53 protein-coding genes and 1 riboswitch (2 of these 54 only partly in view) are annotated in these 56,783 nt (G+C 73.5%); of the genes, 39 read left to right on the top strand and 14 right to left on the bottom strand.

Annotated features, from left to right (window positions below):
* Together RMN57_RS09265 and rpsD are read left to right on the top strand one after the other, a co-directional pair.
* Positions 1 to 557, top strand: the end of a protein-coding gene (locus RMN57_RS09265; protein ID WP_313762917.1) for a replication-associated recombination protein A. It extends 793 nt beyond the left edge of the window; only the last 557 of its 1,350 coding nucleotides appear in the window; its start codon lies beyond the left edge, outside the window; it ends in the stop codon at positions 555 to 557.
* Between the two features lie 376 nt (positions 558 to 933).
* Positions 934 to 1,548, top strand: a complete 615-nt coding sequence (rpsD, locus tag RMN57_RS09260) for a 30S ribosomal protein S4 (protein ID WP_238861607.1) — start codon at positions 934 to 936, stop codon at positions 1,546 to 1,548.
* 120 nt (positions 1,549 to 1,668) lie between these two features.
* Here the strand turns inward: rpsD and RMN57_RS09255 are convergent, their stop codons facing one another.
* Positions 1,669 to 1,989: a tetratricopeptide repeat protein gene (locus RMN57_RS09255; protein ID WP_380234164.1), complete on the bottom strand. Its 321-nt coding sequence runs from the start codon at positions 1,987 to 1,989 to the stop codon at positions 1,669 to 1,671.
* Positions 1,990 to 2,078: 89 nt separating this feature from the next.
* Positions 2,079 to 4,211 (bottom strand): regulator, encoded by a 2,133-nt coding sequence (locus RMN57_RS09250; protein WP_313762915.1) that lies wholly within the window; start codon positions 4,209 to 4,211, stop codon positions 2,079 to 2,081.
* Between the two features lie 328 nt (positions 4,212 to 4,539).
* Between RMN57_RS09250 and RMN57_RS09245 the strand changes: the two genes are divergently transcribed.
* The 14 genes from RMN57_RS09245 (at position 4,540) to RMN57_RS09180 (ending at position 20,422) form a co-directional block, all read left to right on the top strand.
* Positions 4,540 to 5,016 (top strand): DUF948 domain-containing protein, encoded by a 477-nt coding sequence (locus tag RMN57_RS09245; protein WP_313762914.1) that lies wholly within the window; start codon positions 4,540 to 4,542, stop codon positions 5,014 to 5,016.
* Positions 5,017 to 5,020: 4 nt separating this feature from the next.
* Positions 5,021 to 5,461, top strand: coding sequence for a DUF6167 family protein (locus RMN57_RS09240; protein ID WP_238861621.1), 441 nt, complete (start codon positions 5,021 to 5,023; stop codon positions 5,459 to 5,461).
* Positions 5,461 to 8,130, top strand: a complete 2,670-nt coding sequence (alaS, locus tag RMN57_RS09235) for an alanine--tRNA ligase (protein ID WP_313762913.1) — start codon at positions 5,461 to 5,463, stop codon at positions 8,128 to 8,130. Before RMN57_RS09240 ends, alaS begins: the two co-directional genes overlap by 1 nt.
* Positions 8,130 to 8,618, top strand: a complete 489-nt coding sequence (ruvX, locus tag RMN57_RS09230; RefSeq protein WP_313762912.1) for a Holliday junction resolvase RuvX — start codon at positions 8,130 to 8,132, stop codon at positions 8,616 to 8,618. Before alaS ends, ruvX begins: the two co-directional genes overlap by 1 nt.
* A gap of 91 nt (positions 8,619 to 8,709) precedes the next feature.
* Entirely contained in the window at positions 8,710 to 9,936 is a 1,227-nt protein-coding gene (gene mltG / locus RMN57_RS09225; protein ID WP_313762911.1) for an endolytic transglycosylase MltG, read from the top strand.
* 152 nt (positions 9,937 to 10,088) lie between these two features.
* Positions 10,089 to 11,987 (top strand): endolytic transglycosylase MltG, encoded by a 1,899-nt coding sequence (mltG, locus tag RMN57_RS09220; protein ID WP_313762910.1) that lies wholly within the window; start codon positions 10,089 to 10,091, stop codon positions 11,985 to 11,987.
* A gap of 34 nt (positions 11,988 to 12,021) precedes the next feature.
* Positions 12,022 to 12,852, top strand: coding sequence for a shikimate dehydrogenase (locus RMN57_RS09215; protein ID WP_313762909.1), 831 nt, complete (start codon positions 12,022 to 12,024; stop codon positions 12,850 to 12,852).
* A gap of 244 nt (positions 12,853 to 13,096) precedes the next feature.
* Positions 13,097 to 14,281: a chorismate synthase gene (aroC, locus tag RMN57_RS09210; RefSeq protein ID WP_313762908.1), complete on the top strand. Its 1,185-nt coding sequence runs from the start codon at positions 13,097 to 13,099 to the stop codon at positions 14,279 to 14,281.
* Positions 14,278 to 14,799 (top strand): shikimate kinase, encoded by a 522-nt coding sequence (locus RMN57_RS09205; RefSeq protein ID WP_313762907.1) that lies wholly within the window; start codon positions 14,278 to 14,280, stop codon positions 14,797 to 14,799. Before aroC ends, RMN57_RS09205 begins: the two co-directional genes overlap by 4 nt.
* The gene (aroB, locus tag RMN57_RS09200; protein ID WP_313762906.1) at positions 14,792 to 15,880 is read left to right on the top strand and encodes a 3-dehydroquinate synthase; all 1,089 of its coding nucleotides are present in this window, start codon (positions 14,792 to 14,794) and stop codon (positions 15,878 to 15,880) included. The genes RMN57_RS09205 and aroB overlap by 8 nt, the downstream gene beginning before the upstream one ends.
* Positions 15,881 to 15,888: 8 nt before the next feature.
* On the top strand, positions 15,889 to 16,317 hold the full coding sequence (aroQ, locus tag RMN57_RS09195) for a type II 3-dehydroquinate dehydratase (protein WP_224284021.1): 429 nt from the start codon (positions 15,889 to 15,891) through the stop codon (positions 16,315 to 16,317).
* Between the two features lie 227 nt (positions 16,318 to 16,544).
* Positions 16,545 to 17,405 carry an AAA family ATPase gene (locus tag RMN57_RS09190; RefSeq protein WP_313762905.1) on the top strand — a complete coding sequence of 287 codons (861 nt, stop codon included), beginning with the start codon at positions 16,545 to 16,547 and terminating at the stop codon, positions 17,403 to 17,405.
* 97 nt (positions 17,406 to 17,502) lie between these two features.
* Positions 17,503 to 18,312 carry a DNA-formamidopyrimidine glycosylase family protein gene (locus tag RMN57_RS09185; protein ID WP_313762904.1) on the top strand — a complete coding sequence of 270 codons (810 nt, stop codon included), beginning with the start codon at positions 17,503 to 17,505 and terminating at the stop codon, positions 18,310 to 18,312.
* Between the two features lie 76 nt (positions 18,313 to 18,388).
* Positions 18,389 to 20,422, top strand: coding sequence for an ATP-binding protein (locus RMN57_RS09180; RefSeq protein WP_313762903.1), 2,034 nt, complete (start codon positions 18,389 to 18,391; stop codon positions 20,420 to 20,422).
* A 181-nt stretch (positions 20,423 to 20,603) separates the two neighbouring features.
* Here the strand turns inward: RMN57_RS09180 and RMN57_RS09175 are convergent, their stop codons facing one another.
* On the bottom strand, positions 20,604 to 21,002 hold the full coding sequence (locus RMN57_RS09175; RefSeq protein ID WP_313762902.1) for a metalloregulator ArsR/SmtB family transcription factor: 399 nt from the start codon (positions 21,000 to 21,002) through the stop codon (positions 20,604 to 20,606).
* Positions 21,003 to 21,084: 82 nt separating this feature from the next.
* A riboswitch (cobalamin riboswitch) is annotated at positions 21,085 to 21,279 on the top strand.
* 32 nt (positions 21,280 to 21,311) lie between these two features.
* Here RMN57_RS09175 and RMN57_RS09170 point away from each other — a divergent pair.
* Positions 21,312 to 22,475 (top strand): HoxN/HupN/NixA family nickel/cobalt transporter, encoded by a 1,164-nt coding sequence (locus tag RMN57_RS09170; RefSeq protein WP_313762901.1) that lies wholly within the window; start codon positions 21,312 to 21,314, stop codon positions 22,473 to 22,475.
* An 80-nt stretch (positions 22,476 to 22,555) separates the two neighbouring features.
* Here the strand turns inward: RMN57_RS09170 and rpmG are convergent, their stop codons facing one another.
* Positions 22,556 to 22,720: a 50S ribosomal protein L33 gene (gene rpmG / locus RMN57_RS09165; protein WP_313762900.1), complete on the bottom strand. Its 165-nt coding sequence runs from the start codon at positions 22,718 to 22,720 to the stop codon at positions 22,556 to 22,558.
* Positions 22,721 to 22,978: 258 nt separating this feature from the next.
* Between rpmG and RMN57_RS09160 the strand changes: the two genes are divergently transcribed.
* The 5 genes from RMN57_RS09160 to RMN57_RS09140 all read left to right on the top strand — a co-directional run bounded on the left by RMN57_RS09160 (position 22,979) and on the right by RMN57_RS09140 (position 27,248).
* Positions 22,979 to 24,085, top strand: coding sequence for an aminopeptidase P family protein (locus RMN57_RS09160; protein WP_313762899.1), 1,107 nt, complete (start codon positions 22,979 to 22,981; stop codon positions 24,083 to 24,085).
* Positions 24,086 to 24,169: 84 nt separating this feature from the next.
* The gene (efp, locus tag RMN57_RS09155; protein WP_313762898.1) at positions 24,170 to 24,733 is read left to right on the top strand and encodes an elongation factor P; all 564 of its coding nucleotides are present in this window, start codon (positions 24,170 to 24,172) and stop codon (positions 24,731 to 24,733) included.
* 4 nt (positions 24,734 to 24,737) lie between these two features.
* Positions 24,738 to 25,175: a transcription antitermination factor NusB gene (gene nusB, locus RMN57_RS09150; RefSeq protein ID WP_313762897.1), complete on the top strand. Its 438-nt coding sequence runs from the start codon at positions 24,738 to 24,740 to the stop codon at positions 25,173 to 25,175.
* Between the two features lie 156 nt (positions 25,176 to 25,331).
* Complete coding sequence (locus RMN57_RS09145) at positions 25,332 to 26,171, top strand: thioesterase family protein (protein ID WP_313762896.1); 840 nt, start codon at positions 25,332 to 25,334, stop codon at positions 26,169 to 26,171.
* A gap of 168 nt (positions 26,172 to 26,339) precedes the next feature.
* Positions 26,340 to 27,248, top strand: a complete 909-nt coding sequence (locus tag RMN57_RS09140) for a hypothetical protein (protein WP_313762895.1) — start codon at positions 26,340 to 26,342, stop codon at positions 27,246 to 27,248.
* Between the two features lie 139 nt (positions 27,249 to 27,387).
* On the opposite strand, the gene RMN57_RS09135 is transcribed toward RMN57_RS09140, so the two are convergent.
* Positions 27,388 to 27,891, bottom strand: coding sequence for a transcriptional regulator (locus tag RMN57_RS09135; protein ID WP_031072501.1), 504 nt, complete (start codon positions 27,889 to 27,891; stop codon positions 27,388 to 27,390).
* Positions 27,892 to 28,224: 333 nt separating this feature from the next.
* On the opposite strand from RMN57_RS09135, the gene pyrR reads away from it, so the two are divergent.
* The 14 genes from pyrR to RMN57_RS09065 all read left to right on the top strand — a co-directional run bounded on the left by pyrR (position 28,225) and on the right by RMN57_RS09065 (position 44,799).
* A complete protein-coding gene (gene pyrR, locus RMN57_RS09130; RefSeq protein ID WP_313762894.1) occupies positions 28,225 to 28,848 on the top strand; it encodes a bifunctional pyr operon transcriptional regulator/uracil phosphoribosyltransferase PyrR in 624 nt (207 codons plus the stop codon).
* Between the two features lie 5 nt (positions 28,849 to 28,853).
* Positions 28,854 to 29,828, top strand: coding sequence for an aspartate carbamoyltransferase catalytic subunit (locus RMN57_RS09125; RefSeq protein ID WP_313762893.1), 975 nt, complete (start codon positions 28,854 to 28,856; stop codon positions 29,826 to 29,828).
* A complete protein-coding gene (locus tag RMN57_RS09120; protein WP_313762892.1) occupies positions 29,825 to 31,129 on the top strand; it encodes a dihydroorotase in 1,305 nt (434 codons plus the stop codon). Before RMN57_RS09125 ends, RMN57_RS09120 begins: the two co-directional genes overlap by 4 nt.
* A complete protein-coding gene (locus RMN57_RS09115) occupies positions 31,126 to 31,692 on the top strand; it encodes a hypothetical protein (RefSeq protein ID WP_313762891.1) in 567 nt (188 codons plus the stop codon). Before RMN57_RS09120 ends, RMN57_RS09115 begins: the two co-directional genes overlap by 4 nt.
* A complete protein-coding gene (carA, locus tag RMN57_RS09110) occupies positions 31,689 to 32,846 on the top strand; it encodes a glutamine-hydrolyzing carbamoyl-phosphate synthase small subunit (protein ID WP_313762890.1) in 1,158 nt (385 codons plus the stop codon). Before RMN57_RS09115 ends, carA begins: the two co-directional genes overlap by 4 nt.
* Positions 32,839 to 36,147 carry a carbamoyl-phosphate synthase large subunit gene (carB, locus tag RMN57_RS09105; protein ID WP_313762889.1) on the top strand — a complete coding sequence of 1,103 codons (3,309 nt, stop codon included), beginning with the start codon at positions 32,839 to 32,841 and terminating at the stop codon, positions 36,145 to 36,147. Before carA ends, carB begins: the two co-directional genes overlap by 8 nt.
* 140 nt (positions 36,148 to 36,287) lie before the next feature.
* A complete protein-coding gene (locus RMN57_RS09100; protein ID WP_313762888.1) occupies positions 36,288 to 37,391 on the top strand; it encodes a quinone-dependent dihydroorotate dehydrogenase in 1,104 nt (367 codons plus the stop codon).
* A gap of 44 nt (positions 37,392 to 37,435) precedes the next feature.
* Positions 37,436 to 38,269 (top strand): orotidine-5'-phosphate decarboxylase, encoded by an 834-nt coding sequence (gene pyrF, locus RMN57_RS09095; RefSeq protein ID WP_313762887.1) that lies wholly within the window; start codon positions 37,436 to 37,438, stop codon positions 38,267 to 38,269.
* A 326-nt stretch (positions 38,270 to 38,595) separates the two neighbouring features.
* Complete coding sequence (gene mihF / locus RMN57_RS09090) at positions 38,596 to 38,922, top strand: integration host factor, actinobacterial type (protein ID WP_030056187.1); 327 nt, start codon at positions 38,596 to 38,598, stop codon at positions 38,920 to 38,922.
* 48 nt (positions 38,923 to 38,970) lie between these two features.
* Complete coding sequence (gene gmk, locus RMN57_RS09085; protein ID WP_313762886.1) at positions 38,971 to 39,528, top strand: guanylate kinase; 558 nt, start codon at positions 38,971 to 38,973, stop codon at positions 39,526 to 39,528.
* Between the two features lie 37 nt (positions 39,529 to 39,565).
* The gene (gene rpoZ, locus RMN57_RS09080; protein ID WP_030056185.1) at positions 39,566 to 39,832 is read left to right on the top strand and encodes a DNA-directed RNA polymerase subunit omega; all 267 of its coding nucleotides are present in this window, start codon (positions 39,566 to 39,568) and stop codon (positions 39,830 to 39,832) included.
* Between the two features lie 166 nt (positions 39,833 to 39,998).
* On the top strand, positions 39,999 to 41,249 hold the full coding sequence (gene coaBC / locus RMN57_RS09075) for a bifunctional phosphopantothenoylcysteine decarboxylase/phosphopantothenate--cysteine ligase CoaBC (protein WP_313762885.1): 1,251 nt from the start codon (positions 39,999 to 40,001) through the stop codon (positions 41,247 to 41,249).
* A 150-nt stretch (positions 41,250 to 41,399) separates the two neighbouring features.
* Positions 41,400 to 42,608 carry a methionine adenosyltransferase gene (gene metK, locus RMN57_RS09070; RefSeq protein WP_313762884.1) on the top strand — a complete coding sequence of 403 codons (1,209 nt, stop codon included), beginning with the start codon at positions 41,400 to 41,402 and terminating at the stop codon, positions 42,606 to 42,608.
* Positions 42,609 to 42,711: 103 nt separating this feature from the next.
* Positions 42,712 to 44,799, top strand: a complete 2,088-nt coding sequence (locus RMN57_RS09065; RefSeq protein ID WP_313762883.1) for a primosomal protein N' — start codon at positions 42,712 to 42,714, stop codon at positions 44,797 to 44,799.
* A gap of 205 nt (positions 44,800 to 45,004) precedes the next feature.
* On the opposite strand, the gene RMN57_RS09060 is transcribed toward RMN57_RS09065, so the two are convergent.
* Positions 45,005 to 45,607 carry a hypothetical protein gene (locus RMN57_RS09060; RefSeq protein WP_313762882.1) on the bottom strand — a complete coding sequence of 201 codons (603 nt, stop codon included), beginning with the start codon at positions 45,605 to 45,607 and terminating at the stop codon, positions 45,005 to 45,007.
* A gap of 266 nt (positions 45,608 to 45,873) precedes the next feature.
* Between RMN57_RS09060 and def the strand changes: the two genes are divergently transcribed.
* Both def and fmt read left to right on the top strand, forming a co-directional pair.
* The gene (def, locus tag RMN57_RS09055) at positions 45,874 to 46,419 is read left to right on the top strand and encodes a peptide deformylase (RefSeq protein WP_313762881.1); all 546 of its coding nucleotides are present in this window, start codon (positions 45,874 to 45,876) and stop codon (positions 46,417 to 46,419) included.
* Between the two features lie 64 nt (positions 46,420 to 46,483).
* A complete protein-coding gene (fmt, locus tag RMN57_RS09050; RefSeq protein ID WP_313762880.1) occupies positions 46,484 to 47,422 on the top strand; it encodes a methionyl-tRNA formyltransferase in 939 nt (312 codons plus the stop codon).
* A gap of 72 nt (positions 47,423 to 47,494) precedes the next feature.
* Here the strand turns inward: fmt and RMN57_RS09045 are convergent, their stop codons facing one another.
* A complete protein-coding gene (locus tag RMN57_RS09045) occupies positions 47,495 to 47,893 on the bottom strand; it encodes a peptidoglycan-binding domain-containing protein (RefSeq protein WP_313762879.1) in 399 nt (132 codons plus the stop codon).
* A 383-nt stretch (positions 47,894 to 48,276) separates the two neighbouring features.
* On the opposite strand from RMN57_RS09045, the gene RMN57_RS09040 reads away from it, so the two are divergent.
* Positions 48,277 to 49,734 carry a transcription antitermination factor NusB gene (locus RMN57_RS09040; protein WP_313762878.1) on the top strand — a complete coding sequence of 486 codons (1,458 nt, stop codon included), beginning with the start codon at positions 48,277 to 48,279 and terminating at the stop codon, positions 49,732 to 49,734.
* Between the two features lie 61 nt (positions 49,735 to 49,795).
* Here the strand turns inward: RMN57_RS09040 and RMN57_RS09035 are convergent, their stop codons facing one another.
* The 7 genes from RMN57_RS09035 to RMN57_RS09005 form a co-directional block, all read right to left on the bottom strand.
* Positions 49,796 to 50,155 carry a DUF6204 family protein gene (locus RMN57_RS09035; RefSeq protein WP_313762877.1) on the bottom strand — a complete coding sequence of 120 codons (360 nt, stop codon included), beginning with the start codon at positions 50,153 to 50,155 and terminating at the stop codon, positions 49,796 to 49,798.
* 111 nt (positions 50,156 to 50,266) lie between these two features.
* Entirely contained in the window at positions 50,267 to 51,574 is a 1,308-nt protein-coding gene (locus RMN57_RS09030; protein WP_313762876.1) for an MFS transporter, read from the bottom strand.
* 5 nt (positions 51,575 to 51,579) lie between these two features.
* On the bottom strand, positions 51,580 to 52,209 hold the full coding sequence (locus RMN57_RS09025; protein WP_313762875.1) for a GNAT family N-acetyltransferase: 630 nt from the start codon (positions 52,207 to 52,209) through the stop codon (positions 51,580 to 51,582).
* Positions 52,206 to 53,579 (bottom strand): type III PLP-dependent enzyme, encoded by a 1,374-nt coding sequence (locus RMN57_RS09020; protein WP_313762874.1) that lies wholly within the window; start codon positions 53,577 to 53,579, stop codon positions 52,206 to 52,208. The genes RMN57_RS09025 and RMN57_RS09020 overlap by 4 nt, the downstream gene beginning before the upstream one ends.
* A complete protein-coding gene (locus RMN57_RS09015; RefSeq protein ID WP_313762873.1) occupies positions 53,576 to 54,910 on the bottom strand; it encodes a DUF6271 family protein in 1,335 nt (444 codons plus the stop codon). Before RMN57_RS09015 ends, RMN57_RS09020 begins: the two co-directional genes overlap by 4 nt.
* Positions 54,907 to 55,995: a phytanoyl-CoA dioxygenase family protein gene (locus RMN57_RS09010; RefSeq protein WP_313762872.1), complete on the bottom strand. Its 1,089-nt coding sequence runs from the start codon at positions 55,993 to 55,995 to the stop codon at positions 54,907 to 54,909. The genes RMN57_RS09015 and RMN57_RS09010 overlap by 4 nt, the downstream gene beginning before the upstream one ends.
* A 679-nt stretch (positions 55,996 to 56,674) precedes the next feature.
* Positions 56,675 to 56,783, bottom strand: partial view of a hypothetical protein gene (locus tag RMN57_RS09005; RefSeq protein ID WP_313762871.1) — the 3' end only. The gene runs 266 nt beyond the window's last position; the window shows 109 of its 375 coding nt (coding positions 267–375); the start codon falls outside the window, past its right edge; its stop codon occupies positions 56,675 to 56,677.

Raw genomic sequence — 56,783 nt, 5'->3', positions numbered from 1 at the left:
ACGACGTCGCCAGCGCGCTGATCAAGTCGATCCGGGGCAGCGACGTGGACGCCACGCTGCACTACCTGGCCCGGATGATCGAGGCGGGGGAGGACCCGCGGTTCATCGCCCGCCGGCTGATGATCTCGGCCAGCGAGGACGTCGGCCTGGCCGATCCGACCGCGCTGCCCACCGCGGTGGCGGCGGCCCAGGCGGTGGCGCTGATCGGCTTCCCGGAGGCGCGGATCATCCTGTCCCAGGCGGCGATCGCGCTCGCCCTCGCCCCCAAGTCGAACGCCGCCTACCTGGCGATCGACGCGGCGCTGGCGGACGTCCGGCAGGGCCTGGCGGGCGCGGTCCCGCCGCACCTGCGGGACGCGCACTACGGCGGCGCGGGCAAGCTGGGGCACGGGCAGGGCTACCAGTACCCGCACGACCTGCCGGAGGGCATCGCGGCGCAGCAGTACGCGCCGGACGCGGTGCACGGCAAGGAGTACTACCGGCCGACCCGGCACGGCGGGGAGGCCCGCTACGCGGACATCGTCGAGTGGACCAGGGGCCGGCTGAAGGGGGAGTGACCGCCCGGGCGGCCCCCGGCGGGCGACTCCCGCCCCCGAGCGTTCAGTGGGCGAGCGGGCGAGTGGGAGCAGGTACACTGGCCGGAAGTGCCGTGTCCCGGGACGGCGGCAGGGGTGACCCTGACCGACCGGCCGCACCAGCGGGGCACCGGCGTCGGCCCCTTCGGGGGCCCAGGAGCGTCGCGCACCGATTCGGTGTCGCGTGCAGCCCACCAGCCCAGGCTCGGTGGGCCACTCGTGTGCAAGCACTCATGTGCCCGGCTCCGGAGAGCGGCTGACCGCATCGCGCAGGCGACGCGGCTATCTCCGGGTCGCGACGAGCGACCTCCGTCAACACCTGGTGAAGCCGTATTCGTAAGCAAGGAAGGTTTGGTTCATGGCGAACCAGAAGCGTCCCAAGGTCAAGATCGCGCGTGCGCTCGGCGTGCCGCTGACCCCGAAGTCCGTCAAGTACTTCGAGGCCCGCCCGTACCCGCCCGGCCAGCACGGCCGTGGTCGCAAGCAGAACTCGGACTACAAGGTCCGTCTGCTCGAGAAGCAGCGTCTTCGCGCCCAGTACGACCTGAGCGAGAAGCAGCTGTCGCGTGCGTTCGACCGCGCGAAGAAGGCCGAGGGCAAGACCGGTGAGGCGCTCGTCGCCGAGCTGGAGACCCGTCTGGACTCGCTGGTGCTGCGTTCGGGCATTGCCCGCACCATCTACCAGGCTCGCCAGATGGTCGTCCACGGCCACATCGAGGTCAACGGTGGCAAGGTCAACAAGCCGTCGTTCCAGATGAAGCCGGGCTACGTCGTGACCGTTCGCGACCGTAGCAAGGAGAAGGTCCCGTTCCAGGTCGCCCGTGAGGGTGGCTACGCGGGCGAGGGCCAGACCCCGAAGTACCTCGAGGTCAACCTGAAGGCCCTGGCCTTCCGCCTGGACCGTGCGCCGCAGCGCAAGGAGATCCCGGTGATCTGCGACGAGCAGCTCGTCGTCGAGTACTACTCGCGCTGACCCGCGAGCGGTACGCCTGCCGTACCCAGTGAGCCCCGTCGCCTCTCCGGCGACGGGGCTCACGCCTTTCCCCGCCCGCCCCGTGCCGAAGAGCGGGGGCGGGCGCGGGTTCGGCCCCGGTCAGAGCTCCCCGCCGGTCATCGCGGCGGCCAGCCGCAGGTGCGGGCGGGCCTCTTCGGCGCGGCCCTGGCGCTCCAGCGTCCGCCCCAGCATCAGGCGGGCGTAGTCCTCCGTCGGGTCGGCGTCCAGGATCCGGCGCAGCTCGGCCTCGGCGCGGGTGAGCTGGGCCGAGTGGTAGTAGCTGCGCGCCAGGAGCATCCGGACCGAGAGGTTGGCCGGCTCCTCGGCGAGGACGCCCTCCAGCATGCGGGCCGCGTCGGCGAAGGCCTTGGACTCGAAGTGGAACTTCGCGAGGCGGTACTCGTCGGCGGCGGTGTGGATGGCCACGGCTGCTCCTTCCGGATCGGCCCGGCGCCGGGGGTGGAACGGTGGCGCCGGGTGGTGCTGCCCGCTCCAGCAATGGACAAGATTCAACTATTCCCGACCGGGGCCGGCTGCGGCGCGGGCGGCGCGGCCCGGGGTCCGGGCAGCGGCCCGGGACCGTCCGGACGGCCGTCGCCGCCCAGTGCGCGGTGCACGGCCGCGTCCAGGTCGAGCCGGGCGCCGAGGGCGAAGCAGTCGGCGAACTCCTGCTCGGTCAGCCCGATCCGGGCCCGCTCCTCGCAGTCCCGGTGCGGCCCGTTGAAGGTGCGCGAGCCGAAGAACGGCTTGCCCACCGCCTGCCAGATCCGGTGTGCCGCGCCCTGCAGCACCCGGGCCTCGCGCAGGTCGCCCGGTGTGTTCGGGCCGGTCGGCTCGGTCTCCAGCAGCGCCAGCAGGTCGATCGCCAGCACGATGCCGAGCAGGTCGTGGAAGAGGTGGTTGAGCCGCACGCTCTCCCGGGCCTGCGCCCGCGCCAGCCGGACCTCGCCGTTCATCCAGTGCGAGTACGCCAGCGCGTAGAGCCCGTACGCGTACGCCCACTGCTCGCCGTGCTCCTCGCACAGCTCGCGGACCCGGGCCAGCCAGAGCTCGCCGCTCTCCTGGTCGCCCTGGAACAGGTAGGCGATGCCCAGCTCGAACATGGCCATCAGGACGTTGCTGTTGAGTTCGCCGATGGTCCGGTAGTGCCAGAGCGCCTCCTCGAACAGCTCGGCGGCCCGGACCGGTTCGTCGCCGATCAGCGCCGCGCAGCCCTGCCGGTGGACGGCGTAGGCGAGGGCCCGGTCGTCCCCGGTGTCCAGCGCCTGGCGGCGGCACTCCTCCAGCGCCGGACGGGCGGCCACCAGATCGCCCTGGAGGGTGGCCATGTACCCGGTGACCCAGAGTGCCTTGGCCCGTGCCTCGGTCGGTTCGGGGGCGAGTGCCAGCGCGCGGTCCAGCCAGTGCCGGCCCTCCCCGAGGTGGCCGCAGCCGACCCAGTAGAACCAGAGCGTGCCGGCCAGCAGCAGGGCCAGCTGCTCCTCGCCCGGCTCGGCGAGGCAGAACTCCAGCGCCGCCCGGAGGTTGGCGTGGGCCAGGCCGGTGCGTTCTGCGGTCTCCGCCTGCCGGGGCCCGAACCACTCGACCTCGCCCCAGGTGGCCACCCCGAGGTACCAGTCGCGGTGGCGGCGCAGCAGCCGCCGCTCCTCGCCGGCTGCGCGCAGCCAGTGCAGGCCGTACTCGCGCAGCGTGTCGAGCAGCCGGAAGCGGACGCCGAAGGCGCTCTCCTCGCGCAGCACGACGGACTTGCCGACGAGTTCGGACACCAGGTCGAGCAGTTCGTCCGGCTCCAGGCCCCCGCCGGCGCAGACGTACTCGGCGGCCTCCAGCTCGAAGCCGCCCGCGAAGACCGAGAGGCGCGCCCAGAGTAAACGTTCCTGCACTGTGCAGAGCTCGTGACTCCACCCGATCGTCGTTCGAAGCGTCTGGTGGCGCGGCAGGGCCGTTCTGCTGCCCCCGGTGAGCAGCCGGAACCGGTCGTCCAACCGGGCGGTGATCTGCTCCACCGAGAGCGCGCGCAGCCGCCCGGCCGCCAGCTCCACCGCCAGCGGGATCCCGTCGAGCCGGCGGCAGAGCTGGGCGATCGCCTCGGCGTTCGCCGGGGTGACCTCGAAGCCCGGCACCGCCGCACGCGCCCGGTCGGCGAACAGCCGCACCGCGTCCGGCAGCGGGCCCGGGCGCACCGGGCTCACCGGCAGCGGCGCCAGCGTGTACAGGTGCTCGCCCGCCGCCCGCAGCTCCGCCCGGCTGGTGGCCAGCACCCGCAGGCCCGGCAACGCCCGCAGCAGCGCCTCGGCCAGCTCCGCGCAGGCCGGCACCAGGTGCTCGCAGCCGTCCAGCACGATCAGCAGCCGATGCCCGGCCAGCTGCTCGACGAGCACGTCCAGCGGCGGCCGGGCGGTGCCGTCGGTCAGCCGCAGCGCCTCCACCACGGCGTGGCCGAGCAGCAGGGGGTCCTGCACCGGGGAGACCTCGACCAGCCGGGTGCCGTCCGGGAAGGCGCCCGCCGCGCGGGCCGCGGCGCGCAGCGCCAGTCGGCTCTTGCCGACCCCGCCCGGGCCGGTCACCGTCACCAGCCGGGCCGCGGCGAGCAGCCCGGCCAGCTCGGAGAGCTCCCGGTGGCGCCCGACGAAGCTGGTCACCTCCGCCGGGAGGCCGCCGGGCGCCGGCCCCGGCGCCCCTCTCGGATCCGCTGTCGAGTCGCCGGCCAAGCTGCTCCCCGGGGTTCAGGGCCCGGACCCCGCTGGTCCGGGCGTGCGGTGGACCGCATCGGCGGCGGTCCGACCGGTGGAACGAGGTGACCGAGCGGTGGGTTACGCGCGCCGATCGCACATCCGACCGGGTCGGCCGGGCGCACCCGGGCGACCCGGACGGACGCGGGCGGCGCGGGCCGGATAACCCGGTCCGGAAACCGGTCATGGTCGCGATAGGGTTCCTTCCGGAGAACAGCAAGGCGAGGGAGCGCACAAGGTGTCCGTGGGAGAGCTGGCCGGGTTGCTCGTAGCCGTCTTCTGGGCGGTCCTGGTCACCCTGCTCGCCGTCGTGCTGGTGCGGCTCTCGCGGGTGCTCAAGGAGGCCACCGTCCTGGTCTCCGCCGTCACCGAGCAGGCCGTGCCGCTGCTGACCGAGGCGGGCGCCGCGGTGCGCAGCGCGAACCAGCAGCTGGAGCGGGTGGACGAGATCACCGCCAACGTCCAGGACGCGGCCGCCAACGCCAACGCGCTCTCCTCCACCGTCGCGGCCACCCTGGGCGGGCCGCTGGTCAAGGTCGCGGCCTTCAGCTACGGCGTCCGCAAGGCGGTCGCCAAGCAGAACGGCACCCTGACGCTGCCCTCCCAGCCGGGCGAGCGCGAGGAGCTGGCCCGGCTGATCCGGGCCGAGGTGCGTGCGGCGACCGCGCCCAAGAGCGGTCTGCTGGCCCGGGTCCGGCGCGCGGTGAGGGGCTGACGGCATGGTTCGACGCATCTTCTGGATGGCGGTCGGCGCCGGCGCCACCGTCTGGGCCATGAACAAGGCCAACGAGGCCGTCCACCGGCTCACCCCGGACAGCCTCTCCGGCACCGCCGCGCGCGGTGCGCTGCACCTGGGCGACCTCGCCAAGCAGTTCGCCCAGGACGTGAAGGCCGGCATGGCCGAGCGCGAGGACCAGCTGCGCGAGGACCTCGGACTGGACGGCACGGCCGTCGTCGAGCCGCGCCGCCGCCGTGTGCTGCGCGGCGAGCCGCAGTACCGAGCTATCTCGGCGGCGCCCGGTAGCCCGGCCGCCGCCCTGCCTCCGTCCAGCAGTGCCCGCGCATCGTCGAACGGTGCCCGCCCCACCCCAGCCATCGAAAAGACGCCCCGCCGCGCGCTGCCGCAGCAGGGCGGTACCCCGAACCGGAAGGACCACTAATGGAGTCGGCAGAGATCCGCCGCCGCTGGCTGCGCTTCTTCGAGGAGCGCGGCCACACCGTCGTTCCGTCGGCGTCCCTGGTCGCCGACGACCCCACCCTGCTGCTCGTCAACGCCGGCATGGTGCCCTTCAAGCCGTACTTCCTCGGCGAGGTCAAGCCGCAGTTCTCGCGCGCCACCAGCGTCCAGAAGTGCGTGCGCACCCTGGACATCGAGGAGGTCGGGAAGACCACCCGGCACGGCTCCTTCTTCCAGATGTGCGGCAACTTCTCCTTCGGCGACTACTTCAAGGAAGGCGCCATCAAGTTCGCGTGGGAGCTGCTCACCACTCCCGTCGCGGACGGCGGCTACGGCCTGGAGCCGGAGAAGCTCTGGATCACCGTCTACAAGGACGACGACGAGGCCGAGCAGATCTGGCGGGACGTCATCGGCGTGCCCGCCGAGCGCATCCAGCGCCTCGGCATGAAGGACAACTTCTGGTCGATGGGCGTCCCCGGCCCGTGCGGCCCGTGCTCGGAGATCAACTACGACCGCGGCCCCGCGTACGGCGAGGAGGGCGGCCCGGCCGTCAACGGCGAGCGCTACCTGGAGATCTGGAACCTGGTCTTCATGCAGTACGAGCGCGGCCACGGCGACGGCAAGGACGGCTTCGAGATCCTCGGCGACCTGCCGAGCAAGAACATCGACACCGGCCTCGGCCTGGAGCGCCTCGCCGCCATCCTGCAGGACGTCGACAACCTCTTCGAGATCGACACCAGCCGGATGATCCTCGACCGCGCCGCCGAGCTGACCGGCCACACCTACGGCGCCGACCACAAGTCGGACGTCTCGCTGCGCGTGGTCACCGACCACATCCGCACCGCCCTGATGCTCGTCGGCGACGGCGTCACCCCCGGCAACGAGGGCCGCGGCTACGTGCTGCGCCGCATCCTGCGCCGCGCGATCCGCAACATGCGCCTGCTGGGCGCCACCGAGCCGGTGGCCAAGGAGCTGATCGACATCGCCATCAAGGCGATGGCCCCGCAGTACCCCGAGCTGGAGGCCGACCGCAAGCGGATCGAGACGGTCGTCGTCGGCGAGGAGAACACCTTCCTGCAGACGCTGAAGGCCGGCACCAACCTGCTGGACACCGCGGTCACCGAGACCAAGCAGGCCGGCGGCGTGGTGCTCTCGGGCGAGCAGGCGTTCAAGCTGCACGACACCTACGGCTTCCCGATCGACCTCACCCTGGAGATGGCCGAGGAGCAGGGCCTCCAGGTGGACGAGGCCGGCTTCCGCCGTCTGATGCAGGAGCAGCGCGACCGCGCCAAGGCGGACGCCAAGGCCAAGAAGATGGGCCACGCCGACGTCGCCGCGTACCGCGAGGTCGCCGACAAGTCCGGCGCGAGCGTCTTCACCGGCTACTCCCTCACCGAGGGCGAGGCCACCGTGGTCGGCCTGCTGGTGGACGGCGTCCCGGCGCCGGCCGCCTCCGAGGGCGACGAGGTCGAGATCATCCTCGACCGCACCCCGTTCTACGCCGAGGGCGGCGGCCAGCTGGCCGACCACGGCCGGATCCGGCTGGAGTCCGGCGCGGTCGTCGAGATCCGCGACGTGCAGCAGCCCGTCCCGGGCGTCGTCGTGCACTCCGGCGGCGTGCTCTTCGGCGAGGTCGTGATCGGCGCCTCGGCGTACGCCACGATCGACACCGACCGCCGCCGGGCGATCGCCCGCGCCCACTCGGCCACCCACCTGACCCACCAGGCGCTGCGCGACGCGCTCGGCCCGACGGCCGCCCAGGCCGGCTCCGAGAACGCCCCCGGCCGCTTCCGCTTCGACTTCGGCTCGCCCGCGGCGGTGCCGGGCACCGTGCTGGTCGACGTCGAGCAGAAGATCAACGACGTGCTGGGCCGCGAACTCGACGTCACCGCCGAGGTCATGACGATGGACCAGGCCCGCAAGGCCGGCGCCATCGCGATGTTCGGCGAGAAGTACGGCGACGAGGTCCGGGTCGTCACCATCGGCGACTTCTCCAAGGAGCTCTGCGGTGGCACCCACGTCGGCAACACCGCCCAGCTGGGCCTGGTGAAGCTGCTCGGCGAGTCCTCGATCGGCTCCGGCGTGCGCCGCGTCGAGGCGCTGGTCGGCGTCGACGCGTACAAGTTCCTGGCCCGCGAGCACACCGTGGTCTCCCAGCTCACCGAGCTGGTCAAGGGCCGCCCGGAGGAGCTGCCGGAGAAGATCTCGGGCATGCTCGCCAAGCTCAAGGACGCCGAGAAGGAGATCGAGCGCTTCCGCGCCGAGAAGGTGCTGGCCGCCGCGGCGGGCCTGGCCGACTCGGCCGAGGACGTCCACGGGATCGCCGTGGTCGCCGCCCAGGTCGCCGACGGCACCGGCGCGGACGAGCTGCGCAAGCTGGTCCTGGACGTGCGCGGCCGCCTCGGCTCGCGCCCGGCCGTGGTCGCCGCCTTCACCGTGGCGAACGACCGCCCGCTGACCGTGATCGCCACCAACGAGGACGCCCGCGGCCGCGGCATCAAGGCCGGCGAGCTGGTCCGGGTCGCCGCCAAGACCCTCGGCGGCGGCGGTGGCGGCAAGGACGACGTCGCCCAGGGCGGCGGCTCCAACCCGGCCGCGGTCGGCGAGGCCATCGCCGCGGTGCGCGGCCTGGTCGCGGAGCGCGCCTCCTGATGGACGAGCCCCAGGTCGAGGAGCGGCCCTTCCGGCGTGGTCGCCGGATCGCCGTCGACGTCGGTGACGCCCGGATCGGGGTCGCGTCCTGCGACCCCGACGGGGTGCTCGCCACGCCGGTGGAGACCGTCCCCGCCGGGGTGAAGTCCCAGGCCAGGATCGGTGCGATCGTCGACGAGTACGGCGCGATCGAGGTGATCGTCGGCCTGCCGCGCTCGCTCAGCGGCAAGGAGGGCCCGGCGGCGGAGAAGGTCCGCGCCTACGCGGCCCGGCTCGCCAACCGGGTCTACCCGGTGCCTGTCCGGCTGGTGGACGAGCGGATGTCCACCGTCACCGCGACCCACGGCCTGCGGGCCTCCGGGGTCAAGGCGAAGAAGGGCCGCTCGGTGGTCGACCAGGCCGCCGCGGTGGTGATCCTGCAGTCGGCGCTTGAGTCCGAACGGGTGAGCGGACGGCCCCCCGGTGAGAGCGTCGAGGCGACCGGCTGACCGGCCTGTTCTAACGTCCCGGTGAGGGGCCCGTGCGGACGCGTCCGCACGGGCCCCTCGCTTTCGCTTCCGGGACCGCCGAGGGGGCGCAGTGACCGACCAGGACTTCACGCCCGGGCTGACCCCCGGCCACCTCGGTGCGCCGGTGCTGGAACCGGAGGGCAGGCCGCCGGGTAAGCCCCGTCCGCGCCACGACCCGCCGGATCCGCACCGTCGGCGCAACAGCCTGGCCTGCGGGCTGACCGCCCTGGCGCTGATCGCCGTCTTCGGCGGGCTCGGCCTGGCCGGGTACAGCTGGCTGGACGGCCAGCGCAAGCCCCCGTCGGCCGCCGACTACGCGGGGCCCGGCAACGGGGAGGTGCAGGTCTCGGTGCCCGAGGGCGCCGGCCTCACCCAGATCGCCTCGGCACTGGTGCGCAACGGCGTGGTGGCCAGCTCGCTGGCGTTCACCCGGGCGGCCAAGGGCAGCGCGGCCGCCGCCGGGCGGATCCAGCCCGGCACCTACACGCTGAGGCAGCGGATGTCGGCCGCCGCGGCGCTGGCGATCCTGGTCGACCCGGCCAACGCCAACGGCCTGACCATCCCCGAGGGGTGGCGCGGCAGCCAGATCTTCACCGCGATCGACAAGAAGCTGAACCTCCCCGAGGGCACCGCGCAGCGCACCGCGCAGGAGCAGGCCGCCGAGCTGGGCCTGCCGGAGTTCGCCAAGGGCAGCCCGGAGGGGTACCTCTTCCCCGCGACGTACAGCGTCACCGACGGCACCACGGCCGCGGACCTGCTGAAGCAGATGGTGGAGCGGGCGGGCAAGGAGTTCGCCCGGGACGACGCGGACGTGGTCGCGCAGAGCCTCGGCCAGAACCTCTACGGGCTGGTGACCATCGCGAGCATGGTCCAGGGCGAGGCCGACAACACCGAGGACATGGCCAAGGTCGCCCGGGTCATCTACAACCGGCTGGCGAAGAACATGCCGCTGCAGCTGGACTCCACCATCAACTACGCGCTCGGGCGCTCGACCCTGAACACCACGGTGACCGACACCAGGCTGGACTCCCCGTACAACACCTACCTGCACGCCGGGCTGCCGCCCACGCCGATCTCCAACCCGGGGCGCCAGGCGATCATGGCGGCCGTGGACCCGGCGCAGGGGGACTGGCTCTACTTCGTCACCGTGAAGCCGGGGGACACCCGCTTCACCGACAGCTTCGAGGTGCAGCAGCGCAACGTGGCGGAGTTCAACGCCAACCGGGCGGCATCGGCGCAGCCGAGCACCTCGGCCGGAGCGTCGGCCGCAACGCCGTCGGGGTCGGGCGGGCACTGACGGTCGTCGGCTCGGCCCGGCGGCGGGTCTGCGGTACGGTAACGTCTCCCTCCAGGCGTGGCAGTAGCACGCCGGTTCGAGAAACAACCGGGACGCCGTCCCGGGACGGCCGGTCCGATCCTCCGGCCGTCTCCGTCGGTGTAAGGGGATCAATGACCGATCTGGGTCGGGGCTACGGCCCCCAGGGCTCCGAGCCGTGGCACCCCGGTGATCCCGGGTACGGCGGCCAGCAGCCGGTCCCCGGACAGCAGGACGGCCAGTGGCAGCAGCAGTCCCAGCAGCCGCAGCAGCAGTACGGCGGCGGTCAGCAGGGCTACCCGCAGCAGGGCTACCAGCAGCAGCCGCAGGGCCATCCGCAGCAGGGCTACCCGCAGCAGGGGTACCCGGGCGGCCAGCCGCAGCAGCAGTACGGCGGGCAGCAGTTCCCGCAGGGCCAGCAGCAGTACGGCGCCGGCCAGCAGGGCTACCCGCAGCAGAACCAGGGCTTCCCCGGCCAGCAGGGGTACCAGGACCAGCAGCAGGGCTACGGCCAGCAGGGGTTCCAGCAGCAGGGTTACCAGCAGCCGGGCCAGCAGGGCTACCAGCAGCAGGGTCAGGTCCAGCAGGGGCAGCCCCAGGTCCAGCAGGGTCAGCAGGGCTTCCAGCAGCAGGCGCCGCAGCAGGTGCCGCCGGCCGGCGCCCCGCAGCCCGGCCAGCCCCGGCCCGGGCAGCCGGGCGCGCAGCGCGGGCGGCGGGCCGCGGCCGAGCCGGCCGCCGGGCCCGGCCCGGACGGGATCGACTGGGAGGCCGAGGCCGCGGCGCTGGAGGCCGGGGCGGACCCGGCCGAGGCGGCCCCCGAGGCCGAGGGCGACTGGGACGGCCCCGAGGACGACTACGCCGACGACGGCGAGGACGAGCAGGGCGGCTTCCTCGGCGAGGAGGACGAGTCCCGCGAGGGCAAGAAGAAGCGCAAGGAGAAGGGCAAGAAGGCCGGCCGCCGCAACGGCGGCGCCTGCCTGCTGGTCGCGCTGGTCCTGGTGAGCGGGGTGGCCGGCGCCGGCTGGTGGGGCTACGGCTTCTACCAGGACCACTTCGGCCCGCCGCCGGACTTCGTCGGTCAGGGCAGCGGCTCGGTCAAGATCGAGATCAAGCAGGGTGCCGCGGGCAGCCAGATGGGCGTGACGCTCAAGCAGGCCGGCGTGGTCAAGAGCGTCGAGGCCTTCAGCAAGGCCTGCGACAAGAACCCGAAGTGCATCTCCATCCAGCCGGGCAACTACACCATGCCCCGGGAGATGTCGGCCGAGGCCGCCGTGCAGAACCTGGTGGAGGCCAACGGCGGCAACAAGCTGATCCTCGCCGAGGGTATGACCGCCGCCGCCACCTACGCCAAGATCGACGAGAAGCTGCAGCTGGCGAAGGGCACCACGGCCGGTGTGGCCAAGGCCCAGGTCGGCAGCCTCGGCCTGCCCGCGTACGCCAACGGCAACCTCGAAGGCTTCCTCTGGCCGACCCGTTACTCCATCTCGGAGGGCATGAAGCCCGAGGAGCTGCTCAAGGAGATGGTCAAGAACGCCACCGAGCGCTACGCGAACCTGGACGGCGAGGCCTCGAAGATCGGCCTGAAGAACGGCTACGAGGTGGTCATCGAGGCCAGCATCCTGCAGGCCGAGGGCAACAACTCGGCGGACTTCGCCAAGATGGCCCGGACCATCCAGAACCGTCTGGCGGACGACGGCATCGTCAAGCACCGGCTCGGCATGGACACCACGCTGCAGTACTCGCTCGGCCGCAAGCAACTGGACAAGAAGGACATCGACGACGGGTCGAACAAGTACAACACCTACATCAACCAGGGCCTGCCGCCCGGGCCGATCTCCAACCCGGGCGAAGACGCGCTCAAGGCGGTGCTCAACCCCGCGGACGGCAAGTGGCTGTACTTCATCGCCATGTCCCCGACCGAGACCCGCTTCGCGGAGACGGACAAGGAGCACGCGGCCAACGTCGAGGAGTACTGCAAGGCGGCGGGCCAGGCCTACGACAAGGCACGCGGCCACTGCACCACCGCGAAGTAGCCCTCGCGGGCGAGTCGTTCACGGAGAACCAGCGTTGACCAGCAAGCACCGGGCGGCCGTCCTCGGCTCGCCGATCGCCCACTCGCTCTCGCCGGACCTGCACCGGGCCGCCTTCGCGGCGCTCGAGCTGGACGGCTGGCGCTACGACCGCTTCGAGGTGGACGAGGCCGGGCTGCCCGGCTTCGTCGCCGGGCTGGACGAGGCGCAGTGGGCCGGGCTCTCGCTCACCATGCCGCTCAAGCGGGCGGTGATCCCGCTGCTCGACGAGGTGAGCGCCACCGCGCGCTCGGTCGAGGCGGTGAACACGGTGGTGTTCACCGCCGACGGCCGGCGGGTCGGCGACAACACCGACGTCCCCGGGCTGGTGAACGCGCTGCGCGAGCGCGGGATCACCGAGGTCGGGGGCGCGGCGGTGCTCGGGGCCGGGGCCACGGCCTCCTCGGCCCTGGCGGCGCTGGCCCAGGTCTGCACCGGTGAGGTGACCGTCTACGTCCGCAGCCCCGAGCGGGCCCGCGAGATGGCCGAGCTGGGCGAACGGCTGGGCGTGGCCGTCCGCACCGCCGACTGGGAGCGCGGCGCCGAGGCGCTGGCGCAGCCGCTCACCGTCTCCACCACGCCGGTCGGCGCGACCGACGGCTTCGCCGAGCGGCTGCCGGCCGCCCCCGGGGCGCTGTTCGACGTGCTGTACCACCCGTGGCCGACGGCGCTGGCCGCCGCCTGCGCGGAGCGCGGCGCCACCGTGCTGGGCGGGCTCGACCTGCTGGTGCACCAGGCCGTACTGCAGAACGAGCTCTTCACCGGCCGTACGCCGGGCCCGCTGGCGGCGATCCGGGCGGCCGGCGAGGCCGCCCTGGCCGCGCGCTGACCCGTTCCCGGGGCGGCCTCCGGGGCGTCCCGGCGCGCCGCGGCGGCTTGTCGCGACTGTCCCGGTTCGCGCCCGCGCGGCCCGGACCGCCCGGCGGCGATGTCCGCAGGTCGGCAGGTTGCTGTCCGTCACCCGGACTGTGCGGCCGGGGGCGCCCGGGGCATGAAAGGATTCGGGGGACGACAAGGCACGCCCGGGCGGGTCGCGGCTCCGGCCGCGCCGGTCCGCTGATGAAGGAGCTCCGTTGGGTACGTTGCGCTGGCTGACGGCGGGGGAGTCGCACGGCCCCGCACTCGTCGCGACGCTGGAGGGCCTGCCGGCCGGCGTCCCGGTCACCACCGCGGTGGTGGCGGACGCCCTGGCGCGCCGTCGGCTCGGCTACGGTCGCGGCGCGCGGATGAAGTTCGAGCAGGACGAGGTCACCTTCCTCGGCGGTGTCCGGCACGGTGAGACCATGGGCAGCCCGGTGGCGATCATGGTCGGCAACACCGAGTGGCCGAAGTGGGAGCAGGTCATGTCGGCCGACCCGGTCGACCCCGAGGTGCTGGCCGGCCTGGCCCGCAACGAGGCGCTGACCCGTCCGCGCCCCGGCCACGCCGACCTGGCCGGCATGCAGAAGTACTCGATCGACGAGGCCCGCCCGATCCTGGAGCGCGCCAGCGCCCGCGAGACGGCCGCCCGGGTGGCGCTCGGCGCCGTCGCCCGCGCGTACCTCAAGGAGACCTGCGGCATCGAGATCGTCAGCCACGTGGTCGAGCTGGCCGCGGCCAAGGCCCCGGCCGGCGTGCTCCCGCTGCCCTCCGACGAGGCCCGGCTGGACGAGGACCCGGTGCGCTGCCTGGACGCCGACGCGTCGAAGGCGATGGTCGCCGAGATCGACCAGGCGCACAAGGACGGCGACACCCTGGGCGGCGTCGTCGAGGTGCTCGCCTACAACGTGCCGGTGGGCCTCGGCTCGCACGTCCACTGGGACCGCCGGCTGGACGCCCGCCTCGCCGCGGCGCTGATGGGCATCCAGGCGATCAAGGGCGTCGAGGTCGGCGACGGTTTCGAGCTGGCCCGCGTCCCCGGCTCCAAGGCCCACGACGAGATCGTCCCGACCCCCGAGGGCGTCAAGCGGACCTCCGGCCGCTCCGGCGGCACCGAGGGCGGCCTGTCCACCGGCGAGCTGCTGCGCGTGCGCGCCGCGATGAAGCCGATCGCGACCGTCCCGCGCGCCCTGCAGACCCTGGACGTGCGCACCGGTGAGCCCGCCAAGGCCCACCACCAGCGCTCCGACGTCTGCGCCGTGCCGGCCGCCGGCATCGTCGCCGAGGCGATGGTGGCCCTGGTGCTGGCCGACGCGGTGAGCGAGAAGTTCGGCGGCGACCACGTCTCCGAGACCCGCCGCAACGTCCAGGGCTACCTGGACAACCTGATCGTCCGATGACCGCACCCCTGGTGGTCCTGGTCGGCCCGCCCGGCAGTGGCAAGTCCACCGTCGGGCGGGAGCTCGCCGAGCGCCTGGGCGTCGGCTTCCGGGACACCGACGCGGACATCGAGGAGACGGCCGGCAAGCCCATCCCCGACATCTTCGTGGACGAGGGTGAGCCGCACTTCCGCGAGCTGGAGGTGCGGGCCGTCCGCGCCGCCGCCGCGGGCCACGCCGGGGTGCTCGCGCTCGGCGGCGGCGCGGTGATGGCCGGGGCCACCCGGGAGCTGCTGCGCGAGCTGCCGGTGGTCTTCCTGGAGGTCCCGCTGGCCGACGCCGTCAAGCGGGTCGGCCTGGACGCGCCGCGCCCGCTGCTGGCCGTCAACCCCCGGGCCCGCTGGCGCGAGCTGATGGAGGCCCGCCGCCCCCTCTACCTGGAGGTGGCCACCGCCGTCGTGGACACCGCCGGCCGCACCCCCGAGCAGGTGGCGGACGCCGTACTGGAAGCACTGGAGCTGAAGACCCCCCATGACTGACATCGTCAGGATTCACGTCGGCGGCAGCGCCGGCCACGACCCGTACGACGTGCTGATCGGGCACCAGCTGCTCGGCGAGCTGGCGCCGATGATCGGCACCCGGGCCAAGCGGGTCGCCCTGATCCACCCGGAGGCGCTGGCCGCCACCGCCGACGCCGTCCGCGAGGACCTGCTCGGTGAGGGCTACGAGGCCATCGCCCTCCAGGTGCCCAACGCCGAGGACGCGAAGAGCGCCGAGGTCGCCGCGTACTGCTGGTCGGTGCTCGGCCAGACCGGCTTCACCCGCAGCGACGTGATCGTCGGCATCGGCGGCGGCGCCACCACCGACCTGGCCGGGTTCGTCGCCGCCACCTGGCTGCGCGGGGTCCGCTGGGTCTCGATGCCCACCACGTTGCTCGGCATGGTCGACGCGGCCGTCGGCGGCAAGACCGGCATCAACATCGCCGAGGGCAAGAACATGGTCGGCGCCTTCCACCCGCCGGTGGGCGTGCTGGCCGACCTCGGCACCCTGGAGACCGTGCCCAAGCACGACTACGTCTCCGGCCTCGCCGAGGTGATCAAGTGCGGCTTCATCGCCGACCCGGTCATCCTCGACCTGATCGAGGCCGACCCGGAGGGCGCCAGGACGCCGGCCGGCCCGCACACCGTGGAGCTGATCCGGCGGGCCGTCCAGGTCAAGGCCGACGTGGTCTCCGGGGACCTCAAGGAGTCCGGACAGCGCGAGATCCTCAACTACGGCCACACCCTCGGCCACGCCATCGAGCGCAACGAGCGGTACAAGTGGCGGCACGGCGCCGCGATCTCCATCGGCATGGTCTTCGCCGCCGAGCTGGGCCGGCTGGCCGGCCGGCTGGACGACGAGACGGCGGACCGGCACCGCAGCGTGCTGGCCTCGGTCGGCCTGCCGCTGACCTACCGCGCGGACGCCTGGCCGAAGCTGATGGACGCCATGAAGATCGACAAGAAGTCGCGCGGCGACCTGATCCGCTTCATCGTGCTGGACGGCCTCGGCAAGACCTCCGTGCTGGAGGGCCCGGACCCGTCGCTGCTGGTCGCCGCCTACGCGGAGGTCTCCGGGTGACCAGGGTGATGGTGCTCAACGGCCCCAACCTGGGCCGGCTGGGCAGCCGCGAGCCGGACGTCTACGGCGCGACCTCGTACGCCGGGCTGGTCGAGCGCTGCACCGCGCTGGGCAAGGAGTTCGGCTTCGAGGTCGAGGTGCACGAGACCAACTCCGAGCAGCAGATGGTGGAGTGGCTGCACGAGGCGGCCGACGGCCGGGTGCCCGTGGTGATCAACCCGGGCGCCTTCACCCACTACTCGTACGCGATGCGGGACGCCGCCGCCCAGCGGACCGCCCCGCTGATCGAGGTGCACATCTCCAACCCGTACGCCCGGGAGACCTTCCGGCACACCTCGGTGATCGCCGCGGTGGCCTCCGGCACGATCGCCGGATTCGGGCTCGGTTCGTACGAACTGGCCCTGCGCGCCCTCGCCGAGCAGCTCACCACGCGCTGAGGCCCGCTCGGGCGGCCCGGCGGCGGACTGTGCCCGCCGCCGGGCCGCCGTGTAGTGTCCCCGCTGAAAGAAGTCGGGAGGTGACCGTGGCGCAGTACACCGGGGGTGGACAGGTCCCCCCTCGTCCCGTCGCTCCGCCGGCCCCGCCGTATCCGGGCAGCGCGACCACCGCGCCCCCGGCGCCGCCGTCGACCCCGTCGGCCCCGTCGGCCCCGGCAGCGGCCGGGATGCCGCAGACCGGGCCGGTCGCGCTCCAGCCGCAGTCCGTGCAGCCGCAGTCCGTTCAGGCCCAGCCGGGGCAGCCGCCGTACGGCGGGCACCCGGCCGGCCCCCGGCCCGTGCCCGCACCCGCGCCCGCACCGGCGTCCGCTCCCGGGCCTTCGCACGCTGCCGCGGCCCCCGCCCCCGCCCCCGCCCCCGCCCCCGCTCCGGCGCCCGCCCCCGTGCCGGCCGGCGGCACCGGGCACTTCCTGCTGCCCTCCGGCGCGCCCGTGCAGCTCCCCGCCCACCCGCCGCAGCCGCACGCGCCGACCGGACCGCTGGCCGTGCTGCTGATCGGTCCGGCCGGCGCGGGCAAGACCACGGTCGCCCGGCACTGGGCCGAGCGGCGCCAGACGCCCACCGCCCACATCAGCCTGGACGACGTCCGGGAGTGGGTGCAGTCGGGCTTCGCCAACCCGCAGTCCGGCTGGAACAGCGCCTCCGAGGCCCAGTACCGGCTGGCCCGCCGCACCTGCGGCTTCGCCTGCCGCAACTACCTCGCCAACGGCATCTCCTGCATCATCGACGACGCCGTCTTCCCCGACCGCCCGGCCATCGGCCTCGGCGGCTGGAAGCGCCACATCGGGCCCGGCATGATCCCGGTCGTGCTGCTGCCCAGCCTGGACTCGGTGCTCAGCCGCAACGCCCGGCGCAGCGGCAACCGGCGGCTCGGCGACGAGGAGGTCGCCCGGATCCACGGGCGGATGGCCGGCTGGTACAACTCCGGGCTGCCGATCATCGACAACTCCCACCTGGACGTCGCCGCCACCGCGGCCGAGCTGGACCGGGCGATCCTGGCCCGGCTGATGGGCATCCCGGTCCGCTGAGGTCGCGGGCCCGGGGCGGCCTCGGGGCCGCGGTGGTGTCGGTGCCGGCTGCGATGATGGACGGGTCCTGATCGACCACCCGGGGGAGCTGACGCCCGTGCCGGAAGGCCACATCATCCACCGCCTCGCCGCCGCGAGCAGCACGGCCTTCGGCGGCCGCGCGGTCAGCGCCTCCAGCCCCCAGGGCCGGTTCGCCGACGGTGCCGCACTGGTCGACGGCCAGGTGCTGACCGGGGCCGAGGCCACCGGCAAGCACCTCTTCCTCGGCTTCGAGGGCGGTGCCTGGGTGCACATCCACCTCGGCCTCTACGGCGGCCTCACCTTCGGCGAGGGCGCCGCGCCCGAGCCGGTCGGCCTGGTCCGGCTGCGGCTGGCGAACGACGACTCCTACGCCGACCTGCGCGGCCCCAACACCTGCGCGCTGATCACCGGCGCCGAGAAGGCCGCCGTCGCGGCCCGCCTCGGCCCGGACCCGCTGCGCACCGACGCCGACCCGGACGCCGCCTGGCGGCGGATATCGGGCAGCCGGACGACGGTCGCGGCGCTGCTGATGGACCAGAAGGTGCTGGCCGGCGTCGGCAACGTCTACCGGGCCGAGGTGCTGTTCCGCCACGGCATCAACCCGCACCGGGCCGGCCGCGACCTCACCCGCGCCGAGTGGGACGCGATCTGGGCGGACCTGGTCGCCCTGATGCACGAGGGCGTCGGCGCGGGCCGGATCGACACCGTCCGCCCCGAGCACACCCCCGAGGCGATGGGCCGCCCCCCGCGGGTGGACGACCACGGCGGCGAGGTCTACGTCTACCGCCGGGCCGCCATGCCGTGCCTGATCTGCGGCACCGACGTCCGCACCGAGGAACACGCATCCCGCAACCTCTTCTGGTGCCCCCGCTGCCAGCAGGCGTAGGGGGCGTTCCCGGTTCGAATGATGCCGCCTCAGGATCCGCCGTACGCTGGGGGACGGCGTGGAGGGAGCGGGGCGGATGGACGCGTACGAGACGGCCAACACCATGTCGGGCACGGTGCACGGCTACGTGGTGCAGGGGCGGAACGTCGAGGTGCACCTGCCATCGGGCCCGCGGCTCGCGACGCCGCACCAGGTGCGCAAGCCGCGCCCCGTCTTCGTCAACCGGGAGAGCGAGCTCTCCGCGCTCGTGGCGGCGCTCGGCCGGGCCGCGGACGGCGGGCCGGCCGTGGTCGCCTTCACCGGGCTCGGCGGCGTCGGGAAGACCGAGCTGATCGCCCAGTTCGTCCACCGGTACGGCGGGCACTTCCCGGGCGGTGACCTCTACGCAGACCTCGCTGTTCACCGCCACGACGGCGAGGTCGATCTCGGGGCTGTCCTGGGCGGGTTCCTGCGGGCGTTCGCGGTGGAGCGGGTGCCGGACAGCATGGCGGAGCGGGCCACGCTGTACCGGACGGTCACGGCCGAGCGCCACGTCTTGCTCTTCCTGGACAACGTCGAGCAGGCCGCCGAGGTGCGGACCCTCGTCCCGTCCGCCGGTCTGGTGGTGGTCGCGGGCCGCCGGCGTCTCCCGGGCCTGCGCCTGGACGGGGCCGAGGTGCTGGATCTGGAGCCGCTGGGTGTCACGGCCGGCGCCGCGTTGGTGCGGCGGTGGCTCGGACCTGAACGGGGCAGCGAGCAGGAGCTGCGGCAGCTGGTCGAGCAGTGCGGCGGCCTGCCGCTGGCGCTGAACGCGGTCGGGTTCCAGCTGCTCGACCGCAGCCGCCTGGGCGTGGGCCAGGTGGTGGCCGAACTGTCCGACCGGGAGCGCGGGTTGTCATCGTTCAGCAACGCGGAGGGCGGCATCGACGGTGTCCTGGACTCGGTCTACCGGCGGCTGCACCGGACCACCCGGGAGCTCTACCACCTGATCGGGGTGAACCCCGGCCCGCTGGTCTCGGCCGAACTGGCCTCAGCCGCAGGGATCGAGCGGGTGGACCAAGGCCTGGCGGAGCTGCGCTCCGCCCACCTCCTGGACGATGTGGTGGCCGCGAGCCCGGACGAGCACTACCGCGCCCACGACCTGGTCCGGCGCCACGCCTACGAGCGGGTCCGGGAGCTGCCGGAGCGGTCCGGGTTGTTCGCCCGCGTGGTCGAGTACTACCGGGGCCGGGCGTTCCTGGCGGACGTCGCGGTGCTCGGATCGCGACTGCGGCTGCAGGAGCCGGCCGGCGAAGGGCTGCCGGGGTTCACCTCCGGAGCGGTGGCGCTGGACTGGCTGCGGGCCGAGCGGGCCAACCTGCGCGAGGTGGTCAGGTCGGCCGGTGAGCAGGGCCGGCACGGCGACGTCTGGCGGCTCTGCGAGTCGCTCTGGCCGCTCTACCACGGCGGTAAGTACTACGACGACTGGATCGAGACCCACCGGCTCGGCGTCGAGTCGGCCCGGCGGGACGACCGTTCGGACGCCGTGGTCCGGATGTGCAACCAGCTCGCCCGGGCCCACTACGAGCTGAGGGACTTCCCGCGGGCGACCGAGCAGCTGGCGGCCGCTTCGGAGCTGGTGCCGCTGGTGGCCGACCGTCGGCTGGTCGGCGTGCTCCACGAGACGGACGGCCTGCTCTGCCTGGCCGACGGCCGCCCGGAGCGGGCCGTCGAGCTCTTCACCCTCGCCCGGGAGGAGAACGAGGGCGACGCGCACGGCGTGGTCGTCCAGAGCTACAACCTCGCGCAGGCGCTGATCGCGGTCGGTCGCCCGGAGCAGGCGGTGGTCGTCCTGGACGAGGCCACCGCGCTGGCCGAGGCGGAGGGCGACGCCCCGATGCTGATGCGGCTCCCGCTGGTGCGGGCCCGTGCCCACCGGGTGCTGGGGCTGCTCGACGAGGCCGCCGCCCTGGCGGCGGAGGCCGCTCGGCGGGCTGCGGCCCTCGGCCAGCGGCTGAAGGAGGCCGAGGCGCTGAGGCTGCTCGTCACCCTGGCCGAGGAATCCGGCGACACCGGCCTGGCCGAGCGCGGCCGCTCCCGGCTCGGCGAGCTCGGAGGTCCGGAGGCGGACGCCGGGCAGCGTGGAAGGTGACGCGGGCGGCGTTCGGCGGACGGGGCGCGCGCTGAGGCCGGCAGGATCACCGCCCCCGGTGAACCTGTGCTCGGTGGACTGCTCGGCCTGGGCGGCGCGGTAGGTCCGGGGACGAGGCTCAGGTGCCTCCGCCGTCGTAGAGGTCGCCGAGCACGGGCGCGCGGCGATGGCCCGGGATCTCTCAGCCGGTTGCGGTGGCCGTTCGGGTGTCGGCGGAGGTGGGGGCTGGGTGGGCGGCGCAGGTGTTGAGGAGGGGGCGCATGGCGTCGTCCACGAGCCGGTAGCGCACGACGCGTCCGTCCTTGTCGCCGGTGACCACGCCGGCCGTCCGCAGCAGCCGCAGCGCCTGGGAGACGGCGGGGTCGCGCATGCCGGTGGCAACCGCGAGGTCGGTGACGGCGAGCGGACCGGCGCGGTGGAGGGCGAGCAGCAGGGCGAGCCGTCCGGGGTCGGCGAGCAGCGAGAACCGCTCGGCCCAGGACCGGACGTGCCCGGTGTCGCCGATCGCGGCGATGGCCTCGCAGACCCGGTGTCCGTCGATGGTGCGGTGGCCCGCGCGGTCGGCCGGTACGAGATGCATACGGACATTCTTGCAGCCCCGGCCCTGTGATCCTTGACACCTGCGCAGGTGCGCAGCCTTGCAAGGGTGTGCACGGGCCCCCTACGGTGTTGCCCGCCGTGGTGTTCGGGAAGACCGGTGACGGACCCTCAGGGGTCCGGAGTCCGGAGCGGCCCTCGCCACTGTGATCGGGGGGAATCGTCCGTACCCATGACGCCACTGGGCGCCTCGCGCGCCTGGGAAGGCGGGTACGGAAGCCCCGTCAGCCAGGAGACCGGCCACGGCATCTCACGAACGTCATTCCACGAGGTGCTGGAGCGTGATCCCAGGATGACCCTGCCCGAAACCGCCGCTGCTCCGGCGGCGCCGTCCGTCCTGCCGACCTTCCGGTGGCGCCGCGAGGACACCGTCCGCACGGCCGGGCTGATGGGGGTGATCCTGGCCATGCACGTGGTGGCGTTCGGGACGCTCATCTTCCTGGTCGCCCCCGAGAAGTACGAGGTCGGCACCCAGGTCTTCGGGGTGGGCCTGGGGATCACCGCCTACACCCTCGGCATGCGGCACGCCTTCGACGCCGACCACATCGCGGTCATCGACAACACCACCCGCAAGCTGATGGCCGACGGCAAGCGGCCGGTCTCGGTCGGCTTCTGGTTCGCCCTCGGGCACTCCTCGATGGTGGTCCTGATGGCCGCCCTGGTGGCGGGCGGCGCGCAGCTGGCCGACACCCTGATGGACGACGAGTCCACCACCCACCAGTGGCTGGGCATGGTAGGCACCTCCGCCTCCGGCGCCTTCCTCTACCTGATCGGCGCGCTCAACCTGGCCGCGCTGTTCGGCATCCTCAAGGTGTTCCGCTCGATGCGGGCCGGGCGGTTCGACGAGGCGGAGCTGGAGGAGCACCTCAACGCGCGCGGCTTCCTGGCCCGCGTCCTGAACCGCGCCACCCGCTCGATCACCCGCCCGGGCCAGATGTTCCCGGTCGGCATGGTGCTCGGCCTCGGCTTCGACACCGCGACCGAGGTGACCCTGATGGTGATGGCCGGCTCGGGCGCGGCCTCCGGGCTGCCCTGGTACGCGATCGCCTGCCTGCCGCTGCTCTTCGCGGCCGGGATGAGCCTGTTCGACACGCTGGACGGGACGTTCATGAACTTCGCGTACCAGTGGGCGTTCTCCAACCCGGTGCGCAAGGTGTACTACAACCTGACCATCACCGGCCTGTCGATCGCGGTGGCCTTCATCATCGGCACCATCGAGCTGGTCGGGGTGCTGCACGAGAAGCTGGACCTGACCGACCCGGTGAGCGGCTGGATCGCGGACATCTCGCTGGACAACGTCGGCTACGCGATCGTCGGGCTGTTCGTGGTGGTCTGGGCGGCGGCGATCGGGTACTGGCGGATCGCCGGGGTCGAGCAGAAGTGGAGCCCGCAGCCGGTGCAGCCGGGCGCCGGGCCGGCCGAGGACGCGCCCGCCGCCCAGGAGGCGGCGCGGTAGGCCGCGGGTCGCCGCACGCGATGGAGCCTCCCCGGTCCCGGGGAGGCTCCATCGCGTTCAGGGGGCGCCGCGTTCAGGGGTCAGCGCTCCTCGCGGAAGTCGACGTGCTGCCGCACGACCGGGTCGTACTTGCGCAGTACCAGCCGGTCCGGGTCGTTGCGGCGGCTCTTGCGGGCCACGTAGGTGTAGCCGGTCCCGGCCGTGGACCTGAGCTTGATGATCGGGCGCAGTTCGCTGCGGGCCATGGGTGGTCCTCCTGGGGTCGGCCGGCTCGGCGGGTCGCCGCTCCGGGGTGGCCGTCCCGGCGCCGGCCGGAGGCCGTACGCCGAAATGGAAGTCGTTTTCACGTATTGCCTCACAACGCGCGCTCCGGCCCGCCCATTCCCGGGGGGAGTGCGGTGGGCGCGCGGGGTCGGCGCGCGCGGTGGGGGAGCGCCGCGCGCCGGGCCCCGGCTGGGGGCGCTCGGCGGGCGGATCGGGACGGGCCTCCGTAGGCTCGACCCATGTCTGATGCGTACGCGGGCCGGCGGGAGCGGCTGAGGGAGCACTGCAGTGCGACCGGGGCCGACGCGGCGCTGATCACCCGGGCGGCGAACGTGCGGTACCTGACCGGGTGCCCGCCGTGCGGCGCGACGCTGCTGCTCACCCGGGAGCGGGCGCTGCTGGCGCTGCCGGACGACCTGCCGCCGGACGACACCGGCGAACACCTGATCGTCGAGGACGTGACCCGGGTGCCGGTGGCGGCCGGGGCGGACACCGCGCTGGCCGCCGCGGCCGCGGCGGCGAAGCTCCGGGTGACCGACCTCGCGGTGGAGGAGCACGACCTCACCGTCAGCCGGCACCGGGCGGTGGCCGGCCTGGCCGAGGGGGTCCGGCTGGCCGACCTAGCCCAGGCGGTCGAGCGGCTGCGGGTGGTCAAGGACGAGCACGAGATCGCCGACCTGCGGATCGCGGCCGAGATCGCCGACCAGGCGCTCGGCGAACTGCTGGAGTCGATCCTGGTCGGCCGCACCGAGCGGCACCTGGCGATGGAGCTGGAGCGCCGGATGATCGACCACGGCGCGGACCGGGCGGCCTTCCCGGTCTCGGTCGGCACCGGCAGCCACTCCGGGCAGCAGGCCCACCAGCCCACCGACCGGCGGGTGGAGGAGGGCGACTTCCTGACCGTGGTGCTGGGCGCGCAGTACCGCGGGTACGGCGTCTCCACCGCCCGGACCTTCGTGATCGGCGCGGCCCCCGCGCCCTGGCAGGTGGAGCTGCACCGGCTGGTGTTCCGCGCCCAGCGGGCCGGTCGGGAGGCGCTCGGGCCGGGCGTCGAGCAGTACGTACCCGACCAGGCCGCACGGGAGATCCTGCAGGCCGCCGGGCACACCGAGAGCTCGCCGCACCCCGTCGGCCACGGCATCGGGCTGGAGATCCGGGAGGCGCCGCGCCTCGGTCCCTCGGACATGGGTAAACTGGACAGCCGCGTACCGGTCACCGTCGGTCCGGGGGTCCATCTCCCCGGCAGGGGCGGCGTCCGGATCGAGGACACGCTCGTCGTCCGTCCCCTCGAAGAGGGCGGGCCCGAGCTGCTCACCATCACCACCAAGGAGCTCCTCGCCCTGTGACCCGCGGCCGCCCGGGAGGCTGCCGCAGGCGGCAGGACGCACCCCTTGGTTCCTTGACAGCTATATCCAGGAGTATGTGCGCCCGTGGCTTCCACGAACGATCTCAAGAACGGCATGGTCCTCAAGCTGGAGGGCGGCAAGCTCTGGTCCGTCGTCGAGTTCCAGCACGTGAAGCCCGGCAAGGGCCCGGCCTTCGTGCGTACCAAGCTCAAGGAGGTCCTGACCGGCAAGGTCGTCGACAAGACCTTCAACGCGGGCACCAAGGTCGAGACCGCCAACGTCGACAAGCGCGGCATGCAGTTCTCGTACAAGGACGGCGAGAACTTCGTGTTCATGGACATGGACACCTACGACCAGCTGACCATCGAGCCGGCCGTCGTCGGCGACGCGGCCAAGTACCTCCTGGAGGGCTTCGAGGCCCTGGTCGCCACCAACGAGGGCGCGGTCCTCTACATCGAGCTCCCGGCCGCGGTCGAGCTGGTCATCGCCGAGACCGAGCCGGGCGTCCAGGGCGACCGCTCGACCGGTGGCACCAAGCCGGCCACCCTGGAGACCGGTGCCGAGATCCAGGTGCCGCTCTTCATCACCACCGGTGAGAAGGTCAAGGTCGACACCCGCGACGGCAGCTACCTCGGCCGGGTGAAGTAAGTCAGTGTCGGCCGCACGCAGCAAGGCCCGCACCCGGGCCTTCCAGATCCTCTTCGAGGCCGACCACCGCAACGTCGACCCGCTGACGGTGCTCGCCGACTGGGTCTCCCGCGCGCGGGAGCCCAAGCCGGACGAGGGCACGCCCCAGGTGGGTGAGTACACGATGGAGCTCGTCGAGGGCTACGTCGAGCACGCCCGCCGGATCGACGACCTGATCTCGCAGTACGCGGTGGGCTGGACGCTCGACCGGATGCCGATCGTGGACCGCAACGTCCTGCGGCTCGGGGCGTACGAGCTGATCTGGGAGGACGGCGTCCCGGACGCGGTCGTCCTGGACGAGGCCGTCGAGATCGCCAAGGAGTTCTCCACGGACGACTCGCCGGCCTTCGTGAACGGCCTGCTCGCCCGCTTCCTGGAGCTGAAGCCGAGCATCCGCCGGTAACCGCTCCACCGGCCACGGCCGTCGGATCCCGTCAGGGGTCCGGCGGCCGTCGCGCGTTCACCCGGGTGGATTATGGTGGTCCCTACTCGCCAGTAACCCGGCGCGCCGGCGGCCCCGCCCGTCGGCGACCCCGCAGCGAAGGGCAGGCCACCCCCCATGACCACGGCGATCCGCAGCGAGTTCGACCAGGGCATCGCCCTGACCCGCCACCCCGACGAGCCCGGCCGCTACGACGGCGAGCTCGGCGCCGGCTGGCAGATCGGCGGCGGCGTCAACGGCGGGCTGCTGCTCGCGATGGCCGGCCACGCGCTCTCGCTGGAGCACGGCCTGTCCGGCGGCGGCCACGCCGACCCGGTCTCGATCAGCGGCTACTACCTCTCGGCCTCCACGCCCGGCCCGGCCACCGTCCGCACCGAGGTGCTCAGGGCCGGCCGCTCGCTCTCCAGCGGCACCGCCTCGCTCAGCCAGGACGGCGTCGAGCGGCTGCGCGTGGTGGCGAGCCACGGCGACCTCGCCGTCGCAGACGGGGAGGTGCGCACCACCGCGCAGCCCCCGCAGCTGCCCCCGCCGGACCAGTGCATCGGCGTCGAGCACGCCCCCAAGGAGCTGATCGCGCAGGCGGCCCTGCTGGAGCGGTTCGACCTGAGGCTCGACCCGGCCACCATCGGCTGGGCGCTCGGGCAGCCCTCCGGCAACGGCCGGATCCAGGGCTGGTTCCGGCTCGCCGACGGCCGTGAGCCCGACCCGCTGCTGCTCCTGCTGGTCGCCGACGCCCTGCCGCCGGTCACCTTCGACCTCGGCATGCCCGGCTGGGCGCCCACCATCGAGCTGACCGTCCACCTGCGGGCCCGGCCGGTGCCCGGCTGGCTGCGCGTCACCCACGCCACCCGCAACGTGGCGGGCGGCTACTTCGAGGAGGACGCCGAGGTCTGGGACGAGGCCGGCCGCCTGGTCGCGCAGTCCCGCCAGCTGGCCCGGGTGCCGCGCCAGGCGTGACGGCGCCCGCCGGCGACGCGACCGCGCGGCGAGGCAGCCGCGCAACCGTACGCCTCACGGTCGGTTACATTCCTGTGACACGCCGTGCGTGTGCGCCGCGCGGGGTTGGGGAGGAGAACGGTCAGCGGCACCCCCGCCGCTGACCGCGACCCGCCCCAGGAGCCCTCGATGACCCGCAACGGCCGCGCCCGCCGCACCCCCGACTGCACCGCCGCCGGCGCCCGCCCCCGGGTGCGCACGCGGCACGAGCGGCGCCGGCCCGACGGCGAGCAGGCCTTCGTCATCGGAGTGCTGACCAGCGAGGCCGACTTCGAGCGGGCCCGCGCCTGGCACCTGTCCGACGCCCCCGACCACGAGACCTACCTGCGGGAGACCGCCGAGCTGCTCACCGAGGCGCGGCGCCGCTTCGACACCGTCCGGGCCCGGATGTTCCACCCGCAGGACTTCGAGGAGTTCTGCCTGCTGCACGGCCTCGACCCGGCCGAGCCCGGCGCCCGGGACCGCTACCTGGTCAACCCGCCGCTGCAGACCCAGCTGCTCGCCTACCAGGGCGAGGAGCTGGCCGGCGACTTCGCGCCCCGGCTGGTCCGGGCCCGGGACAACGGCCTGACGCTGCGCCACGCCGACCTGCTGCTGGACGGCGGGCTCACCGGGGAGGGCGGCCGGGACGTCCGCGCGGCCTACCAGCGCGGGGCCGAGGTGTTCCGCCGGATGCTGGTCGGGGCCGGCGCGGGGGTGTACGAGCTGCGGCTCGCGGTGGACGCGCCGGGCGGGCGGCTGACGGCGCAGGCCCGGGTGCTGCAGTGGGAGGACGGCGTCGTCCGGATCAACGACGAGGACCTCGAACTGGTCTGCGCGGTGCTCTGTGCCGGGCTGGCCCGGGAGCTGCCGGGGCTGGCCGTGCTGCACGGGGCCCGGGGGACGGCCGGGGCCCGCGACGGGGGCGCCGGCGACGGCTTCCGGCAGACGGCCTGGGCCTGGGCCAGCGTCGGGCAGGACTGGGCGCCCGCCGCGGGGCCGGTGCGGCTGGACGGCGTGGCGGCGGAGCCGGGCTACCCGCTGGGCACGGTCTGTTGAGCCCGCGGCCCGCCGGGCCCGCGGCGGCGCCCGGAGCCCCGGGAACGCGCCACGGCGCGGCCCCCCGGTCGGGTGCCGCGCCGTGACGTTTCTGCTCGAACCTGCCCGTTGTCGCAGGTGGAGACGCCGGGGCGAGCGGTCAGCTCGCCTCCTCCTCGCGCACCGCGCGGCGCGCGTCGGGGTTCAGCACACCCCAGGAGATCAGCTGCTCGGTGAGGATCGACGGCGACTGGTCGTAGATCACGGCCAGCGTGCGCAGGTCGTCCTGGCGGATCGAGAGCACCTTGCCGTTGTAGTCACCGCGCTGGCTCTGGATGGTGGCCGCGTAGCGCTGCAGCGGACCGGCCTTCTCCGACGGGACCTGGGTCAGTCTCTCCAGGTCCAGCACCAGGCGCGGCGGCGGCTCGGCCGCACCACCGGGCGTACCGCCGGGCAGCAGCTCCTGCACCGGGACGCCGTAGAACTCCGCCAGCTCGGCCAGCCGCTGCACGGTGACCGCACGGTCGCCGCGCTCGTACGAGCCGACGACGACTGCCTTCCAGCGCCCCTGGGACTTCTCCTCGACACCGTGCAGGGAGAGCCCCTGCTGAGTGCGGATCGCTCGGAGCTTGCCTCCGAGTTGCTTCGCGTAGTCGCTGGACATTGATCTCCCCGGACGAGATTGCTTCGCGTTCAGTGGTGGGTCACGGGCGATTGCCGACGCCGTTACCGGTGGGTTCGACGTCCGTCTCGTAACTCACTGTGAGGTTACGTAGAGTGAGGTAGTTGCGTCAAGCCGAATGGGGCACTCGTGCGAATGGTCCGCATCGGTGACGCGTCGGGGGCGTGAACCCGGCGAAGCGGAACGGTGGTGGTCCATTTGCGTGAACCCGCGCTGGTACGATGACCGGAAGCCCGCGCCCCGTCGGCGGGGGCCGTCAATTCAGACATCCTTTAAGGCCCGTCCAGTGAGGCGGGGAAGGAGGTCCGCTTCGGCATGACCGCACACCACGAAACCACGCCGCGGCCGCCGCACCAGGTGCTGGACGGCGCGGACATCACCCGGGTCGTCACCCGGATAGCGCACGAGATCGTCGAGCGCGCCAAGGGCGCGGAGGACGTCGTGCTGCTCGGCATCCACACCAGGGGCGTCCACCTCGCCCGCCGGCTGCAGGCCCGGCTGGGCCAGATCACCGGCCGCGAGATCCCGCTCGGCACCCTGGACATCACCATGTACCGGGACGACCTGCGGCTGAAGCCCGCCCGCGCCCTGGAGCACACCGAGATCCCGGCCGACGGCATCGACGGCCGCCTGGTGATCCTCGTCGACGACGTGCTGTTCTCCGGCCGCACCATCCGGGCCGCGCTGGACGCCCTCAGCGACATCGGCCGCCCGCGCGCCGTCCAGCTGGCCGTCCTGGTCGACCGCGGCCACCGCGAGCTGCCGATCCGCGCCGACTACGTGGGCAAGAACCTCCCCACCTCCCTGCGCGAGGCCGTGCAGGTGCGCCTGTCCGACACCGACGGCGTGGACGCCGTCCTGGTCGGCGACCGCGACTACACCGCGCGCTCGTCGCAGGCCCTGGCCGCCAAGCCTTCCGAACCGCACCTCCCGGAGTAACCCGCGTGAAGCGCCACCTCGTCTCCGCCGCCGACCTCACCCGCGACGACGCGCTGCTGATCCTGGACACCGCCGAGGAGCTGGCCCAGCTCTCCGGACGGGCCGTCAAGAAGCTGCCCACGCTCCGTGGCCGAACGGTCGTCAACCTCTTCTTCGAGGACTCCACCCGCACCAAGACCTCCTTCGAGGTCGCCGAGAAGCGGCTCTCCGCCGACGTCATCAACTTCTCCGCCAAGGGCTCCTCGGTCTCCAAGGGCGAGAGCCTCAAGGACACCGCCCTCACCCTGCAGGCCATGGGCGCCGACGCGGTCGTCATCCGGCACCACGCCTCCGGCGCGCCGGCCCGGCTGGCCCAGTCCGACTGGCTGCACGGCAGCGTCATCAACGCCGGCGACGGCACCCACGAGCACCCCACCCAGGCCCTGCTCGACGCCTTCACCATGCGCCGCCACCTCAACCCCGGTGCGGGGCACGACCTGGCCGGCCGCCGGGTGACCATCGTCGGCGACATCCTGCACAGCCGGGTCGCCCGCTCCAACGTGCACCTGCTGACCACCCTCGGCGCCCAGGTCACCTTCGTCGCGCCGCCGACGCTGCTGCCCATCGGCATCGAGAACTGGCCCTGCGAGGTCAGCTACGACCTGGAGAGCGTGCTCCCCAAGACCGACGCGCTGATGATGCTCCGGGTGCAGCGCGAGCGGATGAACGCCGCATTCTTCCCGACCGAGCGCGAGTACAGCCGCCGCTACGGCCTGGACGGCACCCGGATGGCGCAGCTGCCCGAGCACGCCATCGTGATGCACCCCGGCCCGATGGTCCGCGGCATGGAGATCACCGCCGAGGTCGCCGACTCGCCGCGCTGCACCGTGGTCGAGCAGGTCGCCAACGGCGTCTCCGTCCGGATGGCCGTCCTCTACCTCCTGCTCGGCGGAGCCACCCTCGCCGACGCCCGCACCGAATCCGTGGAGACCGCCCAGTGACCACCTACCTGATCCGCAACGCCCAGATCCTCGGCGGCGACCCGCAGGACCTCCACATCGCCGACGGCGTCATCCGGGAGATCGGCACCGGCCTACAGGCCGAGGCGGACATCGACATCGACGCCACCGGCCTGGTGGTGCTGCCCGGCCTGGTCGACCTGCACACCCACCTGCGCGAGCCCGGCCGCGAGGACGCCGAGACCGTGCTGACCGGCACCCAGGCCGCCGCCAAGGGCGGCTTCACCGCCGTCCACGCGATGGCCAACACCTTCCCGGTGGCCGACACCGCCGGTGTGGTCGAGCAGGTCTGGCGGCTCGGCCAGGAGTCCGGCTACTGCGACGTGCAGCCGGTCGGCGCCGTCACCGTCGGCCTGGAGGGCAAGAAGCTCGCCGAGCTGGGCGCCATGCACGAGTCGGCGGCCGGCGTCCGGGTCTTCTCCGACGACGGCAAGTGCGTCGACGACGCCGTCATCATGCGCCGCGCGCTGGAGTACGTGAAGGCCTTCGACGGCGTCGTCGCCCAGCACGCCCAGGAGCCGCGGCTCACCGAGGCCGCCCAGATGAACGAGGGCCAGGTCTCCGGCGAGCTCGGCCTCGGCGGCTGGCCGGCCGTCGCCGAGGAGGCGATCATCGCCCGCGACGTGCTGCTCGCCGCGCACGTCGGCTCCCGCCTGCACGTCTGCCACGTCTCCACGGCCGGCTCGGTGGAGATCATCCGCTGGGCCAAGGCCAAGGGCTGGGACGTCACCGCCGAGGTGACCCCGCACCACCTGCTGCTCACCGACGAGCTGGTCCGCAGCTACGACCCGGTGTACAAGGTGAACCCGCCGCTGCGCACCGCCGAGGACGTCCAGGCGCTGCGCAAGGCGCTGGCCGACGGCACGATCGACGCCGTCGCCACCGACCACGCGCCGCACCCGGCCGAGGACAAGGACTGCGAGTGGGCCGTCGCCGCGATGGGCATGGTCGGCCTGGAGACCGCGCTCTCGGTGGTCCAGCAGACCATGGTCGAGACCGGCCTGCTGAACTGGGAGGGCGTGGCCGACCGGATGTCGCACCGCCCGGCGCGGATCGGCCGTCTCACCGGCCACGGACGGCCGATCTCGGTTGGTGAGCCGGCGAACCTGGTGCTCTTCGATCCCGCGTACCGTGGTGCCGTGAACCCCGAGAGCTTCGCCACCCGCAGCCGCAACACCCCCTACAAGGGCCTCGACCTGCCCGGACGGGTGCACGCCACCTTCCTCCGCGGCACCGCCACCGTGCTCGCCGGCGAGCTGGTCGAGCAGGGCGGGCTGGCGTGACCGGGCTCGCCCGGCTCGCCCAGGAGCAGGCCAGGGTCACCAACTGGCCCGGGTACATCGGCTGGGCCGTCGGCCTGCTGATCGTGATCGGCCTCGTCTACTGGCTGATGCGGCAGGGCTGGAACTGGCGGCGCACCCTGCAGTCCGGGATCCCGCCGCTGCCCGCCGTGCCGGAGCGCGCCGGCCGGACCATCCTGGAGACCAGCGGCCGGTACCACGGCAGCACCACGGCCGGGAACTGGCTGGACCGGGTCGTCGCGCACGGCCTGGGCACCCGCAGCCGCGCCGACCTGACCCTCGGCGAGGACGGCCTGCTGGTGCGGCGCCCCGGTGACGTCGACTTCTGGATCCCGGCGGAGCACCTGACCGGTGCCCGGACGGACTCCGGGATCGCCGGCAAGGTCGTCCCGTCCGGACTGCTCGTCGTCACCTGGACGCACGAGGGCACCGCACTGGACTCCGGTTTCCGGGCCGACCACCCCGATGAGCACGCCGCCTGGGTCGAGGCGGTCGCTCAGCTCGCAACACGTACGAAGACGAAGACGGAAGAGGCCACTCGATGACCGCACCTGCCCCCACCACGCAGCGCTTGAGGCGGGAGCGCGTGCCTGCTGTGCTCGTCCTGGAGGACGGCCGGACCTTCCGCGGCCAGGCCTACGGCGCGACCGGGGAGACCTTCGGCGAGGCGGTCTTCAACACCGGCATGTCCGGTTACCAGGAGACCCTCACCGACCCGTCGTACCACCGCCAGGTCGTCGTGATGACCGCCCCGCAGATCGGCAACACCGGCTGGAACGACGAGGACGACGAGTCCAAGCAGATCTGGGTCGCCGGCTACGTCGTCCGCGACCCCGCCCGCGTCCCGTCCAACTGGCGCTCGCGCCGGTCGCTGGACGAGGAGCTGGCCAGCCAGGGCATCGTCGGCATCAGCGGCATCGACACCCGCGCGCTCACCCGGCACCTGCGCGAGCGCGGCGCCATGCGCTGCGGCATCTTCTCGGGCGGGGCGGTGGCGGACGACGCCGCGCTGCTGGCCCGGGTGCAGCAGTCGCCGGAGATGAAGGGCGCGGACCTCTGCGCCGAGGTCGCCACCACCGAGCCGTACGTCGTGCCCGCGATCGGCGAGAAGAAGTTCACCGTCGCCGCCCTCGACCTCGGCATCAAGGCGATGACCCCGCAGCGGATGGCCGAGCGCGGCATCGAGGTGCACGTGCTGCCCGCCAACTCCACCATCGAGGACGTCTACGCGGTCAACCCGGACGGCGTCTTCTTCTCCAACGGCCCGGGCGACCCGGCCACCGCCGACCACCAGGTCGAGGTGGCGAAGGGCGTCCTGGAGCGCAGGACCCCGTTCTTCGGCATCTGCTTCGGCAACCAGATCCTCGGCCGCGCGCTGGGCTTCGGCACCTACAAGCTCAAGTACGGCCACCGCGGCATCAACCAGCCGGTGCAGGACCGCACCACCGGCAAGGTGGAGGTCACCGCGCACAACCACGGCTTCGCCGTGAACGCACCGCTGGACAAGGTGAGCGACACCCCGTTCGGGCGCGTCGAGGTCTCCCACGTCTGCCTCAACGACGACGTGGTCGAGGGCCTGCAGGCGCTCGACGTCCCCGCCTTCAGCGTGCAGTACCACCCCGAAGCGGCCGCCGGCCCGCACGACGCCGCGTACCTGTTCGACCGCTTCGTGAAGCTCATGGAGGGCCAGCGTGCCTAAGCGCACTGACATCAAGTCCGTCCTGGTGATCGGGTCCGGCCCGATCGTGATCGGCCAGGCCGCCGAGTTCGACTACTCGGGAACGCAGGCCTGCCGGGTGCTCAAGGCCGAGGGCCTGCGGGTCGTCCTGGTCAACTCCAACCCGGCCACGATCATGACCGACCCGGAGATCGCCGACGCCACCTACGTCGAGCCGATCACCCCGGAGTTCGTCGAGAGGATCATCGCCAAGGAGCGCCCGGACGCCCTGCTGCCGACCCTCGGCGGGCAGACCGCGCTCAACACCGCGATCTCCCTGCACGCGGCCGGGACGCTGGACAAGTACGGCGTCGAGCTGATCGGCGCCGACGTCGTGGCGATCAACAAGGGTGAGGACCGCGACCTCTTCAAGGGCGTCGTCGAGGCCGTCAACCAGAAGATCGGCCACGGCGAGTCCGCCCGCTCGGTCATCTGCCACACCATGGACGAGGTGGTGGCCGGCGTCGACACCCTCGGCGGCTACCCGGTCGTGGTCCGCCCCTCCTTCACCATGGGCGGCGCCGGCTCCGGCTTCGCCCACAACGAGGAGGACCTGCGCCGGATCGCCGGCCAGGGCCTGACCCTCTCGCCGACCACCGAGGTGCTCCTGGAGGAGTCCATCCTCGGCTGGAAGGAGTACGAGCTGGAGCTGATGCGCGACAAGAACGACAACGTCGTGGTCGTCTGCTCCATCGAGAACTTCGACCCGATGGGCGTGCACACCGGTGACTCGATCACCGTCGCCCCGGCGATGACGCTCACCGACCGCGAGTACCAGATCCTGCGCGACATCGGCATCGCCGTCATCCGCGAGGTCGGCGTCGACACCGGCGGCTGCAACATCCAGTTCGCCGTCAACCCGGTCGACGGCCGCGTCATCGTCATCGAGATGAACCCGCGCGTCTCCCGCTCCTCCGCGCTGGCGTCCAAGGCGACCGGCTTCCCGATCGCCAAGATCGCCGCGAAGCTCGCCGTCGGCTACACCCTGGACGAGATCCCCAACGACATCACCGAGGAGACCCCGGCCTCCTTCGAGCCGACCCTCGACTACGTCGTGGTGAAGGTGCCGCGGTTCGCGTTCGAGAAGTTCCCGAGCGCCGACGCGACGCTGACCACCACCATGAAGTCGGTGGGCGAGGCCATGGCGCTCGGCCGCAACTTCCCCGAGGCGCTCAACAAGGCGCTGCGCTCGCTGGAGAAGAAGGGCTCCCAGTTCACCTGGGCCGGCCCGGTCGGCGACAAGGCCGCGCTGCTGGAGAAGGCCGTCGTCCCGACGGACGGCCGGATCAACACCGTCATGGAGGCCATCCGGGCCGGCGCCACCCCGGAGGAGGTGTTCGAGGCCACCAAGATCGACCCGTGGTTCGTCGACCAGCTCTTCCTGCTGGACGAGCTCGCCGGCGAGCTGGCCGAGGCCTCCGAGCTCACCCCCGAGCTGCTGCGCCACGCCAAGCGGCACGGCTTCTCCGACCAGCAGATCGGCGAGATCCGCGGCCTGCGGCCCGACGTGGTCCGCGAGGTCCGGCACGCGCTCGGCATCCGCCCGGTGTTCAAGACCGTCGACACCTGCGCCGCCGAGTTCGCCGCCAAGACCCCGTACTTCTACTCGTCCTACGACGAGGAGAGCGAGGTCGCCCCGCGCACCAAGCCCGCCGTGATCATCCTCGGCTCCGGCCCGAACCGCATCGGCCAGGGCATCGAGTTCGACTACTCCTGCGTGCACGCCTCCTTCGCGCTGGCCGACGCCGGGTACGAGACCGTGATGGTCAACTGCAACCCGGAGACCGTCTCCACCGACTACGACACCTCCGACCGGCTCTACTTCGAGCCGCTCACCCTGGAGGACGTGCTGGAGATCGTCCACGCCGAGCAGCAGGCCGGACCGCTGGCCGGCGTCATCGTCCAGCTCGGCGGCCAGACCCCGCTCGGCCTGGCCCAGGCGCTCAAGGACAACGGCGTGCCGATCGTCGGCACCCAGCCCGAGGCGATCGACCTCGCCGAGGAGCGCGGCGCCTTCGGCCGCGTGCTGCGCGACGCCGGCCTGCCGGCCCCCAAGCACGGCACCGCCTTCTCCTTCGAGGAGGCCAAGTCGATCGCCGACGAGATCGGCTACCCCGTCCTGGCCCGCCCGTCGTACGTCCTCGGCGGCCGCGGCATGGAGATCGTCTACGACGAGGCCTCGCTCGCCTCCTACCTGGAGCGGCACGCCGGTCTGATCTCCGAGCACCCGGTGCTGATCGACCGCTTCCTCGACGACGCGGTGGAGATCGACGTCGACGCGCTCTACGACGGCACCGAGCTCTACCTCGGCGGCGTCATGGAGCACATCGAGGAGGCCGGCATCCACTCCGGCGACTCCGCCTGCGCGCTGCCCCCGATCACCCTCGGCGGCTACGACATCAAGCGGCTGCGCGCCTCCACCGAGGCGATCGCCCGCGGCGTCGGCGTCCGCGGTCTGATCAACATCCAGTTCGCCCTCTCCGGCGACATCCTCTACGTGCTGGAGGCCAACCCGCGCGCCTCCCGCACCGTGCCGTTCACCTCCAAGGCCACCGCGGTGCCGCTGGCCAAGGCGGCGGCCCGGGTCTCGCTCGGCGCCACCATCGCCGAGCTGCGCGCCGAGGGCATGCTCCCGGCCGAGGGCGACGGCGGCACGCTGCCCGCGGACTGCCCGATCTCCGTCAAGGAGGCCGTGATGCCGTGGAGCCGCTTCCGCGACGTCCACGGCCGCGGTGTGGACACCGTGCTCGGCCCGGAGATGCGCTCCACCGGTGAGGTCATGGGCATCGACAGGGTCTTCGGCACGGCGTACGCCAAGTCGCAGGCCGGTGCCTACGGCGCGCTGCCGACCAAGGGCAAGGTCTTCGTCTCGGTCGCCAACCGGGACAAGCGCAACCTGGTCTTCCCGGCCCGCGCGCTGGTCGGCCTCGGCTTCGAGCTGCTCGCCACCGCCGGCACCGCCGAGGTGCTGCAGCGCGGCGGCATCCCCGCCACCGTGGTGCGCAAGCACAGCGAGGGCGAGGGCCCGAACGGCGAGCGGACCATCGTCCAGCTGATCCACGACGGCGAGGTCGACCTGATCATCAACACGCCGTACGGCACCGGCGGCCGCCTCGACGGCTACGAGATCCGCACCGCCGCCGTCGCGCGCGCCGTGCCCTGCCTGACCACCGTCCAGGCCATGGGCGCCGCCGTCCAGGGCATCGACGCGCTGCTGCGCGACGAGGTCGGGGTGATGTCGCTCCAGGAGCACGCCGAGCTGATCAACGCCGGCCGCAAGTAGTACCGCCGCAGTGGGGGCACCGAACCGCCGGGTGCCCCCACTTCCATGCCCACCCTCCCCCAGCCTTCGGCCGGGGGTACCCCCAGGCCGCCGCCAGCCTTCTTTCGAACGGGCTGCGCCCGCCCCGATGGAGCAATGCTTTGTACAAGCTGCTGTTCGACCTCGTCTTCAAGAAGATGGACCCGGAGAAGGCCCACCACCTGGCCTTCTTCTGGATCCGGCTGGCCTCCTCGGTGCCCGGCCTGCGCACCCTGGTCCGGCTGGTGCTCGCCCCGCGCGACCGCGCGCTGCGCACCAGCGCGCTCGGCCTCGACCTGCCCGGCCCGTTCGGCCTGGCGGCGGGCTTCGACAAGAACGGCGTCGGCATCGACGGCCTGGCGATGATCGGCTTCGACTACGTCGAGATCGGCACCATCACCGGCGAGCCCCAGCCCGGCAACCCGGCCCCGCGCCTGTTCCGGCTGATCGAGGACCGCGCGCTGGTCAACCGGATGGGCTTCAACAACCAGGGCTCGGCCCGGGTCGCCGCCCGCCTCGCCGAGCGCCCGCACACCAGCTCCACCCCGGTGGTCGGCATCAACATCGGCAAGACCAAGGTGGTCGAGGAGGCCGACGCGATCGGCGACTACGTGAAGTCCACCGAGCGGCTGGCCAAGTACGCCGACTACCTGGTGGTCAACGTCAGCTCGCCGAACACCCCCGGTCTGCGCAACCTCCAGGCCGTCTCGCACCTGGGCCCGCTGCTGAGCGCCGTCCGCGAGGCCGCCGACCGCTCCACGGCGCACCACGTGCCGCTGCTGGTCAAGATCGCCCCCGACCTGGCCGACGAGGACGTCGACGCGGTCGCCGACCTCGCCCTGGAGCTGGGCCTGGACGGCATCATCGCCACCAACACCACGATCGGCCGCGAGGGCCTGCGCACCCCCGCCGCCCGGATCGAGGAGATCGGCATGGGCGGCCTCTCCGGCGCCCCGCTCAAGGCCCGCGCCCTGGAGGTCCTGCAGCGCCTGCGCGCCCGTACCGAGGGCCGGCTGGTGCTGGTCTCGGTCGGCGGCATCGAGACCGCCGAGGACGCCTGGCAGCGGATCATCCACGGCGCCGACCTGGTCCAGGGCTACAGCGCCTTCATCTACCAGGGCCCGTTCTGGTGCCGCCGCATCCACAAGGGCCTCTCCGCGAAGGTCCGGGCCGGCGGCTTCCGCAACCTGGCGGCCGCCGTCGGCAGCGCCAAGGCCTCCTCCTGAACCGCCGCCAGGCGAACCCCCGCTCCACCCCCGGAAAGGACGTCATGACCCTCGCCCCCTTCGGCGCCCGGCTGCGCCAGGCCCTCGACACCCGCGGCCAGCTCTGCGTCGGCATCGACCCGCACGCCTCCCTGCTCGCCGCCTGGGGTCTGGAGGACTCCGTGGCGGGCCTGGAGACCTTCAGCCGCACCGTGGTCGAGGCGCTGGCCGACCGGGTGGCCGTGCTCAAGCCGCAGGCCGCCTTCTTCGAGCGCTTCGGCTCCAAGGGCGTCGCGGTGCTGGAGAAGTCCGTCGAGGAGGCCCGTGCGGCCGGCGCGCTGGTCCTGATGGACGCCAAGCGCGGTGACATCGGCTCCACCATGGCCGCCTACGCCGAGGCCTTCCTGGCCGCCGGCAGCCCGCTGTTCTCCGACGCCGTCACGGTCAGCCCCTACCTCGGCTTCGGCTCGCTGCGCCCGGCGCTCGACCTGGCCGCGGCCAACGGCGCGGGCGTCTTCGCGCTGGCGCTCACCTCCAACCCGGAGGGCGCCGAGGTGCAGCGCGCCGTCGGTGCCGACGGCGAGCCGGTGGCGGCCTCCGTGCTGCGCCAGCTGGCGGCCGAGAACGCCGGTGCCGAGCCGCTCGGCTCCTTCGGCGCGGTGGTCGGCGCGACCCTGGCGGACGCCGGCGTGGACCTGGCGATCAACGGTCCGCTGCTCGCCCCCGGGATCGGCGCCCAGGGCGCCACGATGGCCGATCTGCCGCGCGTCTTCGGCGCCTCGGTGCGCAACGTGGTGCCGAGCGTCAGCCGTGACGTGCTCAAGCACGGCCCCTCGGCACCGGCCCTGCGGGCGGCGGCCGACCGTTTCGTCCAGGAGTACGCGGACGCGGTGAAGTGAGCCGGTGACCCTCCGGAGCGGCGTGACGGGGTGGCGCAGGTCGGGGAGCCCGACGTGAGCGCCGTCACACCACCCCCGCGAAAGGGCCCGAAACAGGGTCGTTTTGCCCGGTAAAGTCCTGGTCGGCCTTGGCTGACCAGGACTTTTCGTGTTCTTTTCCTGACGTGGCGCCGCAATCCGGGTAGTGTCCGGCGATAGGTCATCGAAGAGCGGCGATTCCCGCTGCTCTCGCAGGTCAGAGCCATCGGCATCCCCTGCGACCGGTGTCCGAGGAACCAAACCAGTCATAGCTCAATCCCTTCCTTCCACACCCTGAGGTGAACGGCGTGGCTCTTCCGCCCCTTACCCCTGAACAGCGCACCGCCGCGCTCGCCAAGGCCGCCGAGGCTCGCCGGGAGCGCGCCGAGGTCAAGAACCGGCTCAAGCACTCCGGCGCCTCCCTGCACGAGGTGATCAAGGCCGGCAAGGCCGACAACGACGTCATCGGCAAGATGAAGGTCTCGGCCCTGCTGGAGTCCCTGCCGGGCGTCGGCAAGGTCCGGGCCAAGCAGATCATGGAGCGCCTCGGCATCAGCGAGAGCCGCCGTGTCCGTGGTCTCGGCACGAACCAGATCGCCTCCCTGGAGCGGGAGTTCGGCGGCGGTGCCGCCTGACCGTGCCCCGTGGTCCCGGGATCGTCCGCGATCCGGGATAATCGGTGCATGAGTGAGCGTCCGCGGCTGACCGTGCTCTCCGGCCCCTCGGGGGTCGGCAAGAGCACGGTCGTCGCTCATATGAGGAAGAAGCACCCCGAGGTCTGGCTCTCGGTGTCGGCGACGACCCGCCACCCGAGGCCGGGCGAGCAGAACGGGGTCCAGTACCACTTCGTCGACAACGACGAGTTCGACAAGCTGATCGCCAACGGTGAACTGCTGGAGTGGGCCGTCTTCGCGGGCAACCGCTACGGCACCCCCCGCTCGGCCGTGCTGGAGAAGCTGGAACGGGGCGAGCCCGTCCTGCTGGAGATCGACCTCCAGGGCGCCCGTCAGGTGCGCGAGTCGATGCCCGACGCCCAGCTGGTCTTCCTGGCTCCGCCGAGCTGGGACGAGCTGGTCCGCCGGCTGACCGGCCGGGGCACCGAGCCGCAGGACGTGATCGAGAAGCGGCTGGAGGCCGCCAAGGTCGAGCTGGCCGCCGAGCCCGAGTTCGACACGACCCTGGTCAACACCTCCGTCGAGCAGGTGGCGGCCGAACTGCTAGCCTTGCTCGGTGTAGGCTGACCTGTCTGTGTTTTCCACCCTTTCGGAAGGTTTTCGCGTGTCCTCTTCCATGACCGCGCCCGAGGGCATCATCAACCCGCCGATCGACGAGCTGCTCGAGGCCACCGACTCCAAGTACAGCCTCGTGATCTACGCCGCCAAGCGCGCGCGCCAGATCAACGCCTACTACTCGCAGCTCGGTGAGGGCCTGCTGGAGTACGTCGGCCCGCTGGTCGACACCCACGTGCACGAGAAGCCGCTGTCGATCGCGCTGCGCGAGATCAACGCGGGCATGCTGACCGCCGAGGCGGTCGAGGCGGCCTGAGCCGGTGCCTTCTGCGAAGGGCCCGTCGGACTCGTTCCGACGGGCCCTTCGGCGTTCCCGGGCGCGTGCCCGCGGCGGCTCCGGCGGGTGTGCGGGGCACCACAGTGCAGGCGCTCGTCGAGGGGCCGTAGGGTGAGCACGTCCCGAGCGAGGAGAGATGGGGAGCATGAGCGCGAGCACGGACGCGAGCACTGACCGGGCGGACGCCCCGCGCGTCGTCCTCGGCGTCAGCGGCGGCATCGCCGCGTACAAGGCGTGCGAGGTGCTGCGGCGGTTCACCGAGTCCGGTCACCAGGTCACCGTGGTGCCCACCGAGGCCGCGCTGCACTTCGTCGGCGAGGCCACCTGGGCCGCGCTCTCCGGCCGACCGGCCGCCACCGAGACCTGGGACCGGGTCCACGAGGTGCCGCACGTGCGGATCGGGCAGAACGCCGACCTGGTCGTGGTCGCCCCCGCCACCGCCGACCTGATGGCCAAGGCCGCCCACGGGCTCGCCGACGACCTGCTCACCAACACCCTGCTCACCGCGCGCTGCCCGGTCGTCCTGGCGCCCGCGATGCACACCGAGATGTGGGAGCACCCCGCCACCCGGGAGAACGTCGCCACCCTGCGCCGCCGGGGCGTGATCGTGCTGGAGCCCGCCGTCGGCCGGCTGACCGGCAAGGACACCGGCAAGGGCCGGCTGCCCGAGCCGTCCGCGATCTTCGACGCCTGCCGGGCGGTGCTGCGCCGCGGCGGCCCGGTGCCCACCGACCTGGCCGGCCGGCACGTCGTCGTCTCGGCGGGCGGCACCCGGGAGCCGCTCGACCCGGTGCGCTTCCTCGGCAACCGCTCCTCCGGCAAGCAGGGCTACGCGCTCGCCACCACCGCCGCCGCGCGCGGCGCCCGCGTGACGTTGATCTCGGCCAACGCCGAGCTGTCCGACCCGGCCGGGGTCGACGTGGTGCACGTCTCGACCGCGCTGGAGCTGCGCGAGGCGGTGCTGAAGGCCGCCGCGGAGGCGGACGCCGTGGTCATGGCCGCCGCGGTCGCCGACTTCCGGCCCGCCGAGTACGCCACCGGCAAGATCAAGAAGGTCGAGGGGGTCGAGCCGGCGCCGGTCGCGCTGGTGCGCAACCCCGACGTGCTGGCCGAGATCTCCGCCCACCGCCCCCGTTCGGCCCAACTCGTCGTCGGTTTCGCGGCGGAGACCGACGAGGTGCTCGCCAACGGCCGCGCCAAGCTCGCCCGCAAGGGCTGCGACCTGCTGGTCGTCAACGAGGTCGGCAACGGCAAGGCGTTCGGCCGGGACGTCAACGAGGCCGTCGTGCTGGGCGCGGACGGCAGTGAGACGGCTGTTCCGGTGGGGCCCAAGGAGGCCCTCGCGGACGTCGTCTGGGACCTGGTCGCCGAACGGCTGAATCCGGTCGCGGACTGATCTCGTAGGGTGGATGTTCGGTCTCCAATTCCGGAATCGCGTGCCGATTGTCGGTAGCTGACCGTTACACTCCAGGAATCAAGTCTTTCCGGATGTCCCCGGTTCGCCGGGGGCCTTCAGTCAGCAGCCGCTGCAACCCCAGGGAGCGCTGTGTCTCGCCGCCTGTTCACCTCGGAATCCGTGACCGAGGGACACCCCGACAAGATCGCTGACCAGATCAGCGACACCATCCTTGACGCGCTCCTGCGCGAGGACCCGACGTCCCGGGTCGCCGTGGAGACGCTCATCACCACCGGCCAGGTGCACGTGGCCGGCGAGGTGACCACCAAGGCGTACGCGCCGATCGCCCAGCTCGTCCGGGACAAGATCCTGGAGATCGGCTACGACAGCTCCAAGAAGGGCTTCGACGGCGCCTCCTGCGGCGTCTCGGTGTCCATCGGTGCGCAGTCGCCCGACATCGCCCAGGGCGTCGACACCGCGTACGAGGCGCGCGTCGAGGGCGACGAGGACGACCTGGACAAGCAGGGCGCCGGCGACCAGGGCCTGATGTTCGGCTACGCCTCGGACGAGACCCCCGAGCTGATGCCGCTGCCGATCACCCTGGCGCACCGGCTCTCGCACCGCCTCTCCGAGGTCCGCAAGAACGGGACCATCCCGTACCTGCGCCCCGACGGCAAGACCCAGGTCACCATCGAGTACGACGGCGACAAGGCCGTCCGCCTCGACACCGTGGTCGTCTCCTCGCAGCACGCCAGCGACATCGACCTGGACTCGCTGCTCACCCCGGACATCCGCGAGTTCGTCGTGGAGCCGGAGCTCAAGGCGCTCGCCGACCAGGGCATCAAGCTGGTGACCGACGGCTACCGCCTGCTGGTCAACCCGACCGGCCGCTTCGAGATCGGCGGCCCGATGGGCGACGCCGGCCTCACCGGCCGCAAGATCATCATCGACACCTACGGCGGCATGGCCCGCCACGGCGGCGGCGCCTTCTCCGGCAAGGACCCGTCCAAGGTGGACCGCTCGGCCGCGTACGCGATGCGCTGGGTGGCGAAGAACATCGTCGCCGCCGGCCTCGCCCGCCGCGCCGAGGTCCAGGTCGCGTACGCGATCGGCAAGGCCGAGCCGGTCGGCCTCTTCGTGGAGACCTTCGGCACCGAGACCGTGCCGGTCCTCACGATCCAGAAGGCCGTCTCCGAGGTGTTCGACCTCCGCCCGGCCGCGATCATCCGCGACCTCGACCTGCTGCGTCCGATCTACGCCCAGACCGCCGCGTACGGCCACTTCGGCCGTGAGCTGCCGGACTTCACCTGGGAGCGGACCGACCGCGTCGAGCTGCTGAAGAAGGCTGTGCAGGACTGATCACCCGGTCCACCCGTCCGCAGGCGGCGGCCACCACCCACGGTGGCCGCCGCCTGCGGCGTTTGCGCACGGTGTCGGTCCGACCTGGTAGTACTTGGGAACGATGAGCAGCACAGGGGAGAACGGGGCGGCGGCCGAGCCGGAGCAGCTCGCGTTCATCCGGGAGACGGTCAAGCGCGCCAAGCCGCGGACGTGGCGCGGGGCCAAGCGGGCCGAGCACCTGCCGGTCGCCCGGGTCGTGGTCGACAAGGGCGTGCTGACCATCGACAAGTTCTTCGACTACGAGGTGCCCGCCGCGATGGCGGAGGAGGCGCAGCCCGGCGCCCGGGTCCGGGTCCGGTTCGGCGCCCGGGTGGTCAAGGGCCAGCGCGAGGGCGGCGAGCTGCACGACGGCTTCATCGTGGCGCGGCTGGAGAAGAGCGACTTCCCCGGCCCGCTGGCGCCGCTCGCCCAGGTGCTCTCGCCCGAGCCGGTGCTCACCCCGCCGCTGCTGCGGCTCTGCCGCACCGTCGCCGACCGGTACGCCGGCACCCTCGCGGACGTGCTGCAGCTGGCCGTCCCGCCCCGGCACGCCAAGGCCGAGGCCGAGCCCTCGCCGCCGCCCCGGCCCCGGCCGCCGGAGCCGGCCCCCGGCGGTTGGTCGCGCTACCCGGCGGGCCCGGACTTCCTCGCCGCGCTGGCCGGCGGCGGCTCGCCGCGCGCGGTCTGGACGGCGCTGCCCGGGCCCGGCTGGCCGTACGAGATCGCCCGGGCCGTCGCGGCCACCCTGGCGGGCGGGCGCGGCGCGCTGGTCGTCCTGCCGGACGGCCGGTCGGTGGCCCGGGTCGACCGGGCGCTGACCGAGCTGCTGGGGGAGGGCATGCACGCCACCCTGGCGGCCGACCTCGGCCCGCGCGAACGCTACCGGCGCTGGCTGTCGGTGAGCCGCGGCTCGGTGCACGCCGCCATCGGCACCCGGGCGGCGATGTTCGCGCCGGTGCGCGACCTCGGGCTGGTGGTCGTCTGGTCCGACGGCGACGGCAGCCACAGCGACCCGCGCGCCCCGCACCCGCACGTGCGCGAGGTGGCGCTGCTGCGCGCAGCCGAGGAGAGCGCGGGCGTCCTGCTCGGCGGGCACGCGGTGACGGTCGAGGGCGCGCAGCTGATCCGCACCGGGTGGGCCCGGCCGCTGGCCGCCGACCGGGAGACCGTGCGACAGGTGGCGCCCCGGGTCCGCACCGTCACCGACCAGGACCAGCACCGGGACGCCGCGGCGCAGGCCGCCCGGCTGCCCTCGGTGGCCTGGGAGGCGGCCCGCGAGGCCCTGGCGAGCGGCGGCCCGGTGCTGATCCAGGTGCCGCGGCGCGGCTACGTACCCCGGCTGGCCTGCGGGCGGTGCCGGACGCCGGCCCGCTGCCGCCGGTGCGAGGGCCCGCTGGAGGCGGCCGCGGCGGACGCGCCGCTGCACTGCGGGTGGTGCGGCGGGGCGGAGCCGGACTGGCACTGTCCGGAGTGCGGTTCGTTCCGGCTGCGGGCCCAGGTGATCGGGGCCCGGCGGACGGCGGAGGAGCTGGGCAAGGCGTTCCCGCGCGTGCCGGTCCGGACCTCGGGGCGGGACGCGGTGCTGGCGACCGTGCCGGCCGAACCGGCGCTGGTGATCTCCACGCCGGGTGCGGAGCCGGTGGTCGAGGGCGGCGGCGGGTACGCGGCCGCCGTGCTGCTGGACGGCTGGGCGCTGCTGAGCCGCCCCGACCTGCGGGCCGGGGAGGAGACGCTGCGGCTCTGGCTGGCCGCCGCCGCGCTGGTGAAGCCGGCCGCCGAGGGCGGCACCGTGGTGGTGGTCGCCGAGCCGACCGCGCGTCCGGTGCAGGCGCTGGTGCGGTGGGACCCGCTCGGCCACGCCGGGCTGGAGCTGGACGAACGGGCGCAGCTGCACTTCCCTCCGGTGTCGCGGATGGCCTCGGTGGCCGGCAGTCCGGCGGCGGTGGCGGACCTGCTCGGGCTGATCCGGCTGCCCTCGGACGCGGACGTGCTGGGGCCGGTGCCGGCGCCGGCGTTGCGCGGGGAGGAACAGGAGCGGGCGCTGCTGCGGGTGCCGCCCGGGCAGGGCGCCGCGCTGGCGGCGGCGCTCAAGGCGGCGCAGATCGCGCGGATCGCGCTGCGGACGCCCGAGACGGTGCGGGTGCGGATCGACCCCACGGACATCGGGTGAGTCGGTTCGACCCCTGGCGGGGCGGCTGCGGACCACGGGCGGACGGCGTCGGACCTCGGGCGGGTCGGCTGCGGAGTCCGGGTGGGTCGGCGTCGGACCTCGGGCGGGTCGGTGAGGCGGGCGGGCGCGGGGTGACGGACGGCGGGTGAGGAGCGGTCGGTTGCCCCGCCCCTCACCCGGCACCCGCCGCGGGTGGAGCCCGCCCTCACCCGCGCAGCGGGATGCCGGTGCGGTCGAGGGGGGCCCGCTCGTGGGCGGCGCGGTCCAGTGCGGCACGGTCCAGGCCGCCCTGGCGGGCCGCCGGGACGGTCGCGGCCAGACCCGTCGACGCCAGCCCGGTCGGGGCGGTGGCCGCGGTGGGCAGCTCCTCAGAGCGGTCCGGCCGGCTCGGGCCCGGCACCCCCGGGACGGCCGCGCCGGCCGGGGCCGGCACCCCGCCCGCCGCCAGCAGCTCGCTGGTCGGCCGGCGCATCCCGTACCGGCGGTGCACCGCCTGCTTGGTGACGCCGAGCGCCGAGCCCACCGAGTCCCAGGAGAAGCCCAGCGCCCGGTCGAACTCGACCGCCGCCGCCACCAGCGTCTCCACGCTCTCGCGCAGCTCCTGCGCCAGGCGCACGGTCGGCGCCGGCGCCCGTCCGTACACCACGAACCCGGCCGAGGTACTCGGCCGGCGCGGTCGGTAGACGTTGCCCAGTTGGGCGGTGAGCGTCCGCAGCGCGTCGACCTGCCGCCTCACCCGCTCGATGTCCCGCACCAGCAGGTGCAGGCTCGCCCGCGCCCGGGCGTCGTGGTTGATCTGCTCGGCCATGGCCTACGTGCCACCTTCCGTACGGTCAGCTCGGCCGGAACGCGGTGTCCCGCGCGCCCCGGCCCCGGTCAATCCCACTTGACCAACGCCGGACCGGGGGCCGGGGTCACGCAGCCGGGACAGTCGGGATATGCCAGATGCCCGGGCACGGCCGGAGAGGGCCGGGCACGATTGCATAGACTTGCCGGTGGCCGGCCCGACGACCGGCGCAGCCACCCGGCAGACCGAACCCCCCGACGACCCCGACGGACAGGAGCCCGACCCCCGTGGCGATCCAGCCGATCCGCATCTTCGGAGACCCGGTCCTGCGGGCCACCGCCCGACCGGTGACCACCTTCGACAAGGAGCTGCGCAACCTCGTCCGCGACCTCACCGACACCATGCTCGACGCCCCCGGCGCCGGCCTGTCGGCGCCCCAACTCGGCATCTCCCTGCGAGTGTTCACCTACCACGTGGACGGCGTCACCGGACACCTGATCAACCCCGACCTGTCGCTCACCGAGGAGGAGCAGGACGGCCCCGAGGGCTGCCTCTCGCTGCCCGGGCTGCGCTACGACACCAAGCGCGCCCACGGCGTGGTCGCCAAGGGCTTCAACATGTACGGCGACCCGGTCACCGTCGAGGGCACCCGGCTGCTGGCCCGCTGCATCCAGCACGAGACCGACCACCTCGACGGCATCATCTTCATCGACCGCCTCGACCGCGAGCAGCGCAAGGCCGCACTGAAGGCGATCCGGGAGACCGACTGGGGCGGCGGGCCCGCGCCCGTGGTGAAGGTCTCGCCGCACAGCACCTTCGGCTCCGCCCGCTGAGTCCGCGCCGGCCCGCCGGCGCTTCTCGTCCTTCTCCGAAGTCCCGTAACCAGAAAGGCACTTGATGCGCCTCGTGTTCGCCGGCACCCCCGAGGTCGCCGTTCCCGCCCTGGACGCCCTGCTCGCCTCCGACCGGCACGAGGTCGTCGCGGTGGTCACCCGCCCCGACGCCCCCGCCGGCCGTGGCCGCAAGCTGGTCGCCAGCCCCGTCGCCCAGCGCGCCGAGGAGGCCGGGATCGAGGTCCTCAAGCCGGCGAAGCCCAGCGACCCGGACTTCGTCGCCCGCCTCACCGAACTCGCACCCGACTGCTGCCCCGTGGTCGCCTACGGCGCGCTGCTGCGCCCCGGCACGCTGGAGATCCCCGAGCACGGCTGGGTCAACCTGCACTTCTCGCTGCTCCCCGCCTGGCGCGGCGCCGCCCCGGTGCAGCACGCGGTGCTGGCCGGCGACGAGGTCACCGGGGCGTCCACCTTCCTGATCGAGCAGGGGCTGGACTCCGGCCCGGTCTACGGCGTCATCACCGAGGAGGTCCGCCCCACCGACACCAGCGGCGAGCTCCTGGACCGGCTCGCGCACTCCGGGGCCCGCCTGCTCGCCGCCACCATGGACGGCATCGCCGACGGCTCCCTGCACGCCGTGCCGCAGCCCGCCGAGGGCGTCACCCTCGCGCCGAAGATCGCGGTCGAGGACGCCCGGATCGACTGGACCCACCCCGCCCTGCGGGTCGACCGCGTGGTGCGGGGCTGTGCCCCGGCCCCCGGCGCGTGGACGGTGTTCCGCGGCGAGCGGCTGAAGATCACCGGCCCGGTGAAGCTGCTGCCGGACGCGGCTTCGCTCGCCCCCGGGGAACTGGCCGTCGGCAAGAACAGCGTCCGGGTCGGCACCGGCAGCCACGAGGTCGAGCTGGGTGAGGTGCGGCCGCAGGGCAAGAAGGCGATGCGGGCCGCGGACTGGGCGCGCGGGGCGCGGATCGAGTCCGGCGAGCGGTTCGGCGAGGACTGACCGGCGAGCGGGCCGGCGGCCGGGCCCGTGGCCCGGCCGCCGGTCACCGTGGCGGCGCCGGTCGTACGACGGTCAGAGGGTGTTCGGCAGGGCGGCGTAGCACTGGCCGTACCGGGCGTCGCGGATGCCCGCCTGCCAGGCCAGCTGCAGCATGGCCGAGCCGGTGGCCTTACCGACGACGCCGTCGACGGTCAGGTTGTACTGACCGGTGCGGACCATGTGCGACTGGAACTGCTTGATGGCCCAGTTGGTGTCCGGACCGTACTTGCCGTCGACGATGATCGGGGGCCAGTAGCCGCCGAACAGGTTCGAGAAGTCCTGGGCGCACCTCACGGCCGCCGGGAGGTTCGGGTAGCCGTAACCGACGTACGGCATGTCCGCGGTCGCCTGCGCGGTGCCCGTGAAGGCGAAGAGGGAGAGGGCGGCCACGCCGAGGCTGACGGCGGCGCGGCTGGTTCTGCGGAGCTTCATCCGGTGGGATCCCCCGTGAGTGACGAGTGTGTCGGGCGCGCCTTCTGATTCGGCGTCCCCTGTGTGGCTGTCAGATCGTAGCGGCGGCAACGCCGTCACTCGCGCGGGGCGTCCCGGGTGGCACGGCGGTGCCGGGCGGGAGCGGGACGGGCCGCGTTCGAACCGTCGCCGGTCGCGGGGGACGGCGCTGCAGACGGGGTCCGGTCCGGCGGGCCCCTGCCGCCCGGGCCGCACCGTCGGCCGGCAGCCGGGCTGCTCGGGGCCGGCCGCCCCCGGCCCGGAGACCATGGGGCGCCCGGGCGGAGAAGGCCCGGGGCCGGGTTTCGCGTTACTGTTCCCTTGACTCCCTTGATAGCCACCGCAGCACTTTGAGGCACACAGCTATGAGCACGTCCGGCACCACCCCAGGCAGCACCACCGGCGCCAACCGCGCGCCCCGGCCGCACCGCCGTCCGAAGAAGGACCCGGCCCGGATCGTCGCGTTCCGCGCCCTGCGCGCCGTCGACGAGCGCGACGCCTACGCCAACCTGATCCTCCCCTCGCTGCTGCGCGAGGCCGAGCAGAAGGGCATGGACCGGCGCGACGCCGCCCTCGCCACCGAGCTGCTCTACGGCACCCTGCGCCTGCAGGGCACCTACGACGCGGTCATCGCGGCCTGCATCGACCGCCCGCTCGGCAAGGTCGACCCGCCGGTGCTCGACGTGCTCTCGCTCGGCGCCCACCAGCTGCTCACCACCCGCATCCCCAGCCACGCCGCCGTCTCGGCCACCGTCGAGCTGGCCCGGGTGGTACTCGGTGACGGCAAGGCCAAGTTCGTCAACGCCGTGCTGCGCCGGATCAGCGCCCACGACCTGGACGAGTGGATCGAGCGGGTCGCCCCGCCGTACGACCAGGACGCCGAGGACCACCTCGCCGTCGTCCACTCCCACCCCCGCTGGGTCGTCTCCGCGCTCTGGGACTCGCTCGGCCGCTGGCAGCCCGACGCCTCCGGCCGCACCGCGATGGAGGAGCTGCTGCGCGCCGACAACGAGCGGCCCGAGGTCACCCTCGTCGCCCGCCCCGGCCGGGCCACCGTCGGCGAGCTGGCCGACGCGCTGCCCGAGGCCGAGCCCGGCCGCTGGTCCCCGTACGCGCTCAGGCTCGCCGAGGGCGGCGACCCGGCCGGGGTCGCGGCGGTGCGGGAGAACCGGGCCGGCGTGCAGGACGAGGGCAGCCAGCTGGTCGCGCTCGCCCTCGCCGCGGCGCCGCTCGACGGGCCGGACCGCATCTGGCTGGACGGCTGCGCCGGACCGGGCGGCAAGGCCGCCCTGCTCGGCGCCCTGGCCGCCGAGCGCGGCGCCGCGCTGGTCGCCAGCGAGAAGCAGCCGCACCGGGCCCGGCTGGTCGCCCGCGCGCTGCAGGGCAACCCCGGCCCCTACACCGTGATCGCCGCCGACGGCACCCGCCCGGCGTGGCGCTCCGGCGGCTTCGACCGGGTGCTGGTGGACGTCCCCTGCTCCGGCCTCGGCGCGCTGCGCCGCCGCCCGGAGGCGCGGTGGCGGCGCCGGCCGGCGGACATCGCGGCGTTCGGCCCGCTCCAGCGGGACCTGCTGCGCTCGGCCGTCGAGGCCACCCGGGTCGGCGGCGTCGTCGGCTACGCGACCTGCTCGCCGCACCTGGCCGAGACGCGCGCCGTGGTGGACGACGTCCTGCGCGCCGAGGGCGGCCGGGTCGAGTGGATCGACGCCCGCCCGCTGCTGCCGGGCGTCCCCGCCCTTGGCGACGGCCCGGACGTGCAGCTCTGGCCGCACCTGCACGGCACGGACGCGATGTACCTGGCGCTGCTGCGCCGGACGGCGTAGCGGCGGTTCGCGGGGGCGGCGCCGGGGCCGGGTCCGCCGCCCGGCCCACCGCGGCGGGTGGTCAGGTGGTGCGGGCGGCGGCCTCGCGCCGCCGGCGCTTGCCGAGGGCGGCCTGCGAGAGGTCCTCGGCCTGGGACCGGAGGTTGCGGTAGCCGTAGCCGCGCTCGGTCAGCCAGGCCGCGGCGGCCGTCTCGGCGCGTTCGGTCGCCTCCAGGATGTCCTCCTCCGCCTCGCCCGAGTCGAGGTAGCGGAAGGTGAAGGCGGCGCGCGCGGTGAGGTCGTAGCTGAGGTGGCCCTCGGGGGTGAACGCGGCGCTCAGGATGTCGTGCTCGCCGGCGCGGGCGAGGAGCTCGGTGTGCTGCTCCTCGGTGAGGCCGTCGAAGACGCCGCGGACCATGATGCGGAAGGTACGGGTGGACATCCTTCGACCCTAGCCAGGGGTTCGTGGCGGTTCCACCGAGTTTCGGGCCGGCCCGCGGGCCCCGGCCGCCGGTCGTGCGGCGAGGGCCCGCGGTGGCCTGCCCGGCCGCGCTCAGGCATCGGTGGGGACGGCGTCGGTGGGGACGGCACCGGTCATCGGGGCCGGGGCCGGGTTCGGGATCGGGGTCGGGGCCGGGTCCGGGGTCGGGGTCGGGGAAGCGTTCGTCAGGGCCGGCCAGCGGATCTGCGTCGCGCAGAGCGAGACGATCGCGGCCGAGGCCGCCACCGCGCCCATGCCCCAGGTCAGGCCACTGCCGTTGGCGATGAACCCGATCACCGCCGGACCGGCCAGCAGACCCGTGGTCCCCATCGCGGCGACCAGCGAGAGCGCCTCGGCGCCCTGCCGGGCCGCCGCCACGTAGACGCACGGGGTCACGGCGGCGACGCCCACGCCGACGCAGGCGAACCCGAGCAGCGTCGGTACCAGGCCGCCGGCCAGCAGGGCCAGGGCCAGTCCCGCCCCGGCCAGCAGGCTGCCGACCCGGACGATCCGGCCGTCGCCGAAGCGGGTGCGCCAGCCGTCGGCGAAGAGCCGGGCCAGCACCATCATGACCGAGACGACCGCGATGCCCAGCGGCGCGAGCGACGGCGCCGCGTGGACGACGTCCTTGAGGTAGAGCGCGGACCAGTCGTTCATCGCCCCCTCGGTCACGGTGCCGAACACCATGGCGAGGCCCATCCAGACGGTCACCCGGGACGGCAGGGTGAGGCCCCGCCGCTTCTGCTCGGCCGGGGTGTCTTCCGGGGTGTCGGCCGGGGCCTCCACCGCGGTGTCCGCGGCCGCCGGCTGCCGGTCGTCCGTCAGCAGCCCCGGCCGGGCGAGGCCGAGGACCAGCAGGAGCAGCACGGCCGCCGCCCCGAAGTGGGCCGGCAGGGACGTGGTGAACGCGTTGACGACCGAGGCGAGCAGCGCGGCCAGCAGCGAGCCGCCGCTGAACGTGGCGTGCAGCCTGGACATCGCGGTCCGCCCGTGGGCGACCTCCAGCGCGGCGCCCTGCGCATTCATCGCGACGTTCAGGCAGCCGACCGCGATGCCGTCGCAGAAGACCACCAGGAGGGTGACGGGGTAGGAGGGCGCCACCGAGAGCGCCACCAGCACGGCGGCCAGGGCGAGCGCGGAGAGCACCGACAGCAGTCGCGAGCCCAGGCGCCGCATCAGTACCGCGACCAGCGGGAAGGAGACCGCCGCCCCGATCCCGCAGACCATCAGCAGCAGGCCGATCTCGGCCTCGCCCAGGTCGAGCCGGCTCCGCAGCGCGGGCAGCCGCGAGACCCAGGTCGCGTACTGGAAGCCGAGGAACAGGAAGAGTGCGGCGATGGCCAGGTGGGCCCGGCGGTAGTCGTCGCGAACGCGGAACATCAGCATCAGCCCACTTCGACTCGGGGTGCCGACCCGGCCAGCAGGTCGTAGCTGCGCGGGGCGGCGGCCGGGACCGCCGGGGTGGCCGGGACCGTCGGGGTGGCCGCCAGGGACATCGACATGTAGACGGCGCGGTCGCCGTAGCTCTCCGGCAGCGCCACCGCGGAATCGGCCCGGTAGCCCAGCGGCGCCCAGAGGACGTCGCTGCCCCGGACCGCGACCAGGGAGATGGTCGCGAAGCCGCGCGCCCGTGCCGTCGCGGCGAGGTGGTCGAGCATCAGGGGCGCCAGTCCGCGGCCGCGGAGCTCCTCGGTGATGACCAGATCGTGCGCGTGCATGTTGCTCGGCAGGGCCACGGGGTCGGCGGCGGCGTCGTTGGCGGCGGCGGCCTCGGCCAGGCTCAGGTCCGGGCACCGGTACAGCGGGTAGGGCAGCGCCAGCAGGTAGCCGCCGAACCGGCCCCGGTACTCCAGCGCGAAGCAGCTGTCGGGCGAGGCCCGGCCGCGGGACTCCAGCGCGACCCGGCCCTCGGAGAGGCCGCTCGCGGCGTAGGCGCGCTCCTCCAGCGTCACCACGCCGTCCCAGTCGCCGGGGGCCAGCGGGCGGATGCGGATGCCGTCGGGTGTCTCGGTCATCTAGGAGGAACCTCCGGGGAAGCGGCGCCGGCGCGGACGCAGGTGTACGGGAGCGGCTGGAAGCCGTTGAAGCCCTGGGTCATGTACGCCGTGGCGTACGCGCCGCAGGAGAAGACCCAGACCGGATCGCCCGACTCGGCGGCGGCCGGTACCCGGACCAGTCCGTCCTCGTGGGCGTAGGCGTCGTCGCTGTCGCAGGTGGGGCCGGCGACCACGGCCGGGACGGTCGCGGCGGGCGTGCCGGGCGTGGCGGACGGCAGGGCGGCCGTGTGGGTGGGGAACTCCAGCCGGTACTGCAGTTCGTCCATCTCGTACAGGCCGTTGAACTTCCCGCAGCTCAGGTAGAGCCAGTGCCGGAGCTCCCCGGACGGCTGCCGGCGCGCCGTCAGCCGGGACACGTGGGCGCGGATGGCCCCGTGGTCGGCGACGAGGTGGCGGCCCGGCTCCAGCAGGAAGTCGAGCGGCGACGCCGACACCTCGCGGAGCCGCTGCACGCCCTCCCGGATCATTGCGAACATCTTGTCCACCGGAGGGTCGAGCGGCCGGCCGCGCTTGTCGAGCACCCCGAGGGCGGGCAGACCGCCGCCGAGGTTGACGTGGTCCAGCAGGATGCCGCGCCCGTTCAGCGTTCCGACCACGCCGGCCAGTAGGTCCAGCGCGCTCTGCCAGGCCTCGGAGGTCATCTGCTGCGAGCCGACGTGGACCGAGAGCCCGGCGGGGGTCAGCCCGGCCGCCCGCGCGGCTTCCAGGACCAGGACGGCGTCCTCGGGCGAGCAGCCGAACTTCCGGCTGAGCCCCCAGAGCGCGCCCTCGCCGCTGGTGGCGAGCCGGCAGAACACCCGGGAGCCCGGGGCGTGCACGGCGATCGCCGTCACGTCCGCCAGGCTGTCGGTGGCGAAGTCCCGCACGCCGAGCCGGTACGCCTCGGCGATGTTCCGGTCGGACTTGACGGTGTTGCCGTAGTGGATCAGCCCGACCGGGACGCCGGCCCGCAGGGCCTGCTCGATCTCGTGCGGACTGGCCGCGTCGCAACCGGCGCCGAGCTGCGCCAGGCAGGCGAGCACCTCGTCCACCGGGCACGCCTTCAGGGCGAACCGGACGCCGACCCCGGGCAGTTCGCGGAGCAGCGCCGCGTACTGGGCCTCGATGCCGTCCAGGTCGTAGACGATCCGGTCGTCGGTGGCGGCCGCCAGGGCGGCGCGCAGGGTGCCGTCCTGGGGGAGGGCCAGTGACCTCGGCGTCGGCGCGGACGGCCGCCGGGGTGTCGGGTCGGGCGCCTGCCGGGGCGGCAGGTCGGCTGCCTGGTGGCACGTGCGCAGCGCCGTCCCCGCGAGGCCCGCCCCCGGGCGGCCCGCTCGCGTCCCGCTCATCGGGCCGCCCGGTCGAGTCCGGTGGCCCGGGCGGCCGCCACCAGGGGGGCCCAGGCCTCGATCAGCCGCGCGAAGTCCTCGGTGTCGGCCTGCGCCTCGTCCAGCAGCCGCTGCCGCCGCGGCACCAGGTGGTCGGCGAACTCGGCGTACTTGCCGCCCAGTCGGCGGTAGCGCCGGTCGAGGACGGCCAGCCGGCGGAGGTTCTCGGCGCGGTCGGCGTCGGTGCTGCGCCGCACCGCGGCCGCGATGGCGTCCGCGCGGACGAGGTGCTCCCCGTCGAGCAGGGCCTCCGCCGCCCCCTCCATGAAGGCGTAGACGGGGTGGAGGTAGAGCATCGACAGCAGGAACTTGGTGAACCGCAGCTGGTAGGCGGTGAATCCGGGCCCGGTCCGGCGCTCGGGCGTGTAGTAGTTCACGATGTTGCGGTTGTGCACCACACCGGGCAGTGTCGCGTCGCGGACCACGTGGAGCAGGAAGTAGTCACTGCCGATGGTGTCGGTCGCCGGCGGCAGCGGGACGCGCTCGTACACCTGGTGGTCGAGGGCGAGGTTGCACATGTCCACCCGCCAGATGTCCGGCAGGTCCAGGACCGACCGGTCGGCGGTGAAGGGCTCGGTGCCGGCGCCGACGAACGAGTCGTCCACCAGCTCCCGCCGTTGGTCGTCCGTCGCGTCCGTCGGGGCCCAGAGACCCACCACCTCGTAGTAGGCGGCCTCGTCCAGCTCGCGGATCTCGCCGATGTCCACGGAGAGTTCACCGACGAAGGAGCTGCCGACCACGGCGACCGGCTTGTCGGCGTGCACCGGGGCCAGGGGGGCCTCGGTGACCGCGCCGGCGGCGTCGGCCGCGCGCCGGCCGATCGAGCGCAGCTCGTGATGGATCGGGAACACCGGTCGGTCGTCGAGGAGTTGGTACGCGCTGTCGGAATCGCGGCGGTGCACGGAGGTGCAGCCGAGGGCGGCGGCGAACAGGAACGCCCGGTTGGTGCAGGCCCCGTAGGAGACGGCGTCCGGGAGCATGAGGTCCAGCAGTGCGTCCGGCTCGGCGGCGAGCGCGCGGTGGATCACCTCGCGCAGGAAGGAGCGCTGGCGGGCCTCGTCGAGGTGGTGCACGACCACGCCCGGTACGTCGGGCAGTGCGGCAACGGCCTTGGCGTGCACGGCGAACGTCGGTTCGTCGGAGGAGTCGAGGATCAGCAGGTGCACCTCGGCGCCGAAGTGTTCGGCCGCGTGGGCGGCCTCCTCGCCGATCGCTGCGACGGTGTCGGCGCAGGGCCGGTTGGTGGGGAGGGCCAGGCAGATCCGCGGGCCGGCGGTGGGGTCGGTGGTCACTGGTCGGCGTCCTGCGGTGCGGTGGGAACAGGTCCGGTGGCGGCAGGTCCGGTGGCGCTCTTCGGGTCCGGGCCGTGCCAGGAGCGGAGGCCGAGCAGCTTCTCGCCCAGCTCGTCCAACTCCGCGCGGCCGTAGCGCAGCGACTCGTGGCGGCGCGCGTCGCCGACCAGGGTCCGGTTCCAGGTCGGGGTGGAGAGGTCGCGCCAGGACGCGATCCGCGAACGCCGGAGCTCCTCGTGCTCCTCCAGCGCCGGCATCATCGAGAGGTACTGCACGGCCCGGACGCCGTCCGCCGAGGTGTTGCGGGCGACCCCGTGGGCCAGCATGCCGTTCCAGATCAGCAGGTCACCGGCCTGCAACTCGGGCCGGACGACCGGGAACTCGGACCGGTCGACGGCCGGTCGGATCGGGTCGCGGTCGGCCGGCTGGGTGGCCTGCCACTGGTTGAAACGGCGGAACAGCTCGGGGTTGCACTGGAAGCCGCCCTGGTCCGGGCGGGTGTCGTCGAGCGCGATGATGCCCTGGACGCGCTGCGGCAGCATGCCCTGGGTGGTGTCGACGTCCCAGTGCAGCTCGATGTCGAAGCCCGTGTCGGTCGGCTCGATCAGCGCGCGGTCGCGGGTGCGGACGTTCGGCGGGTTGAGGTTGAGCCGGTCCAGCGTCACCCACAGCTCCTCGCAGTCCCAGACGTCGACGAACGCGTCGTAGACGCGCTGCGACTGCCGGCTGTCCCAGATCAGTTGGTGCTGGTAGGCCTCGACGAAGCCGTAGACGTGCAGGTGGAGGTCCAGCTCGTCACGGAACTCCCGGTCCTCGTACCAGGTTTCCGGGTCCTGAGGGTCGAGGCCCTGGAACTCCCAGGCGAAGTCCAGCAGTTTGCGGGCCGCCTCGGCCGGGATCGCCTCCTTCACGACGACGTAGCCGTAGGTCTGCCAGAACGCGTAGTCCTCCGCGGAGAGGACGCGCAGCGGGTGCGACTTCTCGACGTCCTTCAGCGGGGTGCGGGCGAGGTAGGACTCGCCGTCGTTGCTGAAGTACGGGCGGTCCGACGCGGCGCGGTAGAGGTATCCGTCAGGGGCGGGCATGTGATCACTCCAAGGGCGTGCGGGATCCGCCCGCCCGTGGGCGTACGGGCGTACGGGGCGTCGGCGTGGCGGCGTTGGGGTGGGCGGCGGCGTGCGGCGTGTGGCGTGCGGCGGGCATGGCGGCGCCGCGGTACGCGCCGTGGACCGGCGGGGAGGGAGTGGGCGGGTGAAGGTGACGGGTGGAGGGGTGAGTGAAGGAGCTCCTTCTGGCACTGCCTTGGTCTGCGCTGACCGGCGTCCTTGCCGCGAGTGGTTGACGCCTTGGCGGACATGCGGCGGGGACCGGCCAACTCGGATGTCCGGCAAGGTGTCCCGCCAGGACTCTCCGCCGCGTCGAACGTTCTCGCCCCTACGGTGGACTAGACCAACTTCCGGTGTCAACCCTTGTCCTGGGGTGGCCGGATGGCGGCGGCGCGGCCTCCCGGAACGGCGGTGACCTGCGGCGGGCCGGTGGAGCGAAATCGGCCAGGGCGGGCTGCGGTCGGACTGCCCGAAGGGGCAGTGCGCAGTGCCCGTTCGTGCGCCGTGAGGAGCGTGGGGCCGCGGTCCCGACGGGCGTTCGGGGGCGTGAACGCGCGGGCGCCCCGGGTCGGCCGTGGATTCGGCCGGCCCGGGGCGCCCGGTACGCGGTCTTTCGATGCCCCCCGGCGGATCGGGTGGACCCGATGGGGGTGGTGGCTCAGTAGCCCTGGATGGTCACCCAGTCGCCCGACTGGGACTTGGGAACGTTCACGGTGTCGTACCAGAGGCGGGTGTTGGACGAGCAGTCGGTCGAGGAGTAGGACTGC

The organism is Kitasatospora sp. CM 4170 (assembly GCF_032110285.1).
GTDB classification, from domain to species: domain Bacteria; phylum Actinomycetota; class Actinomycetes; order Streptomycetales; family Streptomycetaceae; genus Kitasatospora; species Kitasatospora aburaviensis.
Note: the sequence above shows the minus strand (reverse complement) of the source record. Positions and strands in the feature narration are given on the sequence as shown.

Bases quoted from the DNA above. Each gene is read 5' to 3' on its own strand.
- rpsD (WP_238861607.1), top strand. From the start codon at position 934: ATGGCGAACCAGAAGCGTCCCAAGGTCAAGATCGCGCGTGCGCTCGGC.
- RMN57_RS09240 (WP_238861621.1), top strand. From the start codon at position 5,021: ATGGTTCGACGCATCTTCTGGATGGCGGTCGGCGCCGGCGCCACCGTC.
- alaS (WP_313762913.1), top strand. From the start codon at position 5,461: ATGGAGTCGGCAGAGATCCGCCGCCGCTGGCTGCGCTTCTTCGAGGAG.
- ruvX (WP_313762912.1), top strand. From the start codon at position 8,130: ATGGACGAGCCCCAGGTCGAGGAGCGGCCCTTCCGGCGTGGTCGCCGG.
- mltG (WP_313762910.1), top strand. From the start codon at position 10,089: ATGACCGATCTGGGTCGGGGCTACGGCCCCCAGGGCTCCGAGCCGTGG.
- RMN57_RS09205 (WP_313762907.1), top strand. From the start codon at position 14,278: ATGACCGCACCCCTGGTGGTCCTGGTCGGCCCGCCCGGCAGTGGCAAG.
- aroB (WP_313762906.1), top strand. From the start codon at position 14,792: ATGACTGACATCGTCAGGATTCACGTCGGCGGCAGCGCCGGCCACGAC.
- aroQ (WP_224284021.1), top strand. From the start codon at position 15,889: ATGGTGCTCAACGGCCCCAACCTGGGCCGGCTGGGCAGCCGCGAGCCG.
- RMN57_RS09190 (WP_313762905.1), top strand. From the start codon at position 16,545: ATGCCGCAGACCGGGCCGGTCGCGCTCCAGCCGCAGTCCGTGCAGCCG.
- RMN57_RS09180 (WP_313762903.1), top strand. From the start codon at position 18,389: ATGGACGCGTACGAGACGGCCAACACCATGTCGGGCACGGTGCACGGC.
- RMN57_RS09175 (WP_313762902.1), bottom strand. From the start codon at position 21,002: ATGCATCTCGTACCGGCCGACCGCGCGGGCCACCGCACCATCGACGGA.
- RMN57_RS09170 (WP_313762901.1), top strand. From the start codon at position 21,312: ATGACCCTGCCCGAAACCGCCGCTGCTCCGGCGGCGCCGTCCGTCCTG.
- rpmG (WP_313762900.1), bottom strand. From the start codon at position 22,720: ATGGCCCGCAGCGAACTGCGCCCGATCATCAAGCTCAGGTCCACGGCC.
- RMN57_RS09160 (WP_313762899.1), top strand. From the start codon at position 22,979: ATGTCTGATGCGTACGCGGGCCGGCGGGAGCGGCTGAGGGAGCACTGC.
- RMN57_RS09145 (WP_313762896.1), top strand. From the start codon at position 25,332: ATGACCACGGCGATCCGCAGCGAGTTCGACCAGGGCATCGCCCTGACC.
- RMN57_RS09140 (WP_313762895.1), top strand. From the start codon at position 26,340: ATGACCCGCAACGGCCGCGCCCGCCGCACCCCCGACTGCACCGCCGCC.
- RMN57_RS09135 (WP_031072501.1), bottom strand. From the start codon at position 27,891: ATGTCCAGCGACTACGCGAAGCAACTCGGAGGCAAGCTCCGAGCGATC.
- pyrR (WP_313762894.1), top strand. From the start codon at position 28,225: ATGACCGCACACCACGAAACCACGCCGCGGCCGCCGCACCAGGTGCTG.
- carA (WP_313762890.1), top strand. From the start codon at position 31,689: ATGACCGCACCTGCCCCCACCACGCAGCGCTTGAGGCGGGAGCGCGTG.
- pyrF (WP_313762887.1), top strand. From the start codon at position 37,436: ATGACCCTCGCCCCCTTCGGCGCCCGGCTGCGCCAGGCCCTCGACACC.
- gmk (WP_313762886.1), top strand. From the start codon at position 38,971: ATGAGTGAGCGTCCGCGGCTGACCGTGCTCTCCGGCCCCTCGGGGGTC.
- coaBC (WP_313762885.1), top strand. From the start codon at position 39,999: ATGAGCGCGAGCACGGACGCGAGCACTGACCGGGCGGACGCCCCGCGC.
- RMN57_RS09065 (WP_313762883.1), top strand. From the start codon at position 42,712: ATGAGCAGCACAGGGGAGAACGGGGCGGCGGCCGAGCCGGAGCAGCTC.
- RMN57_RS09060 (WP_313762882.1), bottom strand. From the start codon at position 45,607: ATGGCCGAGCAGATCAACCACGACGCCCGGGCGCGGGCGAGCCTGCAC.
- fmt (WP_313762880.1), top strand. From the start codon at position 46,484: ATGCGCCTCGTGTTCGCCGGCACCCCCGAGGTCGCCGTTCCCGCCCTG.
- RMN57_RS09045 (WP_313762879.1), bottom strand. From the start codon at position 47,893: ATGAAGCTCCGCAGAACCAGCCGCGCCGCCGTCAGCCTCGGCGTGGCC.
- RMN57_RS09040 (WP_313762878.1), top strand. From the start codon at position 48,277: ATGAGCACGTCCGGCACCACCCCAGGCAGCACCACCGGCGCCAACCGC.
- RMN57_RS09035 (WP_313762877.1), bottom strand. From the start codon at position 50,155: ATGTCCACCCGTACCTTCCGCATCATGGTCCGCGGCGTCTTCGACGGC.
- RMN57_RS09030 (WP_313762876.1), bottom strand. From the start codon at position 51,574: ATGTTCCGCGTTCGCGACGACTACCGCCGGGCCCACCTGGCCATCGCC.
- RMN57_RS09025 (WP_313762875.1), bottom strand. From the start codon at position 52,209: ATGACCGAGACACCCGACGGCATCCGCATCCGCCCGCTGGCCCCCGGC.
- RMN57_RS09020 (WP_313762874.1), bottom strand. From the start codon at position 53,579: ATGAGCGGGACGCGAGCGGGCCGCCCGGGGGCGGGCCTCGCGGGGACG.
- RMN57_RS09010 (WP_313762872.1), bottom strand. From the start codon at position 55,995: ATGCCCGCCCCTGACGGATACCTCTACCGCGCCGCGTCGGACCGCCCG.